This is a genomic window from Paenibacillus sp. AGC31 (assembly GCF_057334655.1).
Window position 1 is genome coordinate 1 of the sequence record NZ_JBHFJH010000024.1, and the last position, 57671, is coordinate 57671.

44 protein-coding genes, 2 rRNA genes, 1 pseudogene and 1 riboswitch (1 of these 48 running past the window's edge) are annotated in these 57671 nt (G+C 47.4%); of the genes and pseudogenes, 31 read left to right on the plus strand and 16 right to left on the minus strand.

Annotated features, from left to right (window positions below):
• From ACE04G_RS07855 to ACE04G_RS07875, 5 genes are all read left to right on the plus strand, one after another.
• Positions 1-156, plus strand: a 23S ribosomal RNA gene (locus ACE04G_RS07855); the annotation flags it as partial.
• 74 nt (positions 157-230) lie between these two features.
• Positions 231-347: ribosomal RNA gene (gene rrf / locus ACE04G_RS07860) — 5S ribosomal RNA — on the plus strand.
• Between the two features lie 184 nt (positions 348-531).
• Positions 532-1155 carry a deoxynucleoside kinase gene (locus ACE04G_RS07865; protein ID WP_017690540.1) on the plus strand — a complete coding sequence of 208 codons (624 nt, stop codon included), beginning with the start codon at positions 532-534 and terminating at the stop codon, positions 1153-1155.
• Positions 1152-1808 (plus strand): deoxynucleoside kinase, encoded by a 657-nt coding sequence (locus tag ACE04G_RS07870; protein ID WP_036672670.1) that lies wholly within the window; start codon positions 1152-1154, stop codon positions 1806-1808. The genes ACE04G_RS07865 and ACE04G_RS07870 overlap by 4 nt, the downstream gene beginning before the upstream one ends.
• A 327-nt stretch (positions 1809-2135) precedes the next feature.
• Entirely contained in the window at positions 2136-2618 is a 483-nt protein-coding gene (locus ACE04G_RS07875; RefSeq protein WP_449005176.1) for a hypothetical protein, read from the plus strand.
• A 568-nt stretch (positions 2619-3186) separates the two neighbouring features.
• Here ACE04G_RS07875 and ACE04G_RS07880 read toward each other — a convergent pair.
• The 7 genes and pseudogenes from ACE04G_RS07880 to ACE04G_RS07910 all read right to left on the minus strand — a co-directional run bounded on the left by ACE04G_RS07880 (position 3187) and on the right by ACE04G_RS07910 (position 9436).
• Positions 3187-3930, minus strand: coding sequence for a MerR family transcriptional regulator (locus ACE04G_RS07880; protein WP_449005177.1), 744 nt, complete (start codon positions 3928-3930; stop codon positions 3187-3189).
• 310 nt (positions 3931-4240) lie between these two features.
• Positions 4241-4906, minus strand: a complete 666-nt coding sequence (gene thiE / locus ACE04G_RS07885; RefSeq protein ID WP_449005178.1) for a thiamine phosphate synthase — start codon at positions 4904-4906, stop codon at positions 4241-4243.
• Positions 4906-5718, minus strand: coding sequence for a bifunctional hydroxymethylpyrimidine kinase/phosphomethylpyrimidine kinase (gene thiD, locus ACE04G_RS07890; protein WP_221818807.1), 813 nt, complete (start codon positions 5716-5718; stop codon positions 4906-4908). The genes thiE and thiD overlap by 1 nt, the downstream gene beginning before the upstream one ends.
• Positions 5715-6590: pseudogene (gene thiM, locus ACE04G_RS07895) on the minus strand (hydroxyethylthiazole kinase); the annotation flags it as partial. The pseudogene thiM and the gene thiD, both read right to left, overlap by 4 nt.
• Before the next feature lie 139 nt (positions 6591-6729).
• Positions 6730-7803 carry an ABC transporter substrate-binding protein gene (locus ACE04G_RS07900; protein WP_449005179.1) on the minus strand — a complete coding sequence of 358 codons (1074 nt, stop codon included), beginning with the start codon at positions 7801-7803 and terminating at the stop codon, positions 6730-6732.
• 60 nt (positions 7804-7863) lie between these two features.
• The gene (locus ACE04G_RS07905) at positions 7864-8682 is read right to left on the minus strand and encodes an ABC transporter permease (protein WP_449005180.1); all 819 of its coding nucleotides are present in this window, start codon (positions 8680-8682) and stop codon (positions 7864-7866) included.
• Positions 8669-9436, minus strand: a complete 768-nt coding sequence (locus ACE04G_RS07910) for an ABC transporter ATP-binding protein (protein ID WP_449005181.1) — start codon at positions 9434-9436, stop codon at positions 8669-8671. The genes ACE04G_RS07905 and ACE04G_RS07910 overlap by 14 nt, the downstream gene beginning before the upstream one ends.
• A 161-nt stretch (positions 9437-9597) precedes the next feature.
• Positions 9598-9700, minus strand: a riboswitch (TPP riboswitch).
• Positions 9701-9915: 215 nt separating this feature from the next.
• Here ACE04G_RS07910 and ACE04G_RS07915 point away from each other — a divergent pair.
• From ACE04G_RS07915 to ACE04G_RS07970, 12 genes are all read left to right on the plus strand, one after another.
• Positions 9916-10791, plus strand: coding sequence for a radical SAM/SPASM domain-containing protein (locus ACE04G_RS07915; protein ID WP_339185328.1), 876 nt, complete (start codon positions 9916-9918; stop codon positions 10789-10791).
• 348 nt (positions 10792-11139) lie between these two features.
• A complete protein-coding gene (locus ACE04G_RS07920) occupies positions 11140-11808 on the plus strand; it encodes a pectate lyase (RefSeq protein ID WP_339182096.1) in 669 nt (222 codons plus the stop codon).
• A gap of 511 nt (positions 11809-12319) precedes the next feature.
• Positions 12320-12913 carry an ECF transporter S component gene (locus ACE04G_RS07925; protein ID WP_339182099.1) on the plus strand — a complete coding sequence of 198 codons (594 nt, stop codon included), beginning with the start codon at positions 12320-12322 and terminating at the stop codon, positions 12911-12913.
• Positions 12914-14485, plus strand: coding sequence for an ABC transporter ATP-binding protein (locus tag ACE04G_RS07930; protein ID WP_449005182.1), 1572 nt, complete (start codon positions 12914-12916; stop codon positions 14483-14485).
• On the plus strand, positions 14460-15254 hold the full coding sequence (locus ACE04G_RS07935; RefSeq protein WP_449005183.1) for an energy-coupling factor transporter transmembrane component T family protein: 795 nt from the start codon (positions 14460-14462) through the stop codon (positions 15252-15254). Before ACE04G_RS07930 ends, ACE04G_RS07935 begins: the two co-directional genes overlap by 26 nt.
• Before the next feature lie 101 nt (positions 15255-15355).
• A complete protein-coding gene (locus ACE04G_RS07940; RefSeq protein WP_449005184.1) occupies positions 15356-17659 on the plus strand; it encodes an outer membrane protein assembly factor BamB family protein in 2304 nt (767 codons plus the stop codon).
• 131 nt (positions 17660-17790) lie between these two features.
• Positions 17791-18600: a methionine ABC transporter ATP-binding protein gene (locus ACE04G_RS07945; protein WP_449005185.1), complete on the plus strand. Its 810-nt coding sequence runs from the start codon at positions 17791-17793 to the stop codon at positions 18598-18600.
• Positions 18597-19268, plus strand: a complete 672-nt coding sequence (locus ACE04G_RS07950) for a methionine ABC transporter permease (RefSeq protein ID WP_047841707.1) — start codon at positions 18597-18599, stop codon at positions 19266-19268. The genes ACE04G_RS07945 and ACE04G_RS07950 overlap by 4 nt, the downstream gene beginning before the upstream one ends.
• A gap of 64 nt (positions 19269-19332) precedes the next feature.
• The gene (locus ACE04G_RS07955; RefSeq protein ID WP_486094345.1) at positions 19333-20172 is read left to right on the plus strand and encodes a MetQ/NlpA family ABC transporter substrate-binding protein; all 840 of its coding nucleotides are present in this window, start codon (positions 19333-19335) and stop codon (positions 20170-20172) included.
• A 337-nt stretch (positions 20173-20509) separates the two neighbouring features.
• Complete coding sequence (locus tag ACE04G_RS07960) at positions 20510-22507, plus strand: methyl-accepting chemotaxis protein (RefSeq protein WP_486094348.1); 1998 nt, start codon at positions 20510-20512, stop codon at positions 22505-22507.
• Positions 22508-22578: 71 nt separating this feature from the next.
• On the plus strand, positions 22579-22884 hold the full coding sequence (locus tag ACE04G_RS07965) for a PAS domain-containing protein (RefSeq protein ID WP_036672654.1): 306 nt from the start codon (positions 22579-22581) through the stop codon (positions 22882-22884).
• Positions 22885-23077: 193 nt separating this feature from the next.
• Positions 23078-26296: a response regulator gene (locus ACE04G_RS07970; protein WP_486094349.1), complete on the plus strand. Its 3219-nt coding sequence runs from the start codon at positions 23078-23080 to the stop codon at positions 26294-26296.
• A gap of 19 nt (positions 26297-26315) precedes the next feature.
• Here ACE04G_RS07970 and ACE04G_RS07975 read toward each other — a convergent pair whose 3' ends face one another.
• Both ACE04G_RS07975 and ACE04G_RS07980 read right to left on the minus strand, forming a co-directional pair.
• Positions 26316-26990, minus strand: a complete 675-nt coding sequence (locus tag ACE04G_RS07975; protein WP_449005188.1) for a response regulator transcription factor — start codon at positions 26988-26990, stop codon at positions 26316-26318.
• Between the two features lie 149 nt (positions 26991-27139).
• Positions 27140-28003 (minus strand): helix-turn-helix transcriptional regulator, encoded by an 864-nt coding sequence (locus ACE04G_RS07980; RefSeq protein ID WP_449005342.1) that lies wholly within the window; start codon positions 28001-28003, stop codon positions 27140-27142.
• Positions 28004-28141: 138 nt separating this feature from the next.
• Here ACE04G_RS07980 and fabF point away from each other — a divergent pair, with 138 nt between their 5' ends.
• Entirely contained in the window at positions 28142-29380 is a 1239-nt protein-coding gene (gene fabF, locus ACE04G_RS07985; protein ID WP_449005189.1) for a beta-ketoacyl-ACP synthase II, read from the plus strand.
• A 116-nt stretch (positions 29381-29496) separates the two neighbouring features.
• On the opposite strand, the gene ACE04G_RS07990 is transcribed toward fabF, so the two are convergent.
• The gene (locus ACE04G_RS07990; protein ID WP_076213570.1) at positions 29497-30726 is read right to left on the minus strand and encodes a nitrate/nitrite transporter; all 1230 of its coding nucleotides are present in this window, start codon (positions 30724-30726) and stop codon (positions 29497-29499) included.
• 425 nt (positions 30727-31151) lie between these two features.
• Here ACE04G_RS07990 and nirB point away from each other — a divergent pair, with 425 nt between their 5' ends.
• The 8 genes from nirB (at position 31152) to ACE04G_RS08030 (ending at position 47987) form a co-directional block, all read left to right on the plus strand.
• Positions 31152-33335: a nitrite reductase large subunit NirB gene (gene nirB / locus ACE04G_RS07995; RefSeq protein ID WP_449005190.1), complete on the plus strand. Its 2184-nt coding sequence runs from the start codon at positions 31152-31154 to the stop codon at positions 33333-33335.
• Positions 33336-33356: 21 nt separating this feature from the next.
• Positions 33357-35489: an assimilatory nitrate reductase catalytic subunit NasC gene (gene nasC, locus ACE04G_RS08000; RefSeq protein ID WP_405131469.1), complete on the plus strand. Its 2133-nt coding sequence runs from the start codon at positions 33357-33359 to the stop codon at positions 35487-35489.
• A gap of 343 nt (positions 35490-35832) precedes the next feature.
• The gene (locus ACE04G_RS08005) at positions 35833-36252 is read left to right on the plus strand and encodes a hypothetical protein (protein ID WP_221818824.1); all 420 of its coding nucleotides are present in this window, start codon (positions 35833-35835) and stop codon (positions 36250-36252) included.
• Between the two features lie 24 nt (positions 36253-36276).
• On the plus strand, positions 36277-41247 hold the full coding sequence (locus ACE04G_RS08010; protein WP_449005191.1) for a DUF4132 domain-containing protein: 4971 nt from the start codon (positions 36277-36279) through the stop codon (positions 41245-41247).
• Positions 41248-41909: 662 nt separating this feature from the next.
• Positions 41910-44621 (plus strand): beta-glucosidase, encoded by a 2712-nt coding sequence (locus tag ACE04G_RS08015; protein WP_221818826.1) that lies wholly within the window; start codon positions 41910-41912, stop codon positions 44619-44621.
• A 146-nt stretch (positions 44622-44767) separates the two neighbouring features.
• Entirely contained in the window at positions 44768-46336 is a 1569-nt protein-coding gene (locus ACE04G_RS08020) for a glycoside hydrolase family 30 protein (protein WP_449005343.1), read from the plus strand.
• 154 nt (positions 46337-46490) lie between these two features.
• Positions 46491-46931 carry an acetyltransferase gene (locus ACE04G_RS08025; RefSeq protein WP_339306924.1) on the plus strand — a complete coding sequence of 147 codons (441 nt, stop codon included), beginning with the start codon at positions 46491-46493 and terminating at the stop codon, positions 46929-46931.
• Positions 46932-47000: 69 nt separating this feature from the next.
• Positions 47001-47987, plus strand: coding sequence for a WXG100 family type VII secretion target (locus ACE04G_RS08030; protein WP_339306926.1), 987 nt, complete (start codon positions 47001-47003; stop codon positions 47985-47987).
• Between the two features lie 167 nt (positions 47988-48154).
• Here the strand turns inward: ACE04G_RS08030 and ACE04G_RS08035 are convergent, their stop codons facing one another.
• The 4 genes from ACE04G_RS08035 to ACE04G_RS08050 form a co-directional block, all read right to left on the minus strand.
• A complete protein-coding gene (locus tag ACE04G_RS08035; protein ID WP_017690511.1) occupies positions 48155-48943 on the minus strand; it encodes a formate/nitrite transporter family protein in 789 nt (262 codons plus the stop codon).
• A gap of 75 nt (positions 48944-49018) precedes the next feature.
• Complete coding sequence (locus ACE04G_RS08040) at positions 49019-49537, minus strand: hypothetical protein (RefSeq protein WP_339306928.1); 519 nt, start codon at positions 49535-49537, stop codon at positions 49019-49021.
• Between the two features lie 36 nt (positions 49538-49573).
• Positions 49574-49792, minus strand: coding sequence for a bacteriocin immunity protein (locus ACE04G_RS08045; RefSeq protein WP_081745826.1), 219 nt, complete (start codon positions 49790-49792; stop codon positions 49574-49576).
• Positions 49793-50186: 394 nt separating this feature from the next.
• Entirely contained in the window at positions 50187-51176 is a 990-nt protein-coding gene (locus ACE04G_RS08050; RefSeq protein WP_339306932.1) for a zinc-binding dehydrogenase, read from the minus strand.
• Between the two features lie 181 nt (positions 51177-51357).
• On the opposite strand from ACE04G_RS08050, the gene ACE04G_RS08055 reads away from it, so the two are divergent.
• The 4 genes from ACE04G_RS08055 to ACE04G_RS08070 are packed head-to-tail and all read left to right on the plus strand — an operon-like array spanning position 51358 to position 54794.
• A complete protein-coding gene (locus tag ACE04G_RS08055) occupies positions 51358-52218 on the plus strand; it encodes a LysR family transcriptional regulator (RefSeq protein ID WP_339306934.1) in 861 nt (286 codons plus the stop codon).
• 48 nt (positions 52219-52266) lie between these two features.
• Positions 52267-53373 (plus strand): threonine aldolase family protein, encoded by a 1107-nt coding sequence (locus ACE04G_RS08060; protein ID WP_339306936.1) that lies wholly within the window; start codon positions 52267-52269, stop codon positions 53371-53373.
• Positions 53374-53404: 31 nt separating this feature from the next.
• A complete protein-coding gene (locus tag ACE04G_RS08065; RefSeq protein ID WP_339306938.1) occupies positions 53405-53875 on the plus strand; it encodes an SMI1/KNR4 family protein in 471 nt (156 codons plus the stop codon).
• 31 nt (positions 53876-53906) lie between these two features.
• On the plus strand, positions 53907-54794 hold the full coding sequence (locus ACE04G_RS08070; protein WP_445252504.1) for a LysR family transcriptional regulator: 888 nt from the start codon (positions 53907-53909) through the stop codon (positions 54792-54794).
• 238 nt (positions 54795-55032) lie between these two features.
• Here ACE04G_RS08070 and ACE04G_RS08075 read toward each other — a convergent pair whose 3' ends face one another.
• Both ACE04G_RS08075 and ACE04G_RS08080 read right to left on the minus strand, forming a co-directional pair.
• The gene (locus ACE04G_RS08075) at positions 55033-56022 is read right to left on the minus strand and encodes an aldo/keto reductase family protein (RefSeq protein WP_449005192.1); all 990 of its coding nucleotides are present in this window, start codon (positions 56020-56022) and stop codon (positions 55033-55035) included.
• Between the two features lie 105 nt (positions 56023-56127).
• Positions 56128-57162: a PocR ligand-binding domain-containing protein gene (locus tag ACE04G_RS08080; RefSeq protein WP_449005193.1), complete on the minus strand. Its 1035-nt coding sequence runs from the start codon at positions 57160-57162 to the stop codon at positions 56128-56130.
• Positions 57163-57467: 305 nt separating this feature from the next.
• On the opposite strand from ACE04G_RS08080, the gene ACE04G_RS08085 reads away from it, so the two are divergent.
• On the plus strand, positions 57468-57671 hold the 5' portion of the coding sequence (locus ACE04G_RS08085; RefSeq protein ID WP_145321190.1) for a glycerol dehydrogenase. 939 nt of this gene lie beyond the right edge of the window; only the first 204 of its 1143 coding nucleotides appear in the window; the start codon lies at positions 57468-57470; the stop codon falls past the right edge of the window.

Genomic DNA, 57671 nt, shown 5'->3' on the forward strand with positions numbered 1-57671 from the left:
GGATAAACGCTGAAAGCATCTAAGCGTGAAGCCCCCCTCAAGATGAGATTTCCCAGTATGTAAGACCCCTTGAAGACGACGAGGTAGATAGGCTGGGGGTGGAAGTGCAGCAATGCATGGAGCTGACCAGTACTAATCGGTCGAGGGCTTATCCAATAGCAAGTTGTCATTCGCATGTTTCGTTTCGAATCTAGTTTTCAGAGAACGATCTCTGAAATGTAAGCTACGCGTTTGGTGGCGATGGCGGAGGGGTTCCACACGTACCCATCCCGAACACGACCGTTAAGCCCTCTAGCGCCGATGGTACTTGGACCGCAGGGTCCCGGGAGAGTAGGACGCCGCCAAGCAATAGGAAGACACACTTGATGATATCGAGTGTGTCTTTTTTATTTGAATGTAATTTTTAGTTCCGATTAGACTTGTTATATACATAAAATACTGGCGTTCCAATCCTTAAAGCTGTGATACAATAGGTGAGGTCTATATAGAAAACGGAAACACGCATAAGTACGAGGAGGAACAGTGAACACGATGAAATCAGCCCCGTTTATTGCCGTGGAAGGTCCGATCGGAGCGGGGAAAACAACGCTGGCAACGATGCTTTCCCATGAATTGAATCTTCCGTTAGTTAAAGAAATCGTAGAAGAGAATCCATTTCTGGCTTCCTTTTATCAGGATATCGACGAGTGGAGTTTCCAATTGGAAATGTTTTTTCTGTGTAATCGGTTTAAACAACTGGAAGACACGGGCGCTCATTATGTAGAGCAGAATACCCCAGTCATTTCAGACTATCATATCTATAAAAATATGATTTTTGCCGATCGTACCTTAAAGGGAACGAAACGGGATAAATATCGTCAAATCTATCATCTGTTAACAGATGATCTGCCAAAGCCCAATCTGGTGCTCTATATTGAAGCTGAACTCGATACGTTGATGTACCGCATTAACAAGCGTGGACGCTCATTTGAGCAGGATATGGACCCGGCATATATGGAACAACTCATTGCTGATTACAAAACAGGCATGGATTATCTGGCGAATAGCTCAAATCCACCAGTAATCATTAAAGTCAATGCGGAGCAACTCGATTTTGTAGAACATCCTGAGCACTTCAGGCAGATTGTTAATCAGGTAAAGGAGTATATCATATGAATAACTATGGCATTCCAACGAATGCATTAATTACGGTAGCAGGTACGGTTGGAGTGGGTAAATCCACGTTAACAGCTGCACTTGCACAGCGTTTGAATTTCAAGACTTCTCTGGAGCAAGTTGATCACAATCCTTATTTGGAGAAGTTCTATCATGACTTTGAGCGTTGGAGCTTCCATCTGCAGATTTATTTCCTGGCAGAGCGCTTCAAGGAACAGAAGAAGATTTTTGAACTGGGTGGAGGATTCGTACAGGATCGTTCCATCTATGAAGATACGGGCATTTTTGCACAAATGCATGCGGATCAAGGAACCATGTCTGCTACCGATTTTGAGACATACAGCAGTTTGTTTGAAGCGATGGTAATGACACCGTATTTCCCACATCCAGACGTGCTGATCTATCTGGAAGGCAGCCTGCCTTCGATTTTAAACCGCATTACGGAACGTGGACGCGAGATGGAGATTCAGACAGATCGTTCTTATTGGGAGCACATGCACGAGCGCTATTCCGTGTGGATTGATCAGTTTACGGCTTGCCCTGTGTTGCGTCTGAACATTGATGAGTATGATGTGCATGATCCAGCATCGGTGGATGCCATTTTGGCACAGATTGCAGCTGTCATTCAGCCTTCCAAGGAAGTGCAAAGGTAAGATAGAGCGAGTTTTACAATGTATTTTTCTGGGTTACATTGGTTATATCTATGATACAGATATGGATAACATCCCTTCTACGGCTATTATGCTGTTGGAGGGATGTTTTTTTATGTGCCAAGGGAATGATGATGAGATGAATGTAGACAAAACTAAGAGGATATATTCGAGTGAATAAGGAAATGGATGCTTAATATATCTTTTCTATTATATAAATCATGGTCACCAAAAGTAGAAAAATGTTGAATAATAGGACATTTTGTGGTTTCATAGGAAAGGTGAATTCTGGAAAAGAAGCATATGCATGACTCAGGAGGGAAAGACAACGTGGAAGAGAAACAAGGAGTTAAAATCGGTATGCCGATCATTGGTGGCTTAATTGCAGCCATTCTGGGAGGCATCGTATGGGCAGCTATTGCTGCAATGACCGAGTATGAGGTGGGATTAATTGCGATTTTGATTGGAGCGCTCACGGGCTACGCAGTTGTGTTGTTCTCCAATAAACGAATTGCGACAGTACATAAGATTATTGCCGTACTGTTTGCTCTCGTAGGCATTTTTCTGGGGAAATACCTGACGGTGGCTTATTTTACTTCCGAACTGTTTGGTGATGTAAGCGTGATGGAACTTGTGTTTGATAGCGAGATGATCAGTGCGTTTGTGGAAACCTTCCAGGACTATTTCAGTCAACCGATTGATTTGTTATTCATCGTGCTTGCGATTGTATCTGCATGGCAGATTCCTGGCCGGATGGCGAGAACCAGTCTAGCTACGGATGCATCTTCATCGGATCACGCGCCAAGAGCTTAATCGGATAGAGGGTGGACGCTTGGTAGCAAAATGAAGAACGTTTGACAGAAGAAATTTAATGCTCATCATCCTAAGCATCTGGTGAAACGGTTATATCGAAGGACTGGGAGCAGAAGAAACGTAGTAAAGCATCTACACTAAAAGATATTTATAAAGTACTCAGAGTGAGCAGCAGTTAGGCTTGTTCACATTGCGGCTGAGTTACTTGCATACATAAAAGGGACGATACGCCTGAGGGTGTACGTCCCTTTTGTGTATTTACCAGCTAGTAGGTGGGATACGGCTCATAACTTTTGCAACAACACGAATCGATTAAAATTACTTACCACATAACCCTAGTATAATATCCAACATGTTCATAAGGTTAATCACAAGAAAGATAGGGTCACCCCAGGAGGTAGGTTCAAATATCCGAAGGGTCATGTCATTTACAGCGAATAAAGCTGATGACGAGAATATTTTTACTTTTACAGGACAGGGTGTTAACTTCCAGACTATCATTTACAGTCCACATCTGGACGGCAATGAGAGTTAAATAATACTGTATGTGGTTGAAGACAGGGCTATATTATTTGTTTTGGTCAGCAAATACAGCCATGGCATCTCTCATAAATACTGCCAAACCATCGCCAAACTGATCAATATTACGCGTGAAGCGTTCATCTTCCACGTACATCTGACCAAGTCCTCTGAAGGCTTCAGGCGAGTAGCTTCCCATTTGGTTTAGGCAGGTGTACCACTCTTTGATGCCAGCCTGTGCCTCCGCAGATGCTGGTTTTGTGTGACGAAGTGAAGCCAGATGTTTGTAGATTTCGTTCATTTGATCGGATAGAGCCTTCTGATCTGTGGTTGATTTACTGTGCAGCTTCTGATTTGCGTGATCGACGGCATGGTCACCCCAACGTTCCCGCGCTTCTTGTTCATACGGATTCTGGCTAAAATCAAATCCTTCGAATTGTTCTTTGGCTGTCATTTTAATCTCTCCTCTCATGTGTAAAACCGTTCTATCAATGGTAGCAATCATTTGGTCCAAGCGTTGTCGCTTCTCAAGCAGTATAAGTCGATGCATATTAAGTGCTTCTTCCGGATTGAAGGAGGGGTTGGTTATAATGTTTTTGATCTCCTTCAGAGAGAAGTCGAGTTCCTTGAAAAACAATATCTGCTGTAACCGTTCCAGATTGGCATCTGAATATAATCGATATCCGGCAGAAGTCACTTCGTCCGGGGTTAATAGTCCGATCTCATCATAGTGATGCAGTGTGCGCACACTGATCGAGGCAAGTTCGGAAACTTCTTTTACCTTCATGGCCATGTGTGAAACCTCCTTACAACACCGATTGTACAGTGTCACGTTACGTGAGAGTCAACCGTTGAAAATGAAAAACAAGATGCGAGCATGGAAGCTGCATCTTGATCATGGATTGATGACTGGATGTGACTGGGTTATTGTAACATTCAGTCACTGTAGGGGAGCGGCTGTGCTTCTATGTCGAAGACATGGGTTGCTGCCGCGCCGCGGGGGTGTTTTGAGGCTCCTCTGTTATGGAGAGGAGAGCGAGCGGTTATGGCTGCAACATTTATTCGGTGCAGCCCACGGGGCTGGCAGTGCAGGGAGAGCAAGGCTACGCCTGCATCCCGCGCACTGCCGCAGCGAATTGCGCAGCCGCTGCGCGCACATCGGCCGCGCCCGCGATGGCGGAGATGACGGCTATGCCGTCGGCTCCAGCCGCCATCACGGCGGCCGTGGTATCGGGCGTAATGCCGCCGATACCCACAATCGGAACTGCGATGCCTGCGGCGCGCAGTTCCGCCACCCCTGCGGGGCCCAGCACAGCGTGGGCATCCGCTTTGGAGCGCGTCGGGTACATGGGCCCGACGCCAAGGTAGTCGGCGCCCGCCTGCACCGCACGGCGCGCCTCATCCACGGAGTGGGCGGATACGCCAAGCATCCGCCCATCTCCAATGCGGGCGCGTACCAGCGCCGCGTCCGCATCTTCTTGGCCGACATGCACGCCGTCGGCCTCCACCGCTACAGTCAGCTCCACATCATCGTTCACGATGAACGGGACCCCGTGCTGGCTGCACACCTCGCGAAGCTGCATCGCAAGCGGGATGCGAGCTTCGCCAACCAGGGCGCCAGTTCCCTTTTCACGGAACTGGAATAGCGTGATGCCGCCAGCAATGGCCTGGCGCAGCACTTCCACCGGGTCTTGCGTCGTATTGACGCTGCCCATCACCAAATACACCTGCATCGCGCGTCGCACCGCTTCTGCATCCCAAGGGCGCATCACTGCTCACCCCGCTGTCTGCGCTGATACGCAAAATGATTTGTCGGCCCATGTCCGGCCCCAATCCCCAGCTCATCTTCGATGGCTGCCTGAATGAAGGCTCGCGCGGTCGTAACGGCAGCCAGAACAGGTGAACCCTTGGCTAACTCTGCGGTGATCGCAGCAGAGTATGTGCATCCTGTTCCGTGTGTATGACGTGTTACCACACGAACATTCTCCAGATAATGAAAAGACTGCCCATCGTAGAGCACATCCACGATCATGCCACTTCCTTCATCATGACCACCTTTGACCAAAGCATACGTTGAACCCATCTGTACAATCTGTCTTGCGGCTTCTTCTCGCTGACTCAGATTCGTGATAGACATTCCGGTAAGCAGTTCCGCTTCCGGTATATTAGGTGTTGTGATCAGGGCATGGGGCAACAGCTCCGTAACCAACGCCTGTACAGCTTCCTGTTGGAGCAGGGGGGCACCGCCTTTGGCTACCATCACAGGGTCGATGACTAGATTCGACCAACGGTATTGCTGCCATTTCTCAGCCACTAGACGAATAATCTCGGCACTATATAACATGCCGGTCTTTGTTGCGGTTGGTTGAAAGTCTTCGCCGGTCGAGTCCAATTGCTGGGCAATACCATCGTAAGGGATGGGAAAAACGCCCTGCACACCTGTTGTATTTTGGGCAGCAATAGCCGTGATAACGGTCATGCCGTATACGCCAAGCTCTTGGAATGTTTTCAGATCGGCCTGAATTCCTGCGCCGCCCCCGTTATCAGAACCTGCAATGGTTAGCGCTTGAGCAATGCTCATACTGCACCTCCACGGATCTGACGGATTTGTGCGCGTTCTGCCAGGAGATCTGTTGTTACTTGTGCCAGTTGATTCAACAATTCAATCTGGAAGCTGCCCGGCCCCTGATGAGCTGTCCGCTCCGCCGCCAGTTCAGCTGCTACACCATAAAATGCGAGCGCTTCAACAACACTGCTTAGAAGATCGGCTTCCAATTCCACTATGGCTGTAAAAGCGCCAATCACTGAACTTAGCAGACAGCCAGCACCCGTGACTTGAGTGAGCAGGGCATGTCCATTACTCGTGATGAATGTGGATTGTCCATCGGTAATGATATCTTCTTTCCCGGTAATGACCACGACACAGCCAAGTTTATGCGCTGCCCGCTCCGCAATGCCGATCCGGTCGCCCTCACCTGATCCTGCGTCCACACCTTTAATACTCCAACTCTCACCGATGACATTGGCGACCTCTGCCACATTGCCGCGCAGTACCGTGAGACGAAGTTCACGAATGAGCATCTGCACGGTTTCTGTACGATAGGCGGTTGCGCCTGCGCCGACGGGATCAAGCACCACAGGCACGTCATGCGCATTAGCCGATTGGCCTGCAAGACGGATCGCCTGAACGACTTTGTCATCGAGTGTACCGATGTTGAGTACGACGGCTCCTGACATCTTGGCGACATCAGCGACCTCTTCATGAGCATAGGCCATAAAAGGGGACGCACCTAGTGCGAGCAGACCATTGGCTGTAAAGGGAGCCACGACAAGGTTGGTGATATTGTGTACCAACGGGTTTTGTGTACGAACACGTTCCAGATAAGACATATAATTTCCTCCTTGTTTTGTATGCTTTCCTGAATCCTTTGACCAAAAAGCTGTAAACGGCTGTTTATTCGGATATAGCGTATCTCAGATTCGTTAGGACTCGCTCCATGCTCTATTCCAGAGATATTAAGGCGCATATAGCTTTGCTTTCATCCCCTTTGCGTTCAGTCACTTTTCCTTCATTCACCTTGCACTCCTTTATTTACTCTCCTTGCAGAATAATAAAAGCATCCTCGGCTTTCACCGATTCAGGAATCAAATCCTGTTCAACGAGCCATGCACGTACATTCTCCCACGACTCTATTTCCTGCAGACCAAACGGTTGACCTTCCTCATTCATAAGTGGCATTAAAATAGCCAGGCTTTTGGTTTCGATCTCCGGGTCAAGCGGAGACGTTTCATTCTCATGAGCGAGCAGAATATTCAAGGCTTCTTCTGGATGCTCCGTTACATATTTTTGTCCTTCCTGGATCGCTTTGACGAACCGGGTAAGCTGATCTTTTTTCGCTTCAATGCCAGCCTCACTCGCAGTCAGGACCAATTCATAATAATCAGGCACACCATAATCGACGGGGTTAATCGATTTCATGGCATGTCCTTCTTTCTCCAAAATCAATTGTTCATGGTTAATAAAACCACCCATAATTGCATCGGCCTGTCCGGAAGCCAGCGAAGGAATCAGATCGAACCCAACGTCAACCAGATTCATGTTGTCGGGATTGCCACCATCGTGGCTGATCATCGTACGAACCATCGCTTCATACAGCGGAATCGAAGAATAACCGACAGTTTTTCCTTCAAGATCTTTGGGTGAGCTCACGTTGCCATTTGCTTCGGTTAACAGATGTACAAGTGGATGCCGAACAACAGCAGCAATGGATCGTACAGGAATGTTCTCGCCACGCGCGAGCAAAATTTGGGGCTGGTAGCTTAGAGCCAGATCAATTTTCCCGGCAGCAACAAGTTTGAGTGAATCATTGGTATCCGCAGGCATCTGAATTTCGACATCCAGACCCTGGTCTGCGAAGTACCCTTTTTCCTGAGCCACATAGATGAAGGAGTGTACTGCATTCGGGTACCAGTCGAGCATGATGGACAGTTTATCTTTGGCGTCTGATGCTGGTTCGGTTGCAGACTTGTCTGTTTGTTGTGCATGGGTTGCAGAATCTGTTGTTGGTGCGTTTTTGCCGGTATTTGTGGTGCTGCATCCGCTAACAAACAGCAAAAGGCTAATGAGCATGATGGGAAGCAGGGAGTATATACCTTTGTTATTCATAAATGAAGTTCCTCAATTCATCGTTTTGATTTGTATTTACATCTAATTCCTGTCTAAGTATTATCCAACTTTTCTTTTGCCTCCATGTCCATGCCGCCGTATGCTAAACCGTTTCTCTAGCCAGGCAATCAGTACAAACAAAACGATCCCCAGCAGGGATAACAGCACAATAGATGCAAACATCGCATCCGTGTTCATGTTGCTGGACATACGACGGCTGAAGTATCCGAGACCTTTGCTGCCACCAAGCCATTCCCCAATCGTTGCACCAACCACGCAGTACACCACAGACATCTTTAGCCCCGAGAAAAAAGAGGGAAGTGCCAGTGGAATCTGGAGTTTGCGAAAAATATCCCACTTGCTGGCTCCCATGGTGAGCAGCAGTTCACGCTGCTCTGGATCGCCTTGGCGGAGTCCATCGTAGGTACTGACCACAATGGGGAAGAATGCGATTAAGAATACCACCGCGACTTTGCTCCACAACGTGTAACCAAACCACAAGATAAATACGGGAGACAAGGCAATCAGCGGGATGGTCTGACTGATCACGATGAAGGGATACAATGCCTTTTCAATCGATCTGTTCATATGCATGCCTGTTGCCAGCGTAATTCCAGTCACTATGGACAAGCCAAAACCAACAGCAACCTCCATGAAGGTAGCAGGCAGATGTATGGTCAGCAGCAGATGACGATGCTCAACCAGTGAACCTATGATGGCTGTGGGTGCAGGAATGATGAAAGAGGGCACCCATCCCATACGCACAATCGTTTCCCAGATCGCCAGTAGAAAGAGCATGAGCAGAATAAACAAACCATATTGGGAAAACCACTTCGAGAGCCACGTCTGGACGCTAACCATAACCCTATCGCTTCGCATGTAATTGTTCCTCCAGTTGTTGTCTCATCTTCACGAGAGCCGGTTGGTAGATCATGTCCGAATGCCTTGGGCGTGGTAAAGGAACCGTCATCTCCCGCAACTGCTGACCTTGCCCTCCTGGAGTTAACAGAATGATACGGTCACTTAACAGCAGGGCTTCCTCAATGTCATGTGTAATAAACAATACGGTTTGGCCAAAGCCCTCCCACAGCTCCAGCAACCAGCGATGCATTTCTCGTTTGGTTAAGGCGTCGAGTGCACCGAAGGGTTCATCCAGCAACATGAGCTGCCCGCCTGTAAGCAAGGTACGAAGCAATGCCACCCGCTGCCGCATGCCGCCGGATAACTCATCTGGATAGGCCTGTTCATAACCCGACAGGCCGAACCTTGCCAACCCAGCTAGGATGTTGGCCCGTAACTTGTCCTTGTCCTGTCGGCCTGGTGCCAACTCGGCAGGCAGCATGCAGTTCTCCATGACGGTACGCCAGGATAACAGCAGATCTTTCTGCGGCATATAAGCCACTCGTCCGAGCCGTTGTCCTTGCGGTACATCAGCTATATTGATGGTGCCGACGGTTGGCTCATGCAAGCCTGCGAGCAGCTTGAAGAGCGTGCTTTTACCTGATCCGCTGGAGCCGATGAGCGAGACAAATTCTCCTTGTTGAACCTGAAGCGACACATTGGAGAGCACGGGGGAATCCTTTTTTTCGGGAAAAGCAAAGCTTATGTTGTGAATGGTTACATGGTTATTCATCTGATCCTCACCCCCTTGATGTCAGACTGCTGGAATAACAACCACATCTTGCACTCTGCCAAAAGAAACAAAAAAGACCCACCCATTTCCGGAGAAATGAGTGGGTCTGTAAGTTAGATCCGCAGTTTATCTTCACATATACATGATAAAATTCCGCTTACTAAAAGGCCGCTCCACTTCCCTCCGCTGGTATGATCCAGATCAGGTTCAAAGGGTCCGAATAGTCATATTCGTCTCAGCCGTAAGGCTCCCCTAGTGCAAAAGTTCAAGATATGCAGTTATGTGTTCAGCATATATCACTCGAACATGAACTGTAAAGAGGCAGCTTGATGGAATTCTTGAGATGAATTTGGAGTCAGACCTGAACAACTGAACAATTTACCTTGGCTCATGAACCCGATATAATAGAGATGGCGCATATTGGCCGGATCACAAATGCAGGTGGGATTGCTCCCTCCGAAGCAGAATGGGGACCCGAGTTGAAAACGTTCAAAAAAGTATATATTGAGATCACAAGTATCTGCAATCTGGCATGCAGCTTCTGTCCGCAGACACAACGTGCCAAAGGATTCATTGACCCTGAAGTCTTCAACAATATACTGGATCAAGTTAAACCACATACCAACCATATTTATTTACATGTCAAAGGTGAACCCTTGTTACATCCCAAAATAGATCTGCTGCTTGATTCCGCACATGAGAAGGGACTCAAGGTGAACATTACAACGAATGGTACGCTGCTGCCCAAGACTCAGCATAAATTGCTTGGCAAACCGGCGCTGCGACAGATGAACTTCTCTCTGCACAGCTTCGATGGGCATGAAGGTTCAACTGACCGTGACGGATACCTGAGCAACATTCTGTCTTTTGTACACGAAGCCGTGAAGCACAATGTCATCATCTCATTCCGGCTGTGGAATCTGACGCAGGATAACTTCACAAATGCTCAGATGAATCGAAATCGCGAGACCCTTGAAGTATTGGAACGTGAGTTCAATCTGGACTTCCGCATTGAGGAAAAAGTAGTTCCAGGCAGCGGGGTCAAAATTGCCCCAAATGTATACCTGAATCAAGACCATGAGTTCCAGTGGCCAAGCCTGGATGCACCTGAAGATGACGGCAAAGGCTTCTGCCATGCATTACGTGGTCAGGCAGCTGTGCTTGTCGATGGAACGGTGGTTCCATGCTGTCTCGATGGCGAGGGTGTAATTAACCTGGGTAATGTGCACGAGAAGTCATTCTCGGAGATTATTGAGGGTGAGCGAGCGAACAATCTGGTATATGGCTTCTCCAAACGTGAAGCTGTGGAAGAGTTGTGTCGAAAGTGCGGTTATCGTCAGAGATTCGGAGCCTGATATCTTATATCAGCAAGCCAGAAGCCATTCAAGATCACACATTTGGAGACAAATGCAGTGGTCTTTCTTTGTTATCGGGGATTAAGTGAGGGGGACATTCACTACAAATGAGCATACCTGAGGTTGATATCAGCATATTGTTTGAGGGACCTGGCATGCAAAAAATGCCGATATGACAGGGATTGTGCGATGTCATGATATATCTGATCTAATGATTATTCTAGTTACATCCCTTATTTGGTAGGATTAGGTTGTAGATCGGACAGAGGTGCACCTCTGACGAACTTCCAGGACAAGCTCAGGCTTGTACAATACCAAATAACGAGAGAATAAGGGAGGAATAAAATTATGAAAAAAATGTTGACGTTGTTACTGTCCGCTGGTTTGGTTGCTTCCATATTTGGTGCCGTTCCGGCTGCGGCTGCGCCTACGGTTGTAAATTCAACCATTGTTGTTCCAAAGGGTACGACCTATGACGGTCAAGGTAAAACATTTGTAGCCAATCCTTCCACACTGGGCGACGGATCTCAAGCAGAAAATCAGAAGCCAGTCTTCCGCCTGGAGGCAGGGGCCACGCTCAAAAATGTAAATATCGGATCACCTGCTGCTGATGGTGTTCACTGTTATGGCAACTGTAATATATCGAATGTGGTCTGGCAAGACGTGGGCGAGGATGCACTGACATTGAAGTCTGCCGGAACGGTTAACATTACCGGTGGGGCAGCGTATAAGGCTTATGATAAAGTGTTCCAGATGAATGCAGCTGGAACAATTAACATCAAAAATTTCCGTGCAGATGATATTGGCAAACTGGTTCGCCAAAATGGTGGAACTTCCTTTGCAGTTAACATGACGCTGGATAACTCCAACATTTCCAATGTAAAAGATTCGATTTTGCGTACAGACAGCAGCACATCACAAGGGAAAATTACGAATACTCGTTATTCCAAAGTACCAACGTTGTTCAAGGGGTTTGCTTCAGGGAAAACGAGCCAGTCTGGGAACACGCAATATTAAGAACAGGGATACATTGGAATACGGATTGAAGGCGTGTACGGATAAGGTAGCTATTTCACATCGTGAAGTATGTCCAAAAGGCATCCAGGGGGATGCCTTTTCCTATGCCAACTTTTGATTTTTGTAGAGACCATTGCCACAAATACCCATCTGATGTACATTAGAAGCAATGAAATAAGTGAACCGGGAGCTCAATGAAGTTGGGCTGAGAGAGTGGCCTTGTGCCGCTGACCGTACATCTGATCTGGGTAATGCCAGCGTAGAGAACATGGATTTGCGATATGTAAGGGTGAATTGTGGGAATGAACGTGAATGAACAACAGACCTCTTTGAACTGTGGTGGTGTATCTGCCAGGGCGGAAGGGAGCTGGTTGATATTCCGTTTTTCGACATCCATCCCATACATCATTGTGAGGATTGTACACTTTGCGTAAGGCCTTCCCGGAACCGGGGAGGCTTTTTCGTTTATTATGATAAACCCCACAGGGAACAAAGGAAGGACGTAGAGAACATGGGAACAACAGCAGGCAACAAGCGATTGAAACTAACGGATATTCTGGTAACCATCGTGATCGCAGTAGTGTTTGGGGTGATTTACAAGATATGGGGACCTACATATGACTTGATGAAACCATTTGGCGTTCATGCGGAGCAGATGATCTATGGCATGTGGTTTATGGCGGGCACGTTTGCTTTTGTCATCATTCGTAAACCAGGCGTGGCTATTCTTGCCGAAGTTGCGGCTTCAACGGTAAGTGCCTTTCTGGGCAGTGAATGGGGCATGTCCACACTTGTATACGGTCTGTTGCAAGGATTGGGAGCCGAGATATTCTTCGCAGCATTTTTGTATCGCAAAACCAATCTGTTTGTCACCTGTCTTGCAGCCATAGGAGCCGCAGCGGCTTCGCTTTTGCTGGATTACCAATACGGGTATATTGATTCACTCTCGGCCTGGAATTATACGTTATTTATCGGATTCCGCTTCATCGGAAGCATCTTGATTGCAGGAGTGTTTGCTTATTATCTCGCCAAAGCATTGGAACTGACGGGTGTAACACGCTCACTCAGACCGGTATCGAAACAGGATTATGAGGCGCTGGATTAGATGAGCGGAGAGGGGAATTCGCAAGCGGTAAGTGTGACAAATCTAAGATGCAAGTTCCCGGGAGAGAAAGCCGTGGTATTTCAGGGCTTGTCTCTCTCTGTTCGTCAAGGGGAGAAAGTGCTGTTGCTTGGCCCGAGTGGCTCCGGCAAATCGACGTTATTGCAAATTTTGAGCGGTTTGATACCACGTTCGGTTGAGATTCCGATGAAATGTGATGATATTCAGGTTCCCGCCCAAGCAGGAGTGGTCTTTCAAGATCCGGATACCCAGTTTTGTATGTCCTTTACGGATGAAGAGATCGCATTTGTTCTGGAAAACCGAAATATTCCGCGTGAAGAGATGCCTGCTCTGATTGAATATGTTCTGAAACAAGTGGGGTTATCCTGTGAACAGAATCGTGTATTGATCCAGTCCATGTCTCAGGGGATGAAGCAGCGTCTTGCGATTGCTTCGATGCTTGCCATGGACCCGGAGGTATTGTTTTTGGATGAACCCACTGCACTGCTGGATGATGAGGGGACTTCCCAGATGTGGGATACCGTCAAACGGATCGCCAGTGACAAAACGATCATCATCGTTGAACACAAAATAAACGAGATTGTGGATATGGTCGACCGCATCATTGTGTTATCACCTGAAGGAAAGATTGTGGCGGATGGGCCAGCACAGCAGGTATTTACAGATGAACGGGGTAAGCTGAAGGCTTATGGAATCTGGTATCCAGGCATATGGGAGGAGCAAGAGCAGGCAGCTAAGGAAGAAGAGGGAAGTGCTTCTGGAAAGCTTCAAGTGTGTGTGGATCACGGCATATCAAGTTTGGAAGTACAGAAATCGTCTGGCTTATCCGATACACCGGGTATATCCCCCATATCTCATGTCTCATCCTTATCGCCTGTATCATCGTCACATCAGCCTGCACTGGCCTTACACCAGTTCACCGGATGGCGTGGGAAAACACCCTTCATTCAGGTGGAACAGGCCAAAGTATGGCATGGAGACTGGATTGGTATTGTCGGAGCTAATGGAGCTGGCAAGAGTTCATTGTTGTTATCTCTGATGAATATCCTGAAAACAACAGGTCATTATGAGGTGGACGGTCAGCCTTCTGCCAAAACGGAGCAGCTTGCAGATCGAATTGCGTTTGTATTTCAGAACCCAGAGTTTCAGTTTGTGACCAACACGGTTGCAGAAGAAGTGGAATTCTCATTGCTGGGGGGCAGGCTTACAACGGAAGAAAGACTTGTCAGGACTGATCATATGTTGAATCAATTTGGACTAATCGACCTCTCCGAGCGTCATCCCTACCAATTATCGATGGGGCAGAAACGACGCTTGAGCGTTGCCTCTGCACTGGTGAGAGAGCAGCGAATACTGCTGTTGGATGAACCTACTTTTGGACAGGATGCCCGTAATACGTTCGCCATGTTAGCACAACTGGAGCAATTGCGGCGTGAAGGAACAGCTATTGTGATGGTTACCCATGATCGTGAAATTGTAAAAAGATATTGCACCCGAATCTGGACGGTAGATGAGGGGAGGTTAACTGATGCAACTGTCGTTTCCTCACCGTGAAACCTGGCTTCATAACGTCAATCCGGGATTAAAGATGATCATTCTGACGATGATGTTTGTCATCGTTATCCTCATTCACAATCTGAATGTAATGGCGAACGTTGCAGTGGCGATGATGCTGTTACTGTGCTGGACAGGTCATCCGTGGTATAGATTGATACTGTACGCATCACCATTCATTCTGGTGTTTATCTCCACGTCTACAGGTATGATGATGTTTGGTAAGGGCGAGACCACATGGTATAAGTGGGGATTGATTCACATAACCGAGGAGAGTTTCTATCGCGGTCTACACTTGGGTTTTCGCTCGTTGAGCATGGCAGCGGCTGGCTTGCTGTTCGGACTGACAACGAAACCGGTAAGGCTATTTTATTCCCTGATGCAGCAGTGGCGGCTTCCCGCAAAATATGCTTATAGCTTTCTGGCCGCGATGCGCATGATCCCGATTTTGCTGGATGAATTCCAGACGCTCCGTTACGCTATTCGTATTCGTGGAACACAGCAACGCGGCTCTCGCTGGAATGTATATGGTACACTCAAGCGTTACGCTATTCCGCTGCTGGCACAGAGCATTCGCCGTGCACAGCGAATGGCGGTAGCGATGGAAGCGAAAGGGTTCACAGATGGCGCGAGCCGAACGTATTACATTCAGATTGGCTATTCGCGAGCTGATCTGTGGTTTGTATTTTATTATATGCTCACCGTAACAGCGGCTTATTACATCGGGGTTACCTTTCCCTATCATGCTACGATGGTGGATGTGAGGTAATATTGGGAGATAGATAGAAATATATTGAGGTAAACGGTAACTTTTTCCTTATATCTGCGTCTCTATTGGAAATAACTTCTAATGGATGGGGATGAACGAGAGTGAAGACGGGTCCTGACTGGCAGAGAACGGGGTACAAGTGGATTACCATGACTGGATTATCAGCTGCGCTGTTGACGGGATGGATGCTGCTGGATTCCAAAATGGTTGTGCTTGGAGGACAAGCTTCGGTTAAAACGCCACAAGCCTTGGGTGCAAGTTCTCAAGTCTTATCAACACAGTTGGCCTACAAACAAGGAGAAACCGTTACGCTCATGAATGACATACCTTTGTTCAAAAACAGAAGGGACGGCAGTGTGGCTGCTGACCAGATGGGGATTGAATACTATACAACAAAAAACGAAAAGTATACGTTGGCCTCGGTTCGAGGCGATTGGGTGCAGCTTAAGTCAACCGATCATGGAAACTTTTGGATGCCAAGTTGGTATGCACTGAAGGAGAGCAGAAGCATGACGGAAACAGCTCCCCAAAGCTTCACGCTCCAATCAGGCAGTAAGCTGTATCTGGCTCCGGATAGTTCTACAACCTGGTCTTTTGAGAAAGCGCTAACAGATAAGGCTGTTATTGTTGCAAAGTGGAAAGGATGGTATGGGGTCTCCATTGCCCCACGAGTCTGGAATAAAGAATCCTTCACGTATCGGCCAGGACTCTTCTGGATCAAGGCACAGGCTATAGAACATCGGATGAATGTGGCGGATGGTTGGTTCCAACAGGATGCATCGCTGCCAACTTCGGTTATACGCCATCTGACAGATATTAAGCTGAACAAGGCAACCACTTCCAAACAAGTGGCTGGGTGGTTAGGCGAGCCGGATTGGAAGGAGAGTTCAAACAATCTAAATTACACGGGTGATTCAATGAGTATTGGACAGACCTGGAGATATGAGCGGGAAGATGGGCAATTTTTGGTCACATTCGACAAGAATGGCAAGCTGGTCAGAACTCGATGGAATCTACCACGGAATGATCAACATGCTGCCGTTTCTGATTGGAACATCAGTCGGGCGGATGAATATGGGTTTACAACAAAAATCTATGGTACAACGCTGCCCACAACAATCCCCTGGAAACCGGTATGGACCAACCAGGGGGATATTAACTACACTTTTTTACAAGCAGCCACGGATGAAGTCCTCCTGATGAAAGGGGATGACGGTGGATTTAGCGGGGATTACTACGAAGGCTCCATATATGCTCTTGACCGACATTCGGGTCAGGAATTATGGGGGATCAATGGAGGCTTTGGAAGACAGCAGGCAGAGGTGGATACAGCACGCCAATACGTTACAATCTACACCGATTATGACCCTGACAAGAAAAAATACGTGGATCGTATTCGTCATCTGAACTTGAAGAATGGAAAGGTTACGTGGACGTACACCCCTAAGCAAAATTTTAGAATAAATGGCATCACTGCTGCGAAGAACGTTGTGGTTGTGGATAACCCGGTTGTTGAGAGCTCAAGCAACAGCTGGTTAACGGTTCTCGACAGTGCAAACGGAAAAACATTGTGGACGCGAAAACTGGCTACGGGTTATGAATTATTGAACAAGAGTGCAGATGAACCTTATGTGTTGTATTGGGAAAAGAATAAGTTGATTGCAGCCGATCCGCAATCAGGCCGGACCGTATGGAGCTTAAAGGGAAAACGATCCACCATAGAACAACTTGGGAATGATCCATATTTTGATGGAATCGAACGTCGTGACCCCTTTGCAACCATGAATGCTAAAAGATGGCTATCACTGGATAATCAGTGGCTGCTGCTTGATCTGAACACAGGGAAGAAGCTTGCACAATTTCCTGCTCGGGCAGGACAGAGATTTGAGGTACTGAATGATGGCATGCTGTTGATCCGTGAGAACCAAAACGGCGATCATTACGGAGAAAATGAAGATTTTAAAACCACCTTGTACGATGCCAAGACAGGCAAAATACGCTGGACGCTCAAGGGCAAGATTGAACGAGGACTGGTGGAAGATGATCAGTTGTATGTGATTAAGAACGGCAACCCGGCGGCTTTGGATTATAAAACGGGGGAGACGCATTGGAATGCCAAAGATACGATTGCGACTCTAAGGCATCCAACGAATCAGGGAAGTTACCTGATCATTGATGGTCAGTTGCTGCTGCCCATGGACGAGAATTTGCTCGTAATGAACAAAAAGAATGGAGCACTGCTAGGTCGTGTACATGACGTTGTGATAGGAAACCCGGAGCACCGGGACCGGGATGCGAAGAATGGTATGATTAACCGAATCGGAAATGAAGTGTATGTGGGTTCGTCCAACGGACGTTTTCGTGTATATGAAGCCAGCCGCCTTCAGGAGGCAATCTCACCTTAAAAGCTTGTCTCGTAAGGGATGTTGATTTATTATAAATGGACAGGCTTGCTCGCGCTCCGGTTATCGGCTGTGCGGGCTTTCTTCATGTGTTCTTGAAGAACCATGCATGATCATTCACGGGAGGACTCTCCATGATCTCATTATATGGTGTAAGCAAACGTTATAACGAGCGCGGTTCCCGTGCAGATCAGGGATTCGAAGCATTAAGCTCGGTGTCCCTCGAAGTGGGACAAGGAGAAATACATGGCATCATCGGATCGAGTGGTGCAGGCAAATCCACACTTCTGCGGATGCTTAACGGATTGGAAAAGCCGGATGATGGTGAGGTTGTTGTGAATGGGCAGCATCTGACCCAGATGAATGAACAGAGTCTGCGTCAGGCACGAAGATCCATTGGCATGATCTTTCAACACTTCAATCTGGTCAGTAACCGAACGGTGAGTGGCAATGTCTGCATGCCATTGGAACTGGCGGGTATATCTCGTGCGCAGCGAGTTGAACGTGGTCTTGAGGTACTGCGGTTTGTTGGACTGGAAGACAAGGCAGATCAATATCCTGCTCAGCTTAGCGGAGGACAGAAGCAGCGTGTGGCGATTGCACGAGCGCTGGCTAGTCGTCCGGATGTGCTACTCTGTGATGAACCGACCTCTTCGCTTGATCCACAGACCACGAACGGTATTCTGGATGTGCTGCGACATATCAATGAAACGCTGGGCGTGACTATTGTCGTGGTGACACATGAGATGGAAGTGGCTCGCAGACTATGTCACAGGATATCCGTCATGAAGGATGGGCGACTCGTTCGAACGTTGTCTAAAGCGGAAGTGAGCAGTATCCCTGCTCCGCAGCCTGATCTGCTGACCTCCTTGCTTGCGGGTGACGAATACGGGATGGCAGGTTCGTCTTTGTTCCGTCAGGCAGAACAGGAGGACAAGTCATGAGGTTACCTGAGTCTGTGCTGAAATATCAGCATGAGATATGGCAGGCGATCGGAGAGACTTTTGTCATGGTGGGCATCTCCATTGCGGCAGCTGTTCTGATTGGGTTACCTTTGGGTACACTGCTGTACTTATTCCGGAGAGGACAACGGTATCAGAATCAAACGCTGTCTTTTGTACTCGGTAGTGTCGTCAACATCGTTCGTTCGTTTCCGTTCTTACTGCTCGTTGTATTCATGATTCCATTCACACGGATTGTCGTGGGAACGTCCATAGGTACGCTGGCTGCAACCGTGCCACTCTCGGTTATTGCCATTGCCTACTACGCCAGACTGGTGGAACAAGCGTTGCTGGATGTACCGCGGGGAGTGGTTGAAGCTGCTGCTTCCATGGGGGCATCGACGATGCAACTTGTGGTGAAATTCTTGTACGTGGAGGCACGATCTGGTCTTGTACTGGGACTCACAACAGCTACGATTAGTTTCATCTCCTACTCGACGGTGATGGGTATTGTAGGTGGCGGCGGGGTTGGTGATTTTGCCATTCGCTACGGTTATCAGCGCTTCGAAACGGAAATTATGGTATTTACGATCATCATTATGATTATCCTGGTACAGATGATCCAATTCACAGGTAGCAGACTGTCCCACTGGCTGGATCGTAGATCCTGAACGGTTGGACCGTGCATTATTACGAATAACCAATACAGATTATACGATGAGGGGTAGACATGAAATGAAAGTGAAAATGATACTTATGTTGCTTGCAGTAATGCTGGTTGTAGCTGCTTGTGGCAAAAAAGAAGAAACACCTGCGGCTGAAGGAACAAAAGAAGATACACAAGCTGCGCAAGAAGTTACGCTGAAAGTAGCCACGTTAATTCCACCGATGACAGATGTACTGGATATTGTTAAACCGCTATTGAAGGAAGATGGCGTCAACCTGGAAGTTGTTGTGCTGTCAGATAACGTTCAACCAAATACGGCACTCGCGAATAAGGAAGTGGATGCAAACTTCTTCCAACACGTGCCTTACATGACCCAGTATAATGAGGCGAACAATGCCAATCTGGTGGCTGTACAGCCTATTTATAATGCCATCTATGGCGGCTACTCCAAAAAGTACAAAACGATTGAGGAATTGCCAGAAGGTGCAACGGTTGCAATTGCAAACGATCCTTCCAACATTGGTCGCTCTCTTGTGATGCTGGAGCAGAACGGGTTGATTAAGCTGAAAGAGGGCGTAGGTTTTAACGCCACACAGGCAGACATCACCGAGAATACTAAGAACTTCAAGTTTGAGGAAGTGGACTTGTTGATGCTGGCTCGTATGATGGATGATGCTGATCTGGTCGCCATGACACCGGCATATGCGAGTCCGCTCGGTCTTACACCGAAGAAGGATGCGCTGTTAACCGAGAAGGATGATTCCCATTTTGCGATCACCATGGTTGCCCGTGAGGATAATAAGGACTCCGAAGCCATTCAGAAGTTGGCTAAGCGCATGGCCGGTCCAGAGGTCAAAGCCTTCTTCGAAGAGAAATATGCAGATATCGCGATCCCGGCATTTAAATAGAGAATACGTTGGTCCAATGTAAATAACCTTTAGATCTGAGCGATAACGCTTGGATCTTTTTTTATGGAATTCGGCAGGTTACTGTAACAAGTATTTAAAAATTTAACAATTTGGTCATATCGCTGGGTTACTTTATTTAATAGTTTTTTCGTATAATTTGTTTGAAAGTAGTTCTTTAGGATTATAAATTAAGAGATTTAAGTAATATTTCTAGTGCGAAAATTGTCTTTTTCGAGAGACAGGACCTAATTTTTAATATCTTGAGGAAGGAGGGCTCTGTACTCTAAGAGAGCTAGACCAAGTAAAACTAAATTAATTCTGGAAGAGGTAGAGAAATTTGTCCCCCAAAAATAGCAAATCGAATTTGTTCAACAAGATCCTTAATAACTTTAAAATGAAACTGGTGGTGTCCTTTATTGCTTTCTTGGCCATTCCATCGTTCAGTATTGGAGTTTTGTCTTATAACAGTGCGAAGAATGAAGTTGAGAAGCAAATTCTACATAGTGCAATGGAAAACGTGAACCTTGCCAGTGCGACCATCGATCTTTCGATTAATGCCAAGCGCGACCACATTGAATATTATGCGAATGCACTCGCAGAGGAATTACGTCAAGAAGATGCAGAGGTTCGGGTTGTGAACGAATTGAAGGGGTACGCTGCACAGAACAAAGACATCATCACCATAGGAGTGGGAACAGAAGCCGGTGTCTACCTGATGTCCTCCGATGCGGAAATGCCTGAAGATTACGATCCGCGAACAAGACCATGGTACACAGAAGCGATGAGTACTCCAGAGCAGGTCATTGTTACAGACCCTTATATTTCTGCCGAGACAAACGAAATCACCATCACCATCGCCAAGGCATTGAATGACCAATCTGGTGTAGTCCAGCTGGATCTGAATCTGTCGAATATAAGTACCTTGGTGAGTGGAATTAACGTGGGAGAACAGGGATATCTGATCCTGTTGGATGCCAGCGAAAAGTATATCTACCATCCCACGGTAGAACCCGGAACAGATGCAACAGAGGATTTTTGGAAACCGGTGTATGCGAATGAATCGGGCAACTTCAACTATACCGTTGATCAAACGGATAAAGTGATGTATTACGCCACGAATGCATCCACGGGATGGAAGGTCGCTGGCACCATGTTCTCTTCTGAGGTAGACGATGCGGCAGCACCAATTCTAAAACGAATGATTATTGTTATTGTCTCCTGCCTCGTTGTTGGTATTGTGATTATCTGGCTTGTGATGCGATCCATCATTAGACCCATTCGTCAGTTGAAGGATCAGGCGATCCAGGTGAGTGAAGGGGATCTTACCCAAACGATTACTAGCACAAGCCATGATGAGATTGGTGAACTGAGTGATGCCTTTGGCAAAATGCAGCACAATCTGCGTGTGCTGATTCAAAATGTGGAAAACAGTACAAGCCAGGTTGTCGTCTCATCGGATGAGATGACTCAGAGTGCGGAATCAACCAGTGCGGCCAGTGAGCAGGTCGCGCGAGCCATTCAGGAAATTGCGAGTGGTGCCGAGAAACAGACTGAAGGTATTGACCACAACCATCAGGCCATGAATGAAATAACAATTGGGATAACACGAATCGCCGAACGTTCCATACATGTCGCTGATTTGGCGAAACATACAACGGTACAAGCGGAAGAAGGTGGCAACACCGTCAAACAGACGGTGAGTCAGATGCAATCAATTCAAGAGACGGTAGAACAGACAAACCAATTGATTCACGCGTTATATGAACGATCACACCAAATTTCAGCGATCACGGAGTTAATCGGAAATATAGCCAAGCAGACCAATCTGCTCGCGCTGAATGCATCCATTGAAGCAGCTCGTGCAGGTACGCATGGGAATGGATTCGCCGTTGTAGCAGCGGAGGTACGCAAGTTGGCAGAGCAATCCGGGCAATCCGTCAATGAAATTACCGTGCTAACCACAGCAGTACAGGAAGATATGGCTGCTTCCGTTCGCATGATGGAGAAAGTGACCACAGAGGTTGGAGAGGGTATGGAAATCTCAACAGAGGCCATTCGGAAGTTTGAACGCATTCTGGATAGCATGCGGGAAACGACACCTCAGATTGAAGAGATTGCTGCCACGTCGCAAGAGATCACAGCAGGTGTACAGGAAGTATCTGCTGTGTCCAATGAACTGGCAGGTATTGCTTCAGGCAACGCCGCGGCCTCCGAAGAAGTGGCTGCTTCCTCAGAGGAGCAATTGGCAGCGATGGAGCAGATTTCTTCCTCGGCTCGGGGCTTGTCTACCCTGGCTGAAGAGCTACAGCGCCTGATTAGACAGTTTAAGTATTAAAAGGGATCGTAGAAGAGAGTATCACACAGGGACAGCATCACATCATGTTTCATTAGAGGGAGTGGACAACCATGCAACTGGAACTCAAAGCCTTCTTACTGCTAACGGATGCGGTCATGATTACAGATGAGGAGGGTGTGATTCTGGATGTGAATTCCGTTTATGTAACCAAAACAGGATTCTCACGGGAAAGCACCATAGGTCAGCCTGCCCGATTGCTGATGGATACCCACTGGAGAGGGAACCAGACCTGGTCCGGCGTAGCCAAACTAATGAAGGCTGATCAGGAAGTATGGGAAGCCCAAGTTACGATTACATCGGTCCATTTGGATGATTCTCTTTTTTATATCAGTATATTTAATGATGAATTTTCATGAAAAAAAACGTTGTTTGGTGATAAGGGGATGTTAGCTGAAAGTAGTAATTATTTTCAAGAAAATGGTCAATATCGTCAATTGAATAAGGGAGCACGGCATACTATGATTTGTGTACTGAGGAACTGCGACCATGAATCTGACAACATTCATTGAATGCATGAAATCCTGAAGTCGTAATGTGGACGGTGACCATTTGCTACGCGATCTTTTATTAAATTTCACGCTAATTTTGATCTTTGTTTTCCTAATTCATCACTATCTGAATCATACAAATGCTACCCGTTCAACATCCATCACGACTCGGATCATTAATGGTGTTACGCTGAGCATGTTGGGCACGGCGCTCTATTATTTCTCTATTGTGCTTGAAGATGGTACATTGTTGAATTTCCGGGCCATTGTGTATCTGCTTGCTGCTTATTTTGGTGGGAGTGGCTCTGCTTTCGTTACTTTTGCATTCATGTGGATGTTTCGGATTAATATGGGGCGTAATCCCTTGTTGGAGAACTGGCAGTATGCGTTGACTGAGTTGTTATTTGTCGTAGCCATATGTCTGATCTTTAAGTATATCAGGGGATTTATACAGAAGTGGTTGTCCGGAGCATTGCTGTTGATTACTGTGTATGAGTTTTCTGCACTAAAGACAAATTCCCCTTCTCTGCTAATGATGGGGCAGATTCTCTTTTTTCAATGTATCTGCCTGCTGTCCGTTATATTATTCCTGTATTATCTGAACCAAAATCATCGATATAGGAGATTGATCATTCAGAGGGATCAGGAAGTGCTGGAGATGCTTCGTATGCAGCCGGGTTTTACTTTTAAAATCCGAAAACAGAACGGAAAATTCGAGTATCTTGTGCTTGAGGGAGAGATGCTCTCCCGACTGGGCTTGGATATGAGTAGTCTGAAGCAAGATTACAAACTGGGCACATTGGATATTTTACCTCAGGAAAAGGTAGAATTTCTGCGGAAGCAGTTCGACCGGGCATGGAAAGGGGAGTCTTTCTTTTACGAGATTGAGCATGGAGGTTACTATTCACTGGTGAAGCTTCGTCCGCTGCGAGAAGAAGGCATGGTGAAGTATGTTATAGGGTATGGACTTGATATTACAGAACACAGAGCAGTTAAACGAAGGATTCAAGAGAGCGAGGAGCGTTACCGTACACTTGAACGAGTGTCGACAGACTGGTTTATCGGTTTGGATGGCAACAGATGTGTGGTGTCAGTTAATCAGAAATTTCTGGATGTTCTTGATCTCGACAGGCATGAAGTCATGGGCCGTGAGCTTGAAGAATTGATATTCATTGAGCAGTCGGCGAACTGGGTGTTATCTTTTCAAAAAGTTTTACACCACAATGTACCTCAGGATACGGAATTGAGTCTCATTGTTGGAAAGGGAAAAGAACAGCATGTTCGGGTTCACCTATACCCTGTAAAGGCCCCTAACTCGTGCGAGAAAGTCAAGGCAGTTATTCATGACATCTCGGATCAGTACCGACGTGTCAAGGCGGACAAAGCCAGTCAGGCAAAGAGTGAGTTTCTCGCATTCATGAGTCATGAGATTCGTACCCCACTGAGCGGAATTATCAGCTTTTCGTTGTTGCTGCAACGGACAGATCTAACCTCACAACAATTAGATTATTTGAGTAAAATCAATGCGTCCTCACAAACCTTGCTTACTCTGGTGAATGATATTCTTGATTTCTCGAAAATGGAGGCAGGTAAACTGATTTTGGAGAAAGTACCCTTTGCACCAGAGGATGTGTTCAAGCGTGTGGCAGATCAGATCGGTGTGGCCCTCGGGTACAAGGAGATCGAAGTCATCTTTAAGACCGACCCTGATCTGCCATTAACGGTAATTGGTGATCCTTTTCGACTTGAGCAGGTGTTATTAAATCTGCTCAGTAATGCGATTAAATTCACAGAACATGGATATGTTATCTTGCAGGCAGAGGTAATTTCATTGGAGGCCGAGCGAGTTCAGGTTCGTTTTGAGATCGAAGACACGGGAATTGGAATTTCATCTGAACAACTGGAGCATATTTTTGTCCCGTTTACGCAAGCGGAGCCTTCCACTTATCGAACATATGGTGGCTCAGGACTTGGGCTGGTCATCTGTTACCTGCTGGTAACCTCATTGGGAGGAGACTTGCGGGTGGACAGCGTGCTTGGAGAGTACAGTCTATTTTCATTCGACTTGATATTTGAACTTGCAGATTCGGAAGAAGAAGAGAGTTTCTCCCTGCATACACACCCACTCCTATATGGTGCGAATGATGTGGTTATCATTGAAGATGATGAACGGATGGGCGAAAACCTGAAGCAGCTGCTCTATTCATTCGGGATGAATCCGACGCTGTATACTTCCTTGAACCATATGATGGAGAGTGGTGGGTATACTCCTGAAGCTGAAGCGATGTTGATCATGTTGGATATGGATATAGAAGACACAGTCAACGGTTCGTTATGGGAAAACTTCATGAAGCGATTGGATCGAACGAAAATTCAGGTGTTGGGATACACACGGGCATTTAGCGAAAATGCGCTGTGGATTGAGAAGAGATCCGTGCACCCTGATATCATGATGGTCAAACCGATTACACGTCTGGGATTATTCGAAGTCATTCTTGCACTTCAGGGTGAAGGTCCGCTGGTCAAAAGTCAGTTGGCTGAAGGCGACGATCCCTATTCGCTTGATCAGAAAGGACATATCCTGATAGCTGAGGATCATGAGATCAATCAACTGGCGATTCGGTCAATGCTGGAACATAAGGGGTTTCATGTGACGCTGGCAGCCAGTGGCACAGAGGTTCTGAGAAAGTTAGACGAACAAGTATGGGAATTGATTCTAATGGATCTGTACATGCCTGACATGAATGGAGTGGAAGCAACGCGACATATTCGCAAGATGAGGGAATATGATCGTACACCCATAATCGCACTAACAGCAAATGCTCTACAAATAAATCATGAGAGATGTATGGAGGCTGGGATGAATGCCATCCTGACCAAACCCATCCATGAACAACAGATGGCAGACATATTGGCAACATGGATTGATCTGAGAGGTATGCGGAAGATTAGCGGAATTGATGTAGATAAGGCGATCAGGCAGATGGACGGCAAGCCACATATTCTGCAATATGCGCTCACGAAATTCAGGATGGAGTATGACTCGTTTCAGAACAAACTGACCACTCAACTTCGCCAGCAGCAGATTGCTGGTGCGATCCGCAGCGTTCATTCTCTCCGAGGCGTGGCTGCCAATCTGCATGCAGTGGAGCTGTTACGTCTAATTCTTCAACTGGAATCGCTTTTGTCCCGTTCGTTATTCGAAGAAGAGGAACTGAGTTCGGTTTTGGAGAAGGTACAAAAAGAGATTGATATCATTACCGGGTCTCTGCCCTGGTGACATGAATGAAGCTGATGTGTTAAGGTGTGAACTTATATCCGACCCCCCAGATGGTTTGAATATATTGGGGGTTTTTCGGGTTTTCTTCAATTTTTTTACGAAGCTTGGTAATGTGCACATCGATGGTGCGATCATTAATATAAGCATCAATACCACGAATGGCTTCAATCAAGGCATAACGACTGTAGACTTTGCCGGGATTAAGGACAAATAGCTTCATGATTTCAAATTCGGAGAATGTCATCTCCACTCGCTGGTTATTCAACAGGACGGCTCGCCGAGCCAAATCGAGAGAAATTCCGCAATCCTGTAAAGTGACAATGGAGCTGTTCAATATGGAGTACCGACGTAATACAGCCTCAATACGTGCTTTCACTTCCTGCATGCTGAAAGGCTTGCATACATAATCATCAGCTCCATCTATTAATGATCGAATTCGCTCCGAGACTTCGGTTAACGAAGAGATGACGATGATGGGAATTGCTGTATGCTGACGCATGAGAGAACAGGGATTCTTGCCTTCCGAATCAGGGAGCAACAGGTCAAGAAGCAGGATATCAGGCCGCGCTTGAAGTTGTAGAAGACCATCTCTTGCGTTAGCGACACGGATAACATCATACCCCTCACCTTGCAAATACAGGGATAATGTATCTCCTAACATGTTATCGTCCTCAATGATAAGCACTTTGGTCATGATATTCCTTTCTGAATCGACTTCGTGTAGAAGGTCTAGGATCCATGGGTTAGCTTAATATACTTGATCATGTATACCCTGATAATTAAAATATGCAACAAAAGGATGTCAGAATTCTAACATGATTGGGCAAGACCTGAGATTCTGAGTCAATGCTTGCCAACATGTGAATCTGCTTCACGCTCGATCAGGCGCATCAGTTTACGCTCGGTAGCGGTCTCTGGTGCCGGCGTGTAGACACTGCAACGCAGATCGGAGCTGCCTTGAACCTGCAACGAAGTCAGATCAAACAACATTTTGCCTGCTTTGGAATGTCTGAATTCGATTAAGACATCCGGAGCACTGCTGACGCTGCTTTGTTTCCAAAGGGTATGGAAATCAGGATGTCTGTTCATCATGTCATCCAGAAATAAATTATACCACTCATCATCGACATACTGACCATAATAGGCACGGAAAATCGCCAGAAATCCGCTAACAAAGTCCTCCCAGTTCACCGCAAGCCTGCGAAATTCCTTACGATCAAATAACAGACTGATCATATTCCGCTGTTCGGGGGCAATCTGTTCAAAGTCCATAAAAACATGGCGGGCTGCGTCATTCCAGCCGACGATGTAACAACGTCGATCCGAAATCACCGTAGGGCAATATTGAAGTTCCTGCAAAATTTTCCGCAAGGAAGGGTGAAGTTGAACAGGTTCTTCCTCCGGCGTAGGCAGCTCCGAATGATGCTCCATGGCGAGCGAAAACAGATATTTTCGTTCATCCGCAGTAAGCCTTAGTGCTGAAGCAATGTTATCCAATACGGAATGGGATACCTGAATATCCCGACCTTGCTCAAGCCAGGTATACCATGTTGTACTCACTCCTGCCAGTTGGGAAACCTCTTCTCTTCTCAGCCCAGGCGTTCTTCTCCGACTTCCAGTGGGTAAACCGACCGATTCGGGAGAAATTTTGGAACGCTGTGTTTTCAGAAAAGTGGACAATGCCTGTAACCTGACATCGTAGTTCAATCCATCACCTTCAATCCTCGTTATCATGGTAGTCATTATACTATTATAATTGACAACTTGTAATAGGATATTCAAAAGTGCACTATTAGTGGCAGAGCGTAAGATTAAGGTAGACAACAGCGCTGAAGGAGGATGGACATGGAACGAGTCGTGATTACAGGAATGGGAGTTATTTCTCCTTTGGGAAATAATGTAGATACATTCTGGAACGGATTGATTGAGGGTAGATCAGGTATATCGCATATAGAACATTTTGATACAGCTTCGTACAAAACGAAAATCGCTGGTGTGGTCCGTGACTTTGATGGTGAAGAGCGTTTTGGACGCAAGGAAGCAAGGCGCATGGATCGATTCGTTCAATTTGCTGTTGCTGCTGCGGATCAGGCTGTATCACAATCAGGCCTTGTGATGGGCGAACTGGACCGTGAACGGGTAGGTGTATATATTGGTTCAGGCATAGGCGGCATCCAGACATTGATGGAACAAGGCAAGGTCCTGTCCGATCGGGGACCTGCGCGAGTCAGCCCAACACTGGTACCCATGATGATATCCAATATGGCGGCAGCTATGGTCAGCATGAGGTTTGGTTGCTGGGGACCGACATTGTCGCCAGTAACCGCTTGTTCCATTGGAAATACAGCCATTGGAGAGGCTTTCCGATTAATTCGTCATGGCGGAGCCGATGTCATTATTGCTGGCGGAACAGAAGCGGCTGTAACCGAAGTGTCACTGGCAAGCTTCGGTAATGCGACAGCGTTGTCTACACGAAATGAAGCGTTCCAAACAGCAAGCCGTCCATTTGATGCGGGGAGAGACGGTTTTGTCATGGCGGAGGGCGCCGGAATTCTGATCGTTGAGTCACTATCTCATGCACTGGCAAGAGGGGCGAATATTCTTGCCGAAGTGATTGGATATGGTGCCAGTTCAGATGCGTATCATATGGTAGCTACCCACCCGGAAGGACGGGGTGCATATCTGGCGATGAAAGCATCACTGAGAGAGGCTCAGATTGGACTTGAGGACATTGATGTGATTAACGCTCATGCCACCAGTACGGAGGCAGGTGACCTGTCCGAGACGAGAGCGATCAAACAACTTTTCGGGACAGGTGCCTATGATATTCCGGTCACAGCGAATAAGTCCATGACGGGACATATGCTTGGTGCAGCAGGCGGGGCGGAAGCGATCTCGCTTATTCAAACCCTGCGGCATGGTATCATTCCTCCAACTATCAATCAGGAGCAGAGGGACCCCGAATGTGATTTGGATTATGTACCAAACGAGGCAAGAAGAGCAGAGTTGCGGATTGGGATGTCTAATTCCTTTGGTTTTGGCGGTCATAATGCGGTTATTGTTCTTCAAAAGTATTCATCTTAAGCAAAAAGACAGGCTTAAGTAGAAAGAACAGCGCAGCCTCATCAGGCTACGCTGTTCTTTGGTTACACAAGGATCATCAGCACACGCTACCGTTTTTAAAGGCCGAGGTGTACACTTTACGAAGAGAGGGATGTCGATTCGGCCATGCCTTTGTTGCCTCGGCTCAACCAGCTTACACGCCAGCGGGATTGCATGAAGAGAACCAGGAATAGGGAAGCTGCTGCAATCAGGCTAAGAATGACAAAGCCTGGTGTATAGGATTGATAGCTACTATACAGTTGACCAAGAATCAGCGGCAGTGCATACCCGCCCAATCCGCCAGCGGCACCTACAATACCTGTCATCAGACCAATCTCGTTGCCGAACCGTTGCGGAACCAGTTGAAACACGGAGCCATTTCCGGCTCCCAGACACATCATACCGAGGAACAGCATGACTACTACTACAGGCAGAGGTGGCATGAAGGATACGCCAATTAGCATGATACAGGCTCCTGTGTACAGGAAAGTTAGCATGCGGGTTCCGCCAATTTTGTCCGCCAGATAACCCCCGACAGGCCGGAAGAAACTGCCTGCGATTACACAGAAGGTGGTAATGTCAGCGGCACGAACAGGAGAGAGTCCATACTGGGTGTTGAAGAAGATGGTGAGATAGTTACATAATCCAACGAAGCCGCCAAAGGTTACACAATAGAAGGCACAGAATACCCAAGCATCTTTTTGTTTAAGCAGACTTCCGTATTGGGACAATTTCTTGGGTTCAGGCCGGTTAGGGCTATTCTTGGCAAAGATAGAAAAGAGGATGAATACGATAGCGATCGGTATAATGGCAAGTCCAAACACAACTTCCCAGCTGCCAAAATGCGTAGCCAAACGATTGGCAAACAACGTCGCGAGTACGGTTCCACTGTTACCCGCCCCGGCAATACCCATGGCCAGACCCTGATGCTCTTTGCCATACCATTGACCCGCCAGAGGTAGCGCAGCAGCAAAGGAAGCGCCTGCAACACCCAGCAAGAGTGCCACCACATACAGTTGGCTTAAAGAGTCGACCCATAACCAGCCGAGTAACAAAGGAACCAGGGTGACAAGCATCCCAATCTGTGCAGTTAGTTTCGGACCTATATAATCAGACATGAAGCCAAGCACAAGCCGCAGGATGGAGCCACCAAGGATAGGCAATGCGACCAGATTGGCTTTTTCCAGCGGAGTCATCGGATAGTCCAATGCTATGACAACTGCGAGTGGACCCAGCATCCCCCATATCATAAAACTGATGTCAAAATACATAAACGCCCCGAAGAGGGTGGGCTTATGCCCGCTTTTCCAAAAACTTTTGCTCTCCATCATCCATCATCGCTCCTCATCCAATTGAGATCTTCGTGATTTGTCTATGTGCGTGTTGAGGCAGAAAAAGGCCGCAATTCGTCCAGATCTGAACGATTTGCGGCTCCGTTGCCGACAGGCGGTACACGTCATTGTGTTCCCGCATCTGAGTTGATCACAGCACTGTGATTTTGATTCAAATTATAATCAAGAGAAAATGTGTATGTCAACAAAAATTACATGTGATTTTAAATAATTCATTTTTTAATCGTTATTTGCATTTTTAATGTTAATTTAGTTGACATTAGATTCAGATTCCCTTAATCTGAATCTAATATGAATCTACACAAAGGCGTGTGGATTCCGGAGGCAACGGTGCCCTTTTCCGAATCATGGAGAAGGGATTTTTCTGTTTATTTTCAGTTGAGAGAGATAGGGGGCAGCCCATGAGCAGAAGCAAACTGGTGATTATCGGGAATGGTATGGCTGGAGTGAAGTGTGTCGAAGAGATCATCGCACTGGAGCCTGATACGTATGAGATTGTAATCTACGGTAATGAACCCCGTCCCAACTACAATCGGATCATGTTATCAAAAGTATTGCAGGGCGAGCATTCGTTACAGGATATCATTATCAATGATTGGACCTGGTATGCCGAGCATCATATCCGGCTATGTACAGGTGAAACGGTACACCGCATTGATACCCGTGGAAAATATATAGAGACTGAATCCGGACTAAAAGAAACCTATGATGTCCTGATTCTGGCGACAGGGTCTTCACCTTTTATCCCCCCGATTCCGGGAATTGATAAAGAGCGGGTCATGTCCTTCCGAACGATTGATGATTGTACGCGCATGTCTGATTATTCCAAAACATATCGCAAGGCCGCAGTCATTGGTGGTGGATTGCTTGGGTTGGAGGCTGCGCGCGGGTTGCTGCATCTGGGCATGGAAGCTGTGGTGGTCCATAACGCACATTACATTATGAACCGGCAGTTGGATCAGAAGGCTGCCGCGATGCTTCAGGAGGAACTCGAAAGGCAGGGCATGTCCTTTCTTTTGGCTAAAAATACGCAGAAAATTACCGGACGATCGCAGGCGCAGGGGCTGCTCTTTACAGATGGTTCCAAGCTTGAAGCTCAGGTTGTCATTGTCGCTGTTGGGATTCGGCCGAATGTGGACCTGGCTAGACGAAGCGGAATCGCTACGAATCGGGCAATCATGGTGGATGATTATATGCGTACTAGTGTACCGGATATCTACGCAGTTGGGGAATGTGCCGAACATCGGGGAATCAGTTATGGGCTGGTGGCTCCTTTATATGAGCAGGGGAAAGTGCTCGCACGTACGCTCTGTGGTCAGGAAACGCCTGAATATAAAGGATCTATTCCCCACTCACAGTTGAAGGTATCGGGGGTTGATGTTTTCTCGGCGGGTGAGATCAGTGGGGAAGGCATACAGACTGCAATTCAACATCTGGATGGCATTCAAGGCACATATAAAAAAGTACTGATGCAGGCTGGCAAAGTGCGCGGCGCCATTTTATTTGGAGATACAGCTGAAGGGACGGCTTTGCTTGGACTGGTGCAACGAGGTGCGGATGTAGCGGAATTGGCTCCGCGTGAAGGGGCCCCGGACCCGGCTGAGATGGCTGCTGCGGCATTACTCGCTCAGGAAACCGTATGTGCTTGCAACAATGTGACCAAGGCTGCCATTATGAAAGCTATTCAGGAACAGGGTCTCGAGACGGCAGATCAGGTGAAGGTGCAGACCAAGGCGTCGGGTTCATGTGGTGGCTGTCGCCCGATGGTGGCTGCACTGTTGAAACATACGCATAATCTGAAAAATAACGGGGGTACTGGAGTGGTCGCCACACCGGATAAACCTGCTCCAATGCCTGTGTGCAGTTGTACGGAGCTTGGGCATGCAGAACTGAAGGAAATGCTGGATGACATCGTTGTTATGGAGATAGACCTACCAGACAAATCTTTGATCTTGCAGAAGCTGGGTTGGGGTTCGGAGTTTGGCTGCGTGGTATGTCGTCCTGTGATCGACTATTACTTACAGGTATCCAATCGATCGATTAATGACAGAGAGATCATGAATAAGGAATATCGGATAGTTAAACGGAATGGAAATCAGGCTGAACTTTCAAGGGATGATGAGATCGAAGGTCACTCAGAGGTTCAGGTGCGCTGGGATGATCATATCCCCTTGTCATTCTATGCAAGGGATGCAGGGAGCTTGGCTGCACAACTTCGTATGCGTTGGGTCGGTGCAGCGATGCCGTCATCCGTGAATATAGGCGTCGCACCAGGACCGGGATCCTTGGTGAGCGCACTGGTGCAGGATATTGGCTTGCTGGCTTCCCCAGCTGGGTGGGAGATCTATGCAGGTGGTCATGCAGAGCATCCGGTCAAACAAGGTGGCTTGCTCGGGGTGGCTGAAACAGAGGTGCAAGCGGCAGCACTCGCATCAGCCTGCCTTCAATGGTATCGCCAAACCGCTTGGTATGATGAGCCGTTATGGGCATGGACGGAACGATTGGGATTCATGTCCATTCGGGAAACGCTGCTGGATGACCAGTTACAGAAGGAACTGGCAGCTACACTTCAAGCTGATATATAGATGAAAGGCGGGGATGGAAAGATGGGATTATCCGTGAGTTCAGAACCAACAGCCTCCAAGCTCTATGTAAAGGAAACCCAGTGTCCGTATTGTAGTGTGCAGTGCAAGATGACTGTTGAAGAATTGGCTGCACCTGTTGCGGGCCAGCGTCGTGGTGAGTATACGGTTCAGGGTGTTCCGAATGAAGCCTCCCAGGGCAGGTTGTGTGTGAAGGGTATGAATGCTCATCAACATGCGCTCAGTGGTCAACGATTAATGCATCCGCTCATTCGTCGCAATGGCGAGCTTGAATCCTGTTCCTGGGAGGAGGCCATTCAGACCATCGCAGAGCGGTTTCTGGACTTGAAAGATTCATACGGAGCAGATACAGTCGGAGTCTACGGAGGCGGATCTTTGACAAATGAAACAGCCTATCTGCTCGGCAAGTTCGCCAGAGTTGCATTGGGGACAAAATATATCGACTATAATGGACGGTTCTGCATGTCAGCTGCGGCTTCAGCTGGCAGTAAAGTGTTCGGGATGGATCGTGGATTGACGTTCCGTCTGTCCGATATTCCCAAGGCAGGCTGCATTGTACTTGCAGGTACCAATATTGCAGAATGCCAACCTACTCTTCTGCCATACTTTAATCAGGCGAAGGAGAACGGAGCCTTCATTATTGTTATTGATCCACGCAAGACGGCAACCGCTGCCATTGCCGACCTTCATTTGCAGGTGAAGCCTGGCATGGATGCTCTGCTGGCAGATAGCATGTTGAAGGTGATTATGGATGCCGGATTGGTGGACCCTCATTTTATAGGCGAACGAACGCACGGTTACGACCAATTGATACAAGGGTTGGCTGATTTGCAACTCGAACTGGCGGCACAAACGTGCGGGGTTGATCTGGCGCTGATTCGTCAGGCAGCGATGGCTTACGGTGAGGCAGAGACAGGCATGATCATGACAGCACGTGGTGTGGAGCAGCAGACAGATGGACATATGGCCGTCAGGCACTTTCTGAACCTGGTGCTCGCGACTGGCAAAATCGGCCGAGAAGGCTGTGGATATGGTGCAATCACAGGTCAGGGGAACGGGCAAGGCGGACGGGAGCATGGGCAGAAGGCTGACCAGCTGCCGGGCTATCGATCTATTGAAAATGAAGCTGATCGTGCCTATGTGGCAACCGTCTGGGGTGTGGACCCTGCAAGTTTGCCAGGCAAAGGGGTGTCCGCCTACGAGATGATGGAGAAGGTCCATGAGCAGGAGATTCGGGCGTTGCTCGTAATGGGCTCCAACCCGGTCGTCTCCAATCCCAATGTGCGTTTGGTGGAAGAAGGTCTGCGCAAGCTGGACTTTCTGATCGTGGCAGATATGTTTCTGTCGGAGACAGCGCGCATGGCTGATCTGGTTCTGCCGGTTACATCTTATATGGAGAATGAAGGTACACTGACCAATCTGGAGGGGCGTGTTCTGCTCCGTGAACAGGGGCGACCTGCGCCGGGAGAAACGCTTGATGATTGGGATATATTATGCCGGATTGCCGCACAATTGGGTAAAGCTTCTTACTTTGAATATGACAATGCTGAGGATATCTTTAATGAGCTTCGGGTGGCGAGCCGCGGCGGAGTGGCTGATTACTATGGCATTACCTATGAGCGTTTGCGTAACGGGAAAGGGGTATACTGGCCGTGTTCTGCCCTGGAGGATCAGGGAGAAGGACTGCTGTTCGGTGAACGATTCGCTCACCCGGACGGCAAAGCGGCATTCACATTTGAATCCAGCCCGGGCTGGAATGATATATCGCCGAAATTCCCCCTAATTCTCACCAATGGGCGTGTGCTGCCTCATTATCTTACAGGGGTGCAGACACATCGAAGTCCGGCATTGGCAGCTCGTGAATTGGAGAACTTTGTTGAACTTCACTCGGCTACCGCTGCCCGTTATCGTATTCACGATGGAGAGTGGGTAGAGATTCAATCGACGTATGGAAGCTTCACGGTTCGTTCGCGCATCAAGGATTCCATTCGAGAGGATACCTTGTTCGTGCCGATGCATTGGGGCGGCATTCAGAATGTGAATCGGGCCACCCGACCGGAACTGGACCCGTTCTGCCGGATGCCTGGCTTCAAGACAGCTGCTGTAACCATTCGACCGCTGCGTCTGGCGAGATGATTCATACAGGTTTCAATTTATTAAAGGTTCTCAGGCGACATAAACTGTTCTAATATTAGCTTAGCGGCTGCGCAGTCCATATTTATATGAGACTGTGCGGCTTTTTTTGCGTATATGTACGCAAGTAGGCCATAGTTCCGTGGTTCCACGTAAACATGAGGATTGGCTCATGAATATGGATTGAATTTTAGTTATGATGTTCATTAGGGGTACATATGTACGTATTTTATATTTTATTTAGAGATAGATCGTCACTTCGAGTTTAGGTTATTCCGCATTGTGGTATAGATATCGGGGCTTATGGAAGCTTCTTCAAATAGGGCAGGACAGAGGGGGCAAGACAGTGAACGTATGGATAACGGTAAAAAGTCTGGGCAAACGCAAGCCGGTACTTGCCAAGCAAGCTGCTGAACTTCCGGAAACAACTCATACGTTAAGGCAGCTCATTGAGAATATGGTGGCTCTGCAAGTAAAAGCGCTTCAGGACAAGAAGAAACAGTCAGAACTGCTCGCCTACCTGATGCCGGATGAGATTGAGGTGCAGGGAGCGGCGGGGAAAGTTGGGTTTGGAGCAGTATACAATGAGGGCGTTCCTGATCTGGAAGTTGCGATGGATACAGCGATAACCGCCTATGAGGATGGGTTGTACAAGGTGTTTCTCAACGATGAAGAATTGCAGGAACTGGATGAGTCACTTGTTGTAAAAGACGGAGATAACGTGGTGTTTATCCGTTTTACAATGCTTGCGGGACGTCTTTGGTAGAGAGCAATGAAGGAGGAGAACAGGATGAATCAGGAAGAGCAAGTACAGGTGTACATGGATGGATTGCAGGAAAGAGCCAAGTCGTTGACAGGGGTACAGCTTGAGCTGGCAGGCTATGTTGTGGAGATCGCCGGGTCTACGTATTTGCGTGGAGACGAAAAGATGTTTTTGAATACTGATAAGCTGCTTGGAAGGCTGGCTGTAGAAACGCAGAAACCATTATTCGAGCCACTGTTGGATGTGCTCAAGCATCTGGCGAGCGAGTCATTGGTTGCACGATTCCGTTATATTGTAGAGCGTGCGACTCGTTTCCCATACAGTAACAACTATGAACGCCGGCCTTTTCGCACATCCGATCCAGAGCAGCATGTAGAACAGGTCATTCGCAAACTGATGGGATTGTTCCGAATGGAAATGAAAAATTTCTCCCTGGAAGAATATGTGTCACTTCGTGAGTATAAGCTGGATTATCTGCATGAGATCCGTTGGGTTCTGGCGGATTGTATCGCTTATGAACTGGATCATCAGGGCGGAAATATGAAGCAGGCGCTGCATGATATTATCTATGGTGACAATCAGACGGCGTTGTTAACCCATGAAATGATCAAAGGTATATTTATGAGTGATCAGGCGGATGCCTATCAGATGGTGGGTGAGCTGCTCGTTGCAGCAAGGTTGCAGGAAGGGTTGCGCCAAAGCATTGTGGAGCGGATGGATGAAGGGACACTGGAAGCCTATATTTACATATTAAAAATCATTATCGACAACAACCTGATTCGTTTCAGTTCCGTGGTAAGAGCACTTGCCGTATGGACGGGGATCGGCATAGAAGCAGCCAACCAGCGTGTTGCCGCACAGTTGATTGAACAGGCCTATCAGGCGCTTGTGCAACCAGAAGTACGCGAGGCCTGGCAGCAGGAAGCAAACGCCAACAAACTCTTTATCAGTCTGTGGGCGACAGCGGTCATTGAAGAGAAGGAATTGAAGAGCAAGATAATCGAGATTATGGATCAAGGTCAGTTATATCAGAAGATTGTTGCCCAATATGTACTGGCTAACAGCCAGAACAGGGAGCTTCGTTTGGACATTGCACGTCGTTATCTGGAGGCGCAGGATACCGAGTTGATGCACTGGATTGTGACCAACTATGATGCGATGTATATGTACAACTGGAGTTTCGAGAATGGAGAGAATCAGCGTAGCGTCTACGTGTGGCCATTGCCTGCTCTGGGAGATAAGGCCTTGCGGCGTCAGGACTTTGATCGGTTCAAACAGATGCTGTCTGCCATTCCAAAAGGCGGGTCAGGTGGACCATCGGGTGTACTTGAGTATGTTCACTACCGGATTGATACGGATGATGTAGTCAAGAAAATGTTATATCTGGCCGCCTATGATATGGACCCGGAATGGATTGGTGAAGTTATTGCAATCAAGGACCGATTAAGCCCGGAACTACGCGGAGAACTGCTGTCCCAGTTTGTTCAGCATCCCGAGAATGAGGTGCAAAGACAGTTTGTGTTTGAGAGTTTGTCTGATAAAAGCATCAGTAATCGGGAGGGTGCACTCGCCAAGGCGAAGCTGCTCGCGTTGACGGTTGAAGAGATGAAACAGATGGAGGCGTTGATGAAGCTCAAGACGGGCTCACTTCGTCAGAAGGTCATTCATGTATTGTTACTGCAACCCGTGAACCAATTGGAGGTCTCGCTGAAGCGACTTTTGCAAGCCAAGAGTGAACTGCAGCGCTTGGGTGCGCTCGAACTACTGACCGAGATTGCGGCAGATCCAGAGCGGATAGATCAGCAGGAGCAATTGCAGCCATTGGCGCAGCTGATTGAGACACCCACTGCCAAGGAACAGAAACTACTGGATAAGCTGACCGATCAGGGGAGTCGTTACACAGCCTCTAATGGATTTGGTTTATTTGATCCGAAGCGACGTGAGCCATTACTGGATGAGAAGCGTGATCTCAAGGGCCATAATCCGAAGGATATCTTTACACTCTCTCTGGATAAGACCAGACCATTTCTGGAGGGACTTAGTGAATTAGTGCATGAACACAGGGATTATGAGTATGAAGTGGAATACTACGCTGGCTATAAAGACACATTGTTAGTCGGAGCGAGTCTTCGCTCCAAGGTTCCATATGGAGAGCGGAATGAAATGAAGCAGATGGAACAGTTCCCGCTTCATGACGTATGGGAGAACTATATTCAACATGCCGAGTTCAGCAGTGTGGAACTGATGCAGCTATACATGGCTATACAGCTCCGGGAGTTCAATGGCAATTTGAGCGACCATTACAGTTATTTCCGTGAGCAGTATGACTATGACGAATTGCATAAGATTCCGTTATTGGAAGGCTGGCGCAAGTCGTTTGCTGAAAAGATCTATCCTCTGGATGACATCGAAAAGCTGCAGCAGATGCTGGATTCGTTAACGTATAATGATCAGGTAGTGGCACTGATATCGGCGGCATTTCTGGATAGCGATCCGATCGATACGTTTGAGATAGCTGAGAAAACCTGGGCCTCCATCATCGCGAGTATGCCTGCTGATCGACTCGAAAAAGAGTCAGGCATGCTTCATATTCTGACTGGACCTTGGAATTATGTAGTTCGGGGCAAAATCCATGACGATAACAGCTTCAAACGTTTCTTCCAGACAGCTTACCAGTTCACCAGTCTTGTAGAGAGTAGTCAACCGCTGTCTTTACTGTCACTTGAAGATTTCCTGCGTGCGTACCAGTTGAACCTGATTGATGATCAAGAGATATATCGACAGGTGCTGGTCGGTGGGAATCGTCTGTTGTTTATTCGGGACTTAACATCCACTCGTACAGAAATGATTGCGAGTGATCCGAAGCTTGTTCAATTGCGAGATGCGGTGGTCGATCGCATTCTGGAGATTGAGCTGACCCGGGGAGAACTCTCTACAGAAGTAAGCACACTTGCCATGAAACTGGATCGAATTGAAGGCATGGAACACTGGGTACATCTGGTCTCTGCGATGGATCAGGATACATTTGTCCGTGGATATATCTATAGCTATGGAGACAATACAACACGTAAAGAGACGTTCAGCTATCTGATTCAGAATTGTCATCCGCGGGATGGAGAGGACGAGAAGCGGCTTGGAGAGTTGCTCCAGAAGTATCCGGTGAATGAGAAAAAATTGCTGGAAGCAGCCATGTACGCCCCGCAGTGGATGGAGATTGTAGCGAAACATCTGGGATGGGAAGGTCTACGCAGTGCAGCTTGGTACTTCCATGCTCATATTAATGAACGCTTTACTGCGGAGAAAGAAACCATCGTGGCCCACTATTCTCCAATCTCACCACAGGACTTTAATGAAGGTGCGTTTGATATCGCATGGTTTGAAGAAGCCTATGCTGCTGTCGGGGAGGAACGGTTCAATCTGTTATACGATTGCGCCAAGTACATTTCCGGGGGATCTAACCACCGCAGATCCCAGTTGTTTGCAGATGCTGCACTTGGCAAGCTTCGTCTGGACGACATGCGAGAGTCCGTGTCAGATAAGCGAAACAAGGATCATTTGTTAACCTATAGCCTGATTCCATTCGCTGTAAATCGCGAACAGGATCTGCATGAGCGATACGACTTCATTCAGAAGTTCCTGATGCAGAGCAAACAATTCGGTGCACAACGCCGTGCCAGTGAAGGTGTGGCATCACAGATTGCACTGGGCAACCTTGCTCGTAATGCAGGTTATGCCGATGTTACGCGGTTGATGTGGGACATGGAAGCACGCAAGTTGGATGAGATGAAATCCTTCTTTGAACCTCATGCATTGGATGCTGACACAACAGCGCAATTGGTCATTGATGAGGAAGGCCAACCCGAGATGGTCATCGTTAGCAAAGGCAAGACACTCAAGTCTATACCTGCCCGGTTCAAAAAAGATGGATATATCGCTGAACTGAAAGAGCTAAAATCGGATCTGGTGGATCAATATCGCCGGGCAAGGCAGGAATTGGAACGTTCGATGACTGCTGGAACATCCTTTACACGTGAGGAAATTGCGAGTCTGATGCAAAATCCGGTTATACATCCGCTGGTAAGAACACTTGTATTCCAGTCAGGTGACAAGACGGGAAGATTCGATGTATCGTCCAGTGGTTTGGTTGCTCCAGGGCTGGAGGGTACGATCCATGCATTAGCGGAACAAGATAAACTTTTGATAGCTCACCCGCTTCATCTGTATCAGAACGGAAGCTGGAGTGAATTCCAGCGGGATCTGTTCACCCGTCAGGAGCGTCAGCCGTTCAAGCAGGTATTCCGTGAGCTGTATCTTCCTAACGAGGACGAATTGGCTAATGGTACGGTGTCCCGCCGATATGCCGGGTATCAGATTCAACCGAAAAAAGCAGTAGCTCTGCTTAAAGGACGCCAATGGACTGTCAGTTATGAGGAAGGTCTGCAGAAGGTAAGTTATGAGCACAATCTGATCGCGAATCTCTATGCCATGGCAGATTGGTTCTCACCAGCAGATACCGAGGCACCTACCTTGGAGACGGTGCAGTTCTACGATCGCAAGAGCTACAAACCGGTAGCGCTGCAAGATGTGCCGCTGACGTTCTTCTCCGAAGTCATGCGTGATATCGATCTGGTGGTCAGCGTTGCACATGTAGGAGGCGTAGATCCGGAAGCCAGCCTGACAACAATCGAGATGCGCCATGTCATTGTGAACGAGTCGTTGCGTCTGCTGAAGATCGACAATGTACGTCTGGACGGGAATTACGCACGAATTGATGGTGAATTGGGTGAGTATGCTGTTCATCTGGGGAGTGGTAATGTGTTCAAACAAGCCACAGGTGCACTTCATATCGTACCGGTGCACAGTCAGCATCGGGGGCGAATCTTCCTGCCATTCCTCGATGAAGATCCGAGAACAGCTGAGATTCTGTCCAAGGTGATGTTGCTCGCCGATGACAAAAAGATCAAGGACCCGCAGATTCTTGCACAGTTACAGAATTAGAAATGAACGAACTAGATTTAAACCGCCCCGTGGGGCGGTTTTTTTATTTGTAACCCCGATTTTCAATGTAACTCCGAATCTCAATATAACGAGTGTAGAACAAATAATCATGGACGGAGTGAACAATATGGAGAAATCCAAACATAAAGGCAACGGAGGAACCTGTTAAAAGGGACTTCAGTTGCTTTTATATTTTTGGATATTTCAATGGACCGGATTGGTTCCGTTTTCAAATAGACTTAGGACCCAGGGTGTGTGGATATATTCCTTAATCTGATAATTAATTGCATTAATTGGTTGAACGGGAGTGGGTCGAACCGACTGTTTTTAAAAGTAAAGAATCTGTTCTAAAGTAGTTACGGAAATGTAAATAATTCGTTTTCTTATCTTGTTATCTGAATTTTTGATGTGGTGATTCCAAAGAACTAGGCTTGTTCTTATCGATCATTTACCAAATTTAAGGGGATGTAATTCATGATCATGTCGGCTATCGTTAGGAAGCGAAATCTGCTGACTTGCTTGCAGGCTGCAGTTTCGGAAGCCATGTGCAGGACGACCTGAATGCTTGAAAGACTGGGATCAAGCCAGTTTGCATTCCCTTGTATACATGTATTCAATGTGTGCACAAGAAAAATGATCAAGAGAGAAGGAGAGCTTACAACATGAACAGAAGACTCAATCTGATTTTCCTCAAACGATGGTTTATGTTATTAATCATCGTGGCGGTTGCGGCTATGCCGCTACACGCCTTCGCCGCGGAGGCGGAATCCGGGACTGATCGGCCATGGATGAACACATCTCTATCTGCGGAAGAACGCACCGAGCTGCTGCTCAAGGAGATGACGCTGGAGGAGAAAGTTGGATTCGTAACTGGTAAAGTAAATAACTATTATGGTTTCTATAATGATGGATTGGAGCGCCTCGGCATTCCGGCATTACAGATGGCAGATGGACCTGCAGGGGTACGTGTGGCTAACCCGGATGTGCAGGACAAAAAGTCCACGGCATTGCCTGCACCCATCGCGCTTGCCGCTTCCTGGGATACCAATCTTGCCAAGAAATATGGCGATTTGATCGGTCAGGAAGCACATGATACAACACATAATGTAGTGCTCGGCCCTGGACTGGATATTGCACGTACACCATGGGGTTCCCGGAACTTCGAATCTCTGGGGGAAGATCCGCTACTGGCTTCCGGTATGGGTGCAGCGTATGTGAATGGGATTCAAAGTAATCCGGTTATCGCTACAGCGAAACACTATATCCTGAACAACCAGGAGACGGAACGTTTCACGACCAATGCAACAGCCAGCGAACGTGCCATTCAGGAAGTCTATGCACGTCCGTTCCAGGCGATGGTCGAAAAAGCGGATCTTGGTTCAGCAATGTGTTCATTTAACCAGGTGAACGGTACATATGCTTGTGAGAACAAGGAGATGCTGACCAATGTCCTTCGGGATCAGTTTGGCTTCGAAGGGTTTGTCATGAGTGACTACGGTGCAAACTTCAGCACAGCCAAATCCGCCAATGCGGGTCTGGATCTGGAGACACCGGGAGAGCCTTACGGCAAATGGGGAGACAAATTGCTGGAAGCCGTGAACAATGGCGAAGTCAGCGAGCAAACCATTGATGAGAAGGTTAGACGCATTTTGCTTCAAATGTTCGATAAAGGGCTGTTCGATAACCCTGTAACGAATACACAAATCAATGCCAAGAAAGACGGCAAACAGGCACGTGAAATTGCAGAAGAGAGCATGGTTCTTTTGCAAAACAACGATAATGTGCTGCCGCTGTCCAAGAAAAACGTGAAATCCATCGCTGTCATCGGTCCGGATGCAGATAACGCATCTGCTGCTGGTGGAGGTAGCAGTCTGGTTAATCCGACGTATACCGTAAGTTCACTTCAAGGCATTCGTAACCGTGCCGGTAACGGTGTGGATGTAAAATATGCTGCCGGAACCGATCCTATCTCCGCAGGGGATGCATTTAATGGACCATCCGCCGTACCTTCTACTCTTTTATCACCAGCGGATGCTCAGGAAAGTGAAAGAGACTATGGTACAGATCGTGCGGAATACGGTCTGCGTGCTGAATACTGGACGAATAAAGATATGGAGGGTGACCCATCTCTGGTCCGTACAGATCATCAGGTCAACATGAATCTTGGATTCTACAACTATGAAGGTTTTAACGCACAATCTTCCAAGCTTCCAGTGACACCAACGAAGTTCAATGCCAAGATGTCTGCTCGTTGGACAGGGGCGATCACAGCACCTCAAACAGGTGATTACAAACTGTCTCTGACCAGTCTGGGTTCTGCGAAACTGTATGTGGATGATGAGTTACTCGTAGACAATCAAGGTGAAACATTGAGTACAACAAAGAAAGAAATCACATTCAAAGAAGGCGAGTCCCACAATATTCGAATTGAGTATCGTACGGATTTCCCGGTACAGACTAATCATGATATGGGTGCACAGGTTCGTTTTGGCTGGGAAGCTCCAGAAGACGCTGTGGATATCAAAATGCAAAAAGCAGTTGATCTGGCGAAAAAATCCGATGTTGCCGTCGTGGTAACTCGTACGTATGACAGTGAAGGTTACGTCGACCGTTCCGACCTGGAGCTGCCGAATAACCAGGAGCAGCTGATTCGCAAGGTAGCAGCAGCCAATCCAAAAACGATTGTGGTGCAAATGAGTGGTCGCGCTGTTGAAATGGACTCCTGGCAAAAAGAAGTGCCATCCATCGTTCAGGCTTGGTATGCAGGTCAGGAACAAGGTAATGCAGTGGCACGTGTGCTGTTTGGTGATGTGAATCCATCCGGTAAGTTGCCGGTGACGTTCCCATCAGATGATTCCCAGACCCCGGTATCCACTGCGGAACAATTCCCGGGTGTGAACGGGGTGGGCAACTATTCCGAGGGTATCTTTGTAGGGTATAAAGGATATGACAAAGAAGGCATGACACCGGCGTTTGCCTTTGGACACGGGCTGTCGTATACCGATTTTAATTATCGTAATCTGCATGTGAAAAACACTGGCAAAGGTGATAAGGAAACCGTAGAAGTATCCCTTAACCTGCGTAATACCGGTAAAGTTTCCGGTGCAGAAGTTGTACAGGTCTATGTTGGCAATCTGCCAACCAAAGTCGAGACTCCGAAGAAACAACTTGCTGGTTGGGCGAAGGTTGATCTCAAAGCAGGCAAGCAGCAGCGGGTCAATATTCAACTGGATCGCAGCGCACTGTCCTATTGGGATGAAGCATCACATGAATGGGTAATGCCTAAGGGTAAAGTTCAAGTGTATGTCGGCAGTGCATCGGATGATATTCGTCTGACAGGCAGTGTGAATATCGGAAGCAAGTCTGGTAAATAAAACTGCAATCTGGGAGATTGGAAGGTTGTTATCCCAGTGAATTTATTAGCGTCAAATGCAGTTGGTTCTACTTTATATAGATTAGGAAATTGAGTCGTGGCCTATTGGCCGCGGCTTTTTCCACAATGAAAGGAGAGTGAAGCGTGATGAACATAGGCTGGCGAGAGCATCCCAAACGATGGATGATCCTGTTGATCGCAGCTATTTGTTGTATCGGTATAGGAATCTGGCTTATCTTCAACCGAAGTGAACAACCTGCTCCGCCACCGGTTGTGGACAAACAGAGAACGGCCGAAGTCTGGCTAACCACGGGAGATCAGCAAAATCTGCTTACACCTCAGAAGCCCATTCCAATTTCAGATCACCATGATGCAGACACAGGCTCTCCCGTTTCTTCAACGCAGGAGTCAGACACGTCTTCATCGGATTTCACCATACAGATTGACCCGGACAAGACGTATCAGACCATGGATGGTTTTGGCGCAGCGATGACGGGTTCATCGGCACATCTGATCAACGAGCTCCCAGAGGAACAACAAGAGCAACTGCTGAAGGAACTATTTACAACAGAAGGGCTGAACATGGATATGGTGCGTCATACGATTGGTGCCTCCGATTATTCGGTAGATGAAACAGGTGTGGCTTCGAGTTATACCTATGATGATATCGAGTCTGGCACGGACTATGACATGGAATCCTTTTCGATCGAAAAGGATCAGGAAGTTGTGCATATGCTGGAGCGTGTAGCTGGTTTGAAACCGGATCTTAAAGTGCTGGGCACACCGTGGACGGCCCCGGCCTGGATGAAGTATGGGGAGAAGACCACGAACGGCTGGTATCTGGATTACAACGATCCCCAGGTATACGAAGCGTACGCAAGATATTTTGTGAAATATATCAAAGCTTATCAGACAAAGGGCATTCCCATCTACGGGATCACGTTGCAAAATGAACCGGAGTTCACATCGAATAAATATCCAAGTATGAGTATGGGCGCCGAAGAACAAGCCATGTTCATTCGGGATTATCTTGGCCCTGCGCTACAGGACGCGGGACTGGATACGCAAATCATCGCGTATGATCATAACTGGGATCAGGCGGTCGAATATACCAGCAAGGTGCTCGGTGATGAGCAGGCTGCTGTCTATATCGATGGATCTGCTTTTCACTGTTATGCAGGTGATCCATCTGTCATGTCGGAAGTGCATGAGCGCTTCCCGGATAAAAATATCTATTTTACCGAGTGTAGTGGTGGGGAGTGGAGTCCTGATTTTGGCGAGAATCTGAGCTGGCAGATGTCCAATCTCATCATTGGTGCACCTCGCAACTGGGCGAAGAATGTGCTGCTCTGGAACATCGCACTCGATCCGCAAGGTGGACCCACGAACGGTGGCTGTGAGAACTGTCGTGGGGTTGTGACGATTGACCCGGAGCGTGATGAAATCACGAGAAATGTCGAGTATTATGCGATGGGTCACATCAGCCGTTATGTACGTCCGGGAGCTGTGAGAGTTGATTCCACGCAAGAACAGGGCCAGCTCGAGAACGTAACCTTCTGCAATCCGGATGGAACGTTGGTGCTGGTTGCAGCTAACACGGGTGAGGCAGAAGTTTCCTTTGATGTACTCATAGATGGAGATTCGTTTCGATATATACTGTCTTCCCAATCGGCAGCAACCTTCCGTTGGAAGCCAAAAACGGAGGGAGAACGTTGACTCATGATTGGAAATTATGGGTACAGATTGAATGATGAACATGATAAAATAAACGTAGAGTTATTTCAAATTTGATATATTAAACAAGTCCGATCCCAGGATCGGGCTTTTACATAACCTTTTACTTTTAATAGAGAAGGAGCATACGTCGGACATGTTAGTCGCTGCATATCGGGAACAGGATCATGACAAGTTGGTCGAGATCTGGGAGAGTGCTGTTCGGGCAACCCATACGTTTTTGGAAGAGCATCACATTCAGTTCTACAAAAAAGTGGTGAGTGATGTTTTGCAACAAAGGCAAGTCGAGGTTTGGGAAGTGCTGAATACGGAGCAACAACCCGTGGGTTTTATTGGTGTGGATGATAACTTTATCGAGATGTTATTTGTAGATCCGAGCCAACACGGACAGGGTGTGGGACGTCTGCTAATAAACCATACCTTCAAAATCAAAGGCCGTCACCTCAAGGTGGATGTTAATGAGCAGAATACTGGGGCAGCCCGATTCTATGAAAAGATGGGATTTGTACAAATGGGGCGATCTGAATTGGATAGTTCCGGTAATCCGTTTCCACTGTTGCATCTGGAGATCATATAGGAACAGGTTGAGAGAGAGCGTCATTGGTTGACCACAGGATGTTAATGAACACGCAGAGGAGTGTGCAGGATGACACAGATCAAGGTGACACCGGAACAACTGGAGAAGGTCAGTGGTCAGTTCGCTCGGGCCCATCAGCAATTATCGGGCTTCATGTCCACATTGGACGGCAAGATGAGTGTCATGCGCAGCAACTGGGATGGCATGGAACGGGAACGCTTCTATAACGATTATTCAACGGCTCAAGGCACGATGAAATCTGTTCTGGAACTGGTTCTGTCCATTCAGTCGGAGCTTAAGAAGATTGCCGAGCGTTTCCGCACGACAGATGAAGAGGCAGTGAGCCAGGCAATCATGACGGCGCTGACCGCAGCGCGGGCGCTATCAACCATGGGCAAAAATAAAGGCGATGATCTGGACAAAACGCCAGGTCCACCAAAGAACATGGATGAATGGGATGAGAAAGATGCCGAGAAATACCAGAACTATGAGGAAATGCTGAAGAAAGCCAAAGAGATGGGTGACGAAGAACTGGCGCAGCAGATTCAGGCCAGCATGAACATCATTCGGCTTCAGTATGAAGATGTAATCTATCAGACTGACCCCAATACTGGCAAGACGGTAAAAATTACCGAGGATTCCATCGTAGGTACGTATCAGGTGAAAAGCGACAAGGGCGAAACGACCACCATCAGTCTGGATAAACAGGGCAATGTGGTGGACTATAGCAAGGATACGGAAAAGTATAGGTATTCGGAGCAAACGCACACGACCAGTCAAGGCGAGCATCTCTTTGGCAAAGCAGCACAAACGGCTACAGCCTACGGGATTGGTCTGCTGCTCACAAGCAAGACGGGCTCTGCCTTTACAGAACATGCCACTGGACTTGGTTCTTCGTTCGTTGCGGACAAGTTCCTGTTCTCTGTGCCGGAAGAAGGCGAGACACGTACGATGATCTACCGTACCAATAAGGACACGGGCAAAATGGAAAATATGATCGTGGTCACGCGCGGCGACAACGATATTGAATATACGCCGTGGCGGGATTACTTCTAAGCCACGGATGGGGTTGGCAAGCGGCTTAACCGCGAGCCTGCCCATAGAGAAACACCCCGGCAATCTACTCCCTGAGATGGGAAGGTTGCCGGGGTGTTTTGGATTCTCCTTACCGATCAGCCACGGTCGAAGGACCGAGCTGTAAGGGAATCTTTTTTTGCCAGAGATTAATGTGTCTCTTCATCCAGAAACGGTTTGTTCACCGCATAATACATAAAGCCCATCAGCAGCACACCACCCACCAGATTACCCAAGGTCACGGGAACCAGGTTGTGAAGCACACCTTCAAATGAGATCGTCCCCGGGTGATTCAGCACAAGTGCAATCGCGAACGTACACATATTGGCGATGCTGTGCTCATATCCCGAGATGAAGAAGCAGAACACAAAGAGCATCATGGCAAACATTTTGGCTCCATTCTCCTTCATGAACATTGGGACAAAAAACGCCATACATACAAGCCAGTTACACAGGATGCCCCGGAAAAAGAGCTGCATGGTTGGAACTTCCATCTTATGCTCCACCACGCTTAACAGAAAACCATTCACCTGAGACGAGTCGAACAACCCGGTCAGGTAGATTAACAAGGCAAACACGGCTGCGCCCATCAGGTTACCGCTATAACTTGCAATCCACAGCTTGATCACTTCAAACCAGCGCAGTTTCTTGCGCAGCGCCGCATACGTGTAATAAAACGTATTGCCCGTGAACAGGTCACCCCCGCCGTAGGCGATCAGAATGATGGCCGCGCCAAACGTAATTGCCGCCATCGGATAGGTAAACGGGGACTGCTCCATATAAAAGAAGTTACCTGTCTTAAACGCCACGATGACGCCGAATCCGATAAACATACTGGCCAGCATGGAGCGTGCAAGGTACCTGATTAAGCTTTGTTTGTATATCTTGTGTTTTTTCAAAGCTAGTTGTTCCACGTTGCGTAAAGCTTCCGTTTCCATAATTCTCCTCCAATAGCATGATGTCTTGCTTACCATTATAACGAAATTATGGAAATTGGGGAGATTAAACTTGGTTTATTGATTATTACTTCGTTGATTCGAATGCAGTACCCGCATTGCAGAAGAGCCAAAATCAGGATCGGATTGAAGCGATTCTAGCGCGGATGCTGCGCCATTAACTTGTGGATGTGCAACAAGCATAGCAAAGGCCGCTCCTCTGACTAATATGTAGGCATTACCCTCCAGAACTTCCTGAGCCAATTGGATCTCGGCTTCTGTGACGGGCAGTAGAGCGAGCGTTTGCAAGACGTAATTCTGTACATCCTCATCTTCTTCTGAGTCACGAACAAGTTGTGCGGCAGCATGAAGGATTTCACCCAGAAGAGCAGAGGAGCCTGCCATGCCTAAAGCGCGCCATGCTTCGATACGGATGAGATCCTCTTCATGTGTATCCATGCCAATAGCGAGAACTTGCTGAGTAAGGTGATTATCGGTTAGTTCGATCAGATCACGAAGTGCCTGTAGTTTTTCTCCTCCGCTGATTCCGTTAAAATCAGGGTGTTCATTGTTGTTATTATGATTTAAATCAGACATGTCAGACATATCCTATCGTTCATCTCCTGAAGAATATTAAGATTGGGGTGGAAGAATGATTGGACGTGAAGCCAAGGCTTCTTCCACAATCTGTTCAGGCGTCAGGTCTCGATCATCCCAGAAAATCAGATTACTGATCTCTGCATGTGGAACCTGCTGCTGTAGCTCCGTCAACATGTCATCTAACTCGGCTTCCGTTCCTTCAGAGTCCATCAGCTTGCGAACCAATTCGACCAAATGTAATCTATTGTCCATATCGATACCTCCTGAATGATTCATAGCGTGAACAAACTAGTCTTTCATGGGCTGATTTAATGGATCATATATAATGAGCACCGGAAAAAAATTGGGCTCAAGCATCAGACTAATACCTTGCTCGTCTTGATCAGTATATGAAATGATATAGTTCCCGAAATGAGACACGTAGTTGAAGTCTTGGAATTGAAAGGAATGTTCGGGATACTTTATCTTCACATATAACGTAGTAACTCCGCGGGCTAAGGTTTCTTTTAACATAGGAATTTGGGCCAAAAGCATAATAGCAACAAGAAAAATTAGTATACGTTTAGCTAGACGGGTCAGATGGATTCACCCCATTATCGTAAATCAATTTTCAACAATTCATGAAGGCCCATCTCCAAAATAGATGTCACTCCATAAGGATAGCCAGATTACCAAACTGCTCGCCGTTTTCCATGCGTTCGAATGCTTTTGCTACGTCTTGCAATGGATATACGCCATCAATTACAGGATGTATATCATGTTGCTCCACGAATTGCAGCATCTGGATAAACTCCTCACGGCTACCCATAGAGGTGCCGATCAGACTGATCTGCGGGAAGAAGATAGAGCGAATCGGTAGGGTCAGATCATCCCCCGAGCTTGCACCATACATCACGATACGTCCACTTGGTCTGATTATATCAAAATATTTTGGGAACATGGCTTGTCCGATGCTATCCAGGATGATGTCCACAGGTTCCAGATCGTTCTGCCTACGCCAATCAGCATGACTATCCAGTGCCTGGGCAGCGCCCAAACGCTGAGCTTCATTTCTTTTGGCGTCACTTCTGGAGGTGACGGTCACCTTGGCACCAGCCGCTACCGCCATGAGCAGGGCATAGGTCGCTACACCACCGCCAACGCCGGGAATAAGGACATGTTCACCTTGCTTCAATACGCCGCGAGTGAATAAGGCGCGATAGGCCGTCAGCGCTGAAAGGGACAGCACACCTGCTTCCTCCCAGGATAGGTGGGCTGGCTTAGGCAGGGCATTTGCAGCAGGCAACGTTATATATTGAGCCAGTGTTCCATCCGTAGGGCCACCAACAATATCGGGTACGGTCGGCACTTCAGATGCATGTTCCCAACCGAGTGTAGGATGGATAATGACTTCATTTCCTATCGCGAACCCTCTTACGCTTTCGCCAATCGCTACGACAATACCTGCTCCATCGGAACCGGGAACGAGTGGGATGTCCTGAGGGCCGCGTCCTGCCATGATGAATAGATCCCGATGGTTGATTCCAGCGGATTTTAATTGAATCTGCACTTCCCCGGCTTCTGGTGCCCGAGAGATTGACTCTGTATATTGAAGACCTGCAAGGCCGCTCTGGGCCGAATGGACAATAGCTTTCATGTTCAATATTCCTCCTGTCTGTGTAGCTAGATTTAACTACTGAGCCTCATTGTACAGACGGAGCAGATTCACGTAAAATGAACAAAAATGATTGTCAGTATCATTGAAAATAATAGATAAGCACTTTGCATGAATCGGATGATGCAGAATGCCGATATAACGACGAGCAGGTGATCAGAGTATGGATGCAGGTGATTTGAAAATATTTCAGGCGGTTGCCCGCGAAGGTAGTATCAGTAAAGCTGCGCTCTCACTTAATTATGTGCAGTCCAATGTAACAGCACGGATTAAACAGTTGGAGACCCAACTGCAAGTACCGCTATTTCATCGTTCCAATCGGGGGATGTCGCTTACACCTGCAGGCGAGAACCTGCTTGGGTATGCGGATAGAATATTGGAATTATTATATGAAGCAGAGCAGGCCACACAAGTGGGTAACCCACCAGCGGGGATGCTTCGTCTAGGTGCCATAGAGACAGCAGCTTCTACTTTTCTGACGCCGCTCTTGGCTGAATATACTTCATGCTACCCGGAAGTACAACATTCGCTTGTCACGGGTGGGACCCATGAACTGAACCAGAAGGTCATCCAACATGAATTGCATGGAGCCTTAATATATGGCCCGATTGATCATCCTGAGCTGAACTATATGAAGATGTATGACGAGGAATTGGTGTTGATCGCTGAACCTGGAGCACATGAGATGTACACGTTATTGTCCAGGCCGATGTTGTTTTTTGAGATCGGATGCACACATCGTGATCAGGCGGAATCCTTTTTGAAAGATCAGGGTATCCACACGCTTAACATCATGGAATATGGAACACTGGACACGATTCTGAATGGTGTATCTGCCGGGCTCGGTGTATCATTGCTGCCGCGTTCTTCGGTTACCAAAGCAGAATCAAGAGGTGAGATTGCAGTGTTATCTTTGCCCGATCCTTATTGCCGGTTGGAAGTAGGATTTGTGTATCCCCGTGGTGAACATATATCTAGTGCGCTCAGCGCTTTGGTTGATATTATTACAGAACCAGAACGATAAGAGGTTGTTCATAAAGTCCATTTTTGAACACACACTATAAAGGAGTGAATGACTTTGGAGGATACTACGTTAACATTGGCTGATGCATTTAATCAGGCAGACTTTATTGTAGGTGGTCACGGCAGTCGCCAAGTGAAGGTGCTTCAGAACGTACTGGACCAGATCGATGGGGAGGTGTTCAGTGACCACTACGGCAACGGCCCCCTTATTGAAGAATTTCAGCAACAGATGGCCGACGTTCTTGGCAAGGAATCGGCGGTGTTTTTCCCAAGTGGAACGATGGCACAGCAGATTGCATTACGGATCTGGTGTGACCGCAAAGGTGTAAAACGAGTAGCTTACCACCCTTTGTGTCATCTTGAAATCCATGAGGAAGACGGACTGAAAGAGTTGCATCAGATTGAATCAATTTTACTTGCGGACAAGGATCGTTTGATTCGTTTGCAAGATGTACAGGCGCTCGATCAGGACATTGCCTGTCTGCTGTTGGAACTGCCGCAACGCGAGATTGGTGGGCAATTGCCAGCGTATGAAGAGTTGGAAGCGATCTCGGCCTATTGCCGTGAACGCGGGATTAAGCTGCATCTGGACGGGGCACGCCTGTTTGAGATCACTCCCTATTATCAGAAAACGCCTGCGGAGATCTGCAGTTTGTTTGATACGGTGTATGTGTCCTTTTATAAAGGCATTGGAGGTATTGCGGGGGCTATATTGGCGGGTGATCCGGATGTGATGCAAGAATCGAAAGTATGGAAACGTCGGCACGGCGGAGATCTGATCGGCCTGTATCCGTATATTCTGAGTTCTCAGTATTATTTCAATGAACGGATTGGCAAAATGGAGCTGTATTACGAGCAGGCTCAAGAACTCGCCTTCCTACTGAATGCGTGTCACGGGATACAAACGTTGCCCGAGGTACCTGTATCGAATATGTTCCATGTACATTTTGCGCTCGGTGCTGCCGAAGTTGAACCAATCCTTGTGCAAATGGCTAAGCGGTTTGGCATAGGAATGACTTCATATCTGAACAAAACAAGTGGGAACAGCTGTGCCTTTGAATTGTCTACGGGTGATCGTTATGAGAAAGTTCCTCAGGACAAGCTGCGTGCAGCACTGGAATGGCTGGATCAAGAGTTGCGTAAACAGGTGAGATAACAAGCGGATTCTATGTAAAGGGGGAGTTCAAGTGACGTCGATAGAATTGGAACCGATTCGTGATCTTTTGGTGAAAGCTTACGATACAACAATGGGAGAAGGGTGTACTCCCGAAACGCAAAAGAGCATTGAGGATTTTGAGCAAAAGTATAATGTGAAACTGCCCGCAGCGTATCGCGCACTTTTGCTTGAATTCGGGGCATGTAATTTCGGCGACCCTGCCTTGTATTCGGTGAAAGAACTGAGCTGGGCTTATCCGGATTTTTTGGAAGTATACCGTGAATATGAGAAAGAATACGAGCTGCCAGCTGACCTCCAGCCTTTCCCGATTGGTGGATTTGGTGAAGGAAGTACGGCCATACTGGATCAAAATTCAGGCAAGGTGCTGATGTTGATCCACGATGCAGGGGAAACTCCTCTGCGGGAAATTGCTGTGGACTTTAATGAATTGATGACAATGCTGGCTGAGTCGGCAATCTGGGTTCAGGAACAGATGAATTAACAAGGTAGACGGAAGGATGCGCAACAGACTTATGGATATCCGAAAGTTAAGATACTTTATCACCGTGGCGGAGGAGCTTCATTTTCACCGTGCAGCGGAAAAATTAAATATGACGCAACCACCGCTGAGCCAGCAGATTCAGAATTTAGAGGATGAGCTTGGCGTGAAGTTGTTGGAGCGCACCAGAAAAATGGTTCGTCTCACCCCGGCTGGTGCCGTATTTCTGGAACAGGCCAGACTGATCATGGCCCAGCTCGAACGATCCATTCAGCTTACGCAAAAGGCAGATCAGGGCATCATCGGGCATATAACCATAGCCTTTGTGGATTCGGCTTCGGGGAGCATTATGGTGGATGTTCTTAGGAAATTTCGCGCTGCGTATCCGCAGATTGAATTGACGCTGCGTGAGATGACTTCGTCCCAACAATTGCAGGCACTGGAAGACGGACAGATCCATATTGGATTTTTGAGATATCAGGAAGATACTCGTCATGTCTCGTTCCGCCCCTGCCAGATGGAAACGTTGATTGCTGTATTGCCAGATCATCACCCGAAGGCTTCTCAGACTCAAGTTTCAATTCGAGAACTGGCGGATGAAGATTTTATTTTATTCCCACGGCATCTGGGTTCTCCGTTCCATCGTCTCGTTCTGGATTATTGCAGGGAGCATGGCGTAGATCCTCGAATTACGCAGGAAGCGATCCAAATGTATACGATTGTGAATCTCGTTGCAGCGGGCATGGGCATTTCCATTGTCCCGTCATCGGTGGATGTGTTCCAGCGAAAGGGTGTAGTCTTTCTTCCATTACAAGAAAATCCGCCCTCCGTACCGTTGTATACGGCATGGCGGACGGATATGAATCAGGAAGTAGTGTCCCGCTTTATGAACTTTGTTGATGGGGAATATGAGTTGCGCTAAAGGTTATTTACACTTACACTGCGATGACAGAACAATCTTCCAATCGCTGTTATCCCCAGATTTTTTTCGATCCCTTTTCTCAAGGGGAAAATCTGGTGATAAAGGCGAAGTGTATGCTTCCGAAGTAGCTTTCTTGCAGAAAGCTTTTAGCTCCGCTTTTTCAGGTTTTTTCTGTCCTCTTCGTTCTCGTGTAAATGATTAGTACAACTTAGTATGTTGTGAGTAATGGAAAAAGAAACTATCCCGTCTTGGTTGGATCACGCTCAATCCACGGATTCAGTATTTCATCAATACGAGACATGATCGCAGAGTCCAGTTTCACACCGGAGGCTTTTACATTTTCCAATACCTGCTCCGGCCGGGATGCGCCGATAATGACGGAACTGACATACGACTGTTGTAGAACCCACGCGACAGCGAGTTGAGGAAGAGTTAGATCAATCTCTTTAGCGAGTGGAACAAGCTGTTGCACAGCGGTAAGAACATCTTCACGTAACCACTGACCAGCCAGTTTATTGAAAAAGGGTGCTCCTGCCTCAGCAGCTGCACGTGATCCGGTGGGCAATGCTTCGTTAGGCGGATATTTGCCCGATAATATACCCTGAGCCAGTGGAGACCATGTAATCTGTCCAAGTCCTGCTTGGTCGCTTGCAGGCACCACATCTTGCTCAATCACACGCCATAACATTGAATATTGGGGCTGACTTGCAATGAAGGGGACATGGAGTTCCCGCGCCAAAGCGGCTCCTCTTGCAATCTGATCTGCGTTCCATTCACTTACGCCAATGTAATGGACTTTGCCCTGACGGACCAAATCGGAGAATGCCAGAAACGTCTCTTCCAGCGGAGTGTTGTAATCATAACGGTGAGCGTAATAGACATCAATATAATCCGTCTGTAACCGTTGTAATGAACCATTGCAGGCTTCCATGATGTGTTTACGTGAAAGTCCGCGGTCATTATGACCTGTGCCGGTTGGGTGACAGACTTTGGTACACAGTTCAATACTTTCTCTACGTACATCCTTAAGAGCCTGTCCTAACACGGATTCTGCCTTGGTATTGGAGTACACATCTGCGGTATCAAATGTGGTAATACCTGCATCCAATGCGGCTTGAACACAAGCTTCTGCTATTCCATCCTCGACTTGCGCTCCATGCGTAATCCAGTTGCCGAGTGAAATCTCACTGACGGTTAATCCACTGTTTCCTAATTTGCGATATTCCATTCATGTCGCCTCCCTAAGTCATCTGGACTCCATTGTAACAATGGCAGATTAAGAGGTGAAATATCTTTTAACCTCATCTTTGATACGAAAAAAGTATCAGTGAATCTACATTTTCTCTTGGATGTATTTGCGATAGAGAGCAGGCGTAATTTCCTCGAACTTTTTGAATATTTTGATAAAATATCCCGATTCATTAAATCCCAGCTCATCACTGATCTGTGAGACAGGCATGTCGGTGACCTCCAGCAATTGCTTGGCCCACTTAATCTTGAGTTTTGCCAGGTAGGTTGTGAAGTTCTCACCCGTTTCCTTGGCAAACAGCCTGCTGAAATAACTCGGACTCAGGTGGCATAGATCAGCCATTTGTTTGAGTGATACTTGTTCGCTTTTGTGACTATGAATGTATTCAAAAGCCGGCTGAAGGACCGGACTGGAACTTTCCGTGTCACTTGGGCTATTTTTGAGATAAGCATCCGCTATCGCATTGGTCATCTCTTTTTTGATCGACTCGATATTACGAATGGAGTAACCCGGCAGAATGGTGGAGAGGTTTAGAGTCTCCTGATTACCTGAAGCTTTCTCGAACATTTCAACTAACAGATTTTTGTTGAGTGCTTCTTCCACAATATAGTTGCAGAGCAGGGATAACATGTTGGAGATTTTCACAATCTCTTCATAGGTCATCACAGGCAGCTGGGCGTATTCGTCCTTTAATTCCTCCAGCTTGGCTGCATGCATGGGTACGTTTTTGGACGTGACAATTTGCTCCAAGTCACTACCCTTTTCCGGATCGGCAAGTTTCACTTGTCCTGCCATGACGGCGCCGATATATTTGCCATCAATCGTAATTGGAATCGCGATATCAATAATATTGAAATGGCATAGATATACATAGGGCTCATTCAACCGAACGGCTTCCAGACCGCCACGTGAATCACATTTTTGACAGTAGGGTAGAAGCTCGGGGTCTTTACGCACATCCTGGCAGAAAGCCTGACAGCTGCTGTGGCTGGTTATGGGAATGCCTTTATAATCAACGGTGAGGATCGCCAGTTTGGTTACTGTTGCGAGAGAATCTTGTAGACGCTTCCATTTATTAAGGTCGAGAATTTTATTGATATGCAGATATTCTTTAATCATTGGTGCAACCTCCATAGGCTAACCTGATTCATAATTTAGGCCGTTAAAAGTTAGCAACTTGTACATATTAAGATGTAATGATGACGGGTAATGTATTATGGGAGGTCAAAATTGAACCATCTCATGACAATAACATACCATGATTGCACTAAAAAGCAAAAAATTATGATTGTAAATTATAATAATTTGTTATCAAAGTCCACTGTAAAGCTGCTGTCCATGCGTTATATTAAGGTCAATTGCAAGAAATTAAAATTTAATGTATCTACTACACCATTCCATATCCTTAGGAGGCATATAATAATATGAGAAAAGCATTTATCAGCCCAACCAAATATGTACAAGGCGAAGATGAGTTGTTGAACCTGGGGTACTTTGTTAAATCCTTCGGAGAATCTGCATTGCTGATCGCACATCCGGATGATGTGCAGCGTGTCAAAGCGAAGCTCGATGCAACAGCTGAGAAATTTAATATTACGTTTGTTGAAAGCGGTTTTAAAGGGGAATGT

Excerpts from the sequence above, each read along its gene's own strand:
- ACE04G_RS08040 (WP_339306928.1), bottom strand. The coding sequence starts at position 49,537 with ATGTCTGATTTAAATCATAATAACAACAATGAACACCCTGATTTTAAC.
- ACE04G_RS08015 (WP_221818826.1), top strand. The coding sequence starts at position 41,910 with ATGAACAGAAGACTCAATCTGATTTTCCTCAAACGATGGTTTATGTTA.
- ACE04G_RS08020 (WP_449005343.1), top strand. The coding sequence starts at position 44,768 with ATGAACATAGGCTGGCGAGAGCATCCCAAACGATGGATGATCCTGTTG.
- ACE04G_RS07905 (WP_449005180.1), bottom strand. The coding sequence starts at position 8,682 with ATGCGAAGCGATAGGGTTATGGTTAGCGTCCAGACGTGGCTCTCGAAG.
- nirB (WP_449005190.1), top strand. The coding sequence starts at position 31,152 with ATGAGCAGAAGCAAACTGGTGATTATCGGGAATGGTATGGCTGGAGTG.
- ACE04G_RS07865 (WP_017690540.1), top strand. The coding sequence starts at position 532 with ATGAAATCAGCCCCGTTTATTGCCGTGGAAGGTCCGATCGGAGCGGGG.
- ACE04G_RS07945 (WP_449005185.1), top strand. The coding sequence starts at position 17,791 with ATGATCTCATTATATGGTGTAAGCAAACGTTATAACGAGCGCGGTTCC.
- ACE04G_RS07990 (WP_076213570.1), bottom strand. The coding sequence starts at position 30,726 with ATGGAGAGCAAAAGTTTTTGGAAAAGCGGGCATAAGCCCACCCTCTTC.
- ACE04G_RS08010 (WP_449005191.1), top strand. The coding sequence starts at position 36,277 with ATGAATCAGGAAGAGCAAGTACAGGTGTACATGGATGGATTGCAGGAA.
- ACE04G_RS07950 (WP_047841707.1), top strand. The coding sequence starts at position 18,597 with ATGAGGTTACCTGAGTCTGTGCTGAAATATCAGCATGAGATATGGCAG.
- ACE04G_RS07870 (WP_036672670.1), top strand. The coding sequence starts at position 1,152 with ATGAATAACTATGGCATTCCAACGAATGCATTAATTACGGTAGCAGGT.
- nasC (WP_405131469.1), top strand. The coding sequence starts at position 33,357 with ATGGGATTATCCGTGAGTTCAGAACCAACAGCCTCCAAGCTCTATGTA.
- ACE04G_RS08075 (WP_449005192.1), bottom strand. The coding sequence starts at position 56,022 with ATGGAATATCGCAAATTAGGAAACAGTGGATTAACCGTCAGTGAGATT.
- ACE04G_RS08050 (WP_339306932.1), bottom strand. The coding sequence starts at position 51,176 with ATGAAAGCTATTGTCCATTCGGCCCAGAGCGGCCTTGCAGGTCTTCAA.
- ACE04G_RS07920 (WP_339182096.1), top strand. The coding sequence starts at position 11,140 with ATGAAAAAAATGTTGACGTTGTTACTGTCCGCTGGTTTGGTTGCTTCC.
- ACE04G_RS08060 (WP_339306936.1), top strand. The coding sequence starts at position 52,267 with ATGACTTTGGAGGATACTACGTTAACATTGGCTGATGCATTTAATCAG.
- ACE04G_RS07955 (WP_486094345.1), top strand. The coding sequence starts at position 19,333 with ATGAAAGTGAAAATGATACTTATGTTGCTTGCAGTAATGCTGGTTGTA.
- ACE04G_RS07930 (WP_449005182.1), top strand. The coding sequence starts at position 12,914 with ATGAGCGGAGAGGGGAATTCGCAAGCGGTAAGTGTGACAAATCTAAGA.
- ACE04G_RS08035 (WP_017690511.1), bottom strand. The coding sequence starts at position 48,943 with ATGGAAACGGAAGCTTTACGCAACGTGGAACAACTAGCTTTGAAAAAA.
- thiD (WP_221818807.1), bottom strand. The coding sequence starts at position 5,718 with ATGAGCATTGCTCAAGCGCTAACCATTGCAGGTTCTGATAACGGGGGC.
- thiE (WP_449005178.1), bottom strand. The coding sequence starts at position 4,906 with ATGCGCCCTTGGGATGCAGAAGCGGTGCGACGCGCGATGCAGGTGTAT.
- ACE04G_RS08045 (WP_081745826.1), bottom strand. The coding sequence starts at position 49,792 with ATGGACAATAGATTACATTTGGTCGAATTGGTTCGCAAGCTGATGGAC.
- ACE04G_RS07925 (WP_339182099.1), top strand. The coding sequence starts at position 12,320 with ATGGGAACAACAGCAGGCAACAAGCGATTGAAACTAACGGATATTCTG.
- ACE04G_RS07910 (WP_449005181.1), bottom strand. The coding sequence starts at position 9,436 with ATGAATAACCATGTAACCATTCACAACATAAGCTTTGCTTTTCCCGAA.
- ACE04G_RS07975 (WP_449005188.1), bottom strand. The coding sequence starts at position 26,990 with ATGACCAAAGTGCTTATCATTGAGGACGATAACATGTTAGGAGATACA.
- ACE04G_RS08070 (WP_445252504.1), top strand. The coding sequence starts at position 53,907 with ATGGATATCCGAAAGTTAAGATACTTTATCACCGTGGCGGAGGAGCTT.
- fabF (WP_449005189.1), top strand. The coding sequence starts at position 28,142 with ATGGAACGAGTCGTGATTACAGGAATGGGAGTTATTTCTCCTTTGGGA.
- ACE04G_RS07965 (WP_036672654.1), top strand. The coding sequence starts at position 22,579 with ATGCAACTGGAACTCAAAGCCTTCTTACTGCTAACGGATGCGGTCATG.
- ACE04G_RS07935 (WP_449005183.1), top strand. The coding sequence starts at position 14,460 with ATGCAACTGTCGTTTCCTCACCGTGAAACCTGGCTTCATAACGTCAAT.
- ACE04G_RS08030 (WP_339306926.1), top strand. The coding sequence starts at position 47,001 with ATGACACAGATCAAGGTGACACCGGAACAACTGGAGAAGGTCAGTGGT.
- ACE04G_RS07880 (WP_449005177.1), bottom strand. The coding sequence starts at position 3,930 with ATGGCCATGAAGGTAAAAGAAGTTTCCGAACTTGCCTCGATCAGTGTG.
- ACE04G_RS08080 (WP_449005193.1), bottom strand. The coding sequence starts at position 57,162 with ATGATTAAAGAATATCTGCATATCAATAAAATTCTCGACCTTAATAAA.
- ACE04G_RS08025 (WP_339306924.1), top strand. The coding sequence starts at position 46,491 with ATGTTAGTCGCTGCATATCGGGAACAGGATCATGACAAGTTGGTCGAG.
- ACE04G_RS07900 (WP_449005179.1), bottom strand. The coding sequence starts at position 7,803 with ATGAATAACAAAGGTATATACTCCCTGCTTCCCATCATGCTCATTAGC.
- ACE04G_RS08055 (WP_339306934.1), top strand. The coding sequence starts at position 51,358 with ATGGATGCAGGTGATTTGAAAATATTTCAGGCGGTTGCCCGCGAAGGT.